The following is a 57,671-nucleotide window of genomic DNA, read 5'->3' as shown; positions in this document are numbered from 1 at the left end:
CCGGTCAACCAGTGCAACATGGCCCGGTTCGTGTTTCTGGATCCGGCCGCCGACGACGTGTTCGCCGATCGGGAGGACATCGCCAGGAACACGTGCGCGTACCTGCGGCTCACCAGCCGGACCCGGTCCAACGACACCCGGCTGGCCCGGCTCATCGGTGAGCTGTCGATCAAGAGCGCGGAGTTCAGCAGGCTGTGGTCCGAGCCCTCGATCGCCCACCGGACGCACGGCGTCAAGCGACTGCGCCACCCGCTGGTCGGGGCGCTCGCACTGGACTACGAGACCTTCCGCCAGCCCGACGAGTCGGGCTCGCTACTCGTGGTCTTCACCGCCGAACCGGAGTCGGAAGCCGACGTGGCGCTGCGGCTGCTCGCCGGCTGGGGCCGGGACGAGGCGTGATGAACGGCAAAGGGGGGAGCGGTTCACGGCGCCGTTCCCCCCTTTGCCGTTGCCGTCAGCGGCTCGCGAGCGCGGTGTCGACCTGGACCGCGAGGCCGGGCCCCCGGGTGCCGTTCAGGTAGTCCACCAGGACGCCGCCGTCGCCGGGGGACACCATGCACGCGATGTGCCCGTCCGGACGCACGGCGACGACCGAGGGCGCTGCACCCAGCAGCGTGCGCAGGGCGTGCCGGGGCCTGCCGAACACCGGGGCCAGGTCGTGCACCGCGTAGTCATCGGGCAGGACCTCCCGGACCGGGGCCGTCATCGCGGGCCACCGCGCCGCCGCGACGTCCCCGGGCCACAGAAGCACGGTGAAGTCGTGCGAGGACAAGCTCGGCAGGCCGGGGAACACCGACGGCGGGGCGAACACCGGCAGTCGGTCACCCACCCGCGCGGGCACCCGGACCCCGTGGAACAACGGCCGCCCGGCCTCGTCGCCGTAGGTGAAGTCGGTCTGGGCGAGCAGCGGGGCGAACCGCTTCTGCAGCACACCGAAGCGGTATGCGGCGGCGAACGCGGTGTCCCGCTGCCACGCCTTCCACCGGGTCGGGGCGGCGCCGAAGCGGATCTGGGCAGCCGAGGTGTCGGCCACCCGCCGCGCCGCCGCCCGGCGTTCCGGCTCGTAGCCGTCCAGGATCGACTCGGCGAACCGGCCGGTGACCACGCCGCCGAGCTTCCAGCCCAGCTCCACCGCGTCCTGCAGGCCGATGTTCATGCCCTGCCCGCCCGCCGGGCTGACCACGTGCGCGGCGTCGCCCGCCAGGAAGCAGCGGCCCCTGCGGTACTGCTCCACCACGCCGCACCTCGGCCGGAACGAGTTCGTCCACAGTGGAGTGCCGAGCCGCACCGGCAAGCCGGTGCGCTTGCCGATCATCGTCTGGAACAGCTCGGCGGGCGGGCGCTGCTCGCCGTCGGCGCGGTGCGGGATGTTGCCCGCGATGCGGTAGTGGCCGTCCTTCAACGGCACGATGACGCCGATGCCGTTGGGGGAGTAGTAGTACTGCACGGAGTTCGGGACCGTGCCCTCGATCGGGAAGTCGCCGATGCCGTAGGTGATGTCGATGGGGTCGGCCGCGAAGGTGATGCCCAGCAGGCCGCGCGTCGTGCTGCCCGCGCCGTCCGCGCCCACCAGCCAGCCGGGCCGGGTGGTCTCGGTGGTCCCGTCCGCGTGGCGCAGCACGACCGACAGCGCGCCGTCCGGTTCCTGGATGTCGGTCAGCTCGACGTCGTGCTCGACCGCGCCGCCCAGCTCGCGCAGCCGATCGAGCAGGATGGTCTCGGTGTCGTTCTGCGCCAGTGTCAGGACGAACGGGTAGGCGCAGTCGGACAACCGGTCGATGTGGACGGTGCCGCGCAGCCGCCCGGCGGAGAAGTAGTCGACGCCGGGCAGCAGGTGGCCCTGACCCACCATGCGGTCGCTGACCCCGATGCGGCGCAGTTGCTCCAGGATCCTGGGCCACACCAGGATCGCCCGCGATTGGGTTCCCCCGACCGCCGCGGGGCGCGGGCGGCGGTCGACGACGCGCACCGCGACACCCTGCTGGAGCAGCTCACAGGCCAGCACGAGGCCGACCGGCCCGGCCCCGGCGATCAGCACGTCAGTTCGCTCGGTCATGGCCGGACGCTAACAGCGCCGCGGACACCCCTGCCTGCCGTCGTTTGTACGGGTACTCGCGACACCAGGGAGTGTCCTGGTACTGGCAGACCCAGGAACGCCGGTACGGGGAAAAGTCGGGCGTGGCTGGTTCAGCCGGCGCTGATTAGCGTCGTCGGCGAAACCCGTGACGAGAGGAAATCACCATGTGCCACAGCACCGAGAGCAGGCCGCCCGCCTCGCCCGTCGAAGGCACCGTCGCCGAGTCGTCCCTGCTGGAGCTGACCGCGTCCGACGGCACGGTGTTCACCGCGTACGAGGCGGTCCCGGAGACGCCGAACGGCATGAACGTGGTCATCCTGCCCGACGTGCGCGGGGTGCACCCGTACTACCAGTCGCTGTCCGAGCGGTTCGCCGAGGCGGGCTTCCACGCCATCAACATCGACTACTACGGCCGCAACGCGGGCACCGGCGTGCGCGGGGACGATTTCGACTGGCAGAAGTACCTGCCGGAGGTCACCCCGGACGACATCCGCCTCGACGTCGCCGCGGCCGTCGAGCGGGTGCTCGAGCGCAACCCGGGCCCGGTGTTCACCGTCGGCTTCTGCTACGGCGGCAGCGAGTCCTGGCGGCTCTCGGCGGGCGACCTCGACCTGGCCGGGGTCATCGGGTTCTACGGCCAGCCCAAGAACGTGCGGGACCAGCTGCCCGACTTCGCCATCCCCGCGCTGCTGCTGATCGCGGGCGCGGACGTGGCCACCAGCCAGGAGGACTTCGCCGCGTTCTCCAGCGAGCTGTCCGAAGCGGGCAAGGTCCACGAGATGCACGTCTACGACGGCGCGCCGCACTCGTTCTTCGACCGCGCCTACGGGGAGTGGGCCGACGCCTGCGACGACGCCTGGACGCGGATCCTGGACTTCACCCAGTTGCACGGCAAGGCTGTCGCGAACGCATGAACGAGCGCTTCGACCGGGGAGTCGCCGCGATCGACGCGCTGGGCGGCGGCTATGAGGCGATCTTCGCGCCGATGGCGGACATCGCCCCGGACCTGAGCCGGTTCGTGGCCGAGTTCGCCTTCGGCGACGTCTACAGCAGGCCTGGCTTGGCGCCGAAGGACCGGCAGCTCCTCACCATCGCGGCACTGATCGCGCTGGGCGGCGTCGAATCGCAGCTGAAGTTCCACATCGGCGCGGCGCTGAACATCGGGGTCGAGCCGAAGTCGGTGGTGGAGACCATCCTCCACTGCCTGCCGTACGTGGGCTTCCCCAGGACGGTGAACGCCATGCGGCTCGCCAAGGAGGTCATGGCCGATCGGGGCCTGCTCCCGATCGAACCGGGATGAGCAGCCTGTGGGGTGCTTGAGACCACGTCTCACGTGGCCAGTTCGGCGAGTCGTTCGAAGCAGGTCAGCGCTGCGGCGAGGGTGAGGAGGCCGCAGTAGTCGTCGACGTGGCGTTCGTAGCGGATGGTCAGGCGGCGGTAGCCGGTCAGCCACGAGATGGTGCGTTCGACGACCCAGCGGTGGCGGCCGAGCCGCTCGGAGGAGTCGATGCCCTTGCGTGCGATGCGCGGGGTGATGCCGCGGCGGCGTAACCATCGGCGGAGGTCGTCGATGTCGTAGGCCTTGTCGGCGTGCAGCTTCGCGGGCCGTAATCGGCGCGGCCCGCGGCGTGACCGGACGCCGCGGGGGATGGCCATCAGCATGGGCTTGAGCGCCTGGCTGTCGTGCGGGTTCGCCGCCGAGGCTCCAGCGGCCAACGGCAGGCCGGTGCGGTCGGACACGACGTGGATCTTCGAGCCCGGCTTCGGCCGGGCTCCAAGCACCACGTCCCGACCGAGGGCGGCGGCATCCCTCTCGCGGTGCTGCTGACCGGCGGCAACCGCAACGACGTCATCGGCCTGGAGCCGCTGCTGGACGCGGTGCCGAACGTGCGCGGTCGGCGGGGTCGACCCCGCCGACGATCGAAGACCGTCTACGCCGACCGCGGCTACGACCACGACAAGTACCGCCACGGATCGAGTCCTACCGGAGCATCGTCGACACCTACCTCGGGCCGCTGGCCGACGGGATGAGCACCGACTGGATCGAAACTGCGCGGGAGGCCATCCGCCGCGACGCCATCGACGCCGTGGCAGCCCTGGCCCACGCCCTGGTCGAGCACGACCCGCAGCGGACGCTGGACCTGCTGGAGATCGCGCGGACCTTCGACCCGCACAACGAGTTGATCTACCGCGACATCATGCGGCTGCAGGAACGCCTCGGACAGCTCGACGCAATCCCGCGCACGCTCACCCTGCTGACCACCAGGCTGGCCGAAGTCGACGACCGGCCCACCCCGCAGGCGATCAGCCTGGCCGACCGGCTGCGCCACCGCCACGACACCACCGCCGATGTCCCTCACCTGTCAGCGACCGACCGACGCGGGCACAACAGGGCAGGTTGACGAATCCGACGAAGTGCTGCACCGACCGTTGGAGACGGCTGCTCATGCCACGGCGATGCCGCGGGCTTTGAGGGTGTCCTGGGCGCCGGGGGCGGCCATCATGGCCTCGTCGCCGCCGTGGATCACGCGGAGGTTGGGCAGCAGGGCGAGGTCGTCCAGTGAGGTGACGTCGAAGAGGTCGTCCTCCCCGTCCCAGAACGGCGAGCACTGGTGGTAGATCTCCAGGCCGCCGTCAGTGGTCAGTTCCTCCACGACGGCCAATTGGTTGGGGGAGATCTCCAAGTCGGTGAAGTACTGACGGGCTTCCTCAAGGACGGTGTACAGCAGGTCCTGTTGGTACAGGTACTTCCACAGGTCACCGGTGGCGCCCTTGGCGTGGAGGACGTCGGCGATGCGGAAACGGGGCTGGATCACCTTGTCCTGGTACATGAGCTTGTCGATGACCAGCAGCTTGAAGTTGAAGTCGCGGAACATGCCCCACTGCCTACCAGACAGCCCCGACAACCCGGGCAGTCAACACCGCCTTCCGATCGGCGATTCGTGCACATTGACGTCCACCCCGGCGGACAAGTCGAGCTGACCTGCTCACGGCATGCTCAAGTACAGCCGGAGGTGTTCAAGTGCGAGTGGAAGCCACAACAGCTGTAGGTTCCGCGCGAGCAATCTTGGCCGCGCGACGTGGTGTTTCCACGCGACGTGACCGCCCGGTAAGTGGCCGGTGTGCGCAGTAGTCGATCACGCGTCGCAAGCGGTGCAGCCGCTCGGCGGCAGAGGAGGATGCGGCTCCGGTATGGGTCAGGTCCTGGTCCACAGGTTGATGTCGCTGCTGGTCGCCACCACCAGCGTCGCCCCGGATGGGGAGAACCCGGCCGCACGCAGTTCGGAGTGGCGCGAATGGAAGATGTGCCACCAGGTCTCGCCGTGCGCTCCACCGGTGTACGGACTCCCGGTGGACAACAGCACCCGCTCATGCGGCCAGTCCGGGCTGGCGATGTCCACCGACCAACCCGTGGCGCCGGTGTGCAGACCGCCGCCGGCCAGCCCCGCCATCGGCACGCGACGCTGCGCGATCGGCCCGATCCCCTGGCACGTCAAGTCGTTGTCGTCCGGCCAGCCCGAATCAGGCTCGCGGTCGCGGGCCAGGCGCTCACCGGTGACGGTGTCGAACAGCCCGAGCCCGCTTGTGGACGCCACCAGCAGCAGGTCGCGGCCGCTGGCGGGATCGGTGGCAAATCCAACACCGAGCAGCCCACCGACAGCGACCACGTGGCAGTCAGCCGGACGCCACGGTGGGGGTGTCGGCACCGTCGCCGCGGCTAGGAACTTCGCCCTCAGGTCCCGTTGGTAGTCGGTGAGCGAGAGATCCTCCGGCATTCCGCGAGTAAACAGGAACCGAATACACCGAACGTCACCAACGTTCGCTCATGAGAGCGCGTTTCGGTGAGAGAACTGTTCGCGGCAAATGGTCAGGTAGTCATTCAGTGGTCATCTGCGGAAGCTGCGGCAGATGTACGATCCGCCCGAAGGCGAGCATCATCCTAGCTCGACCTGCCTGTTCCGTGCTACTTGGTCAATCGATTTGCCGAGTTTCGGCGCTACCTGGGCGTCGGCCGGGTGAACACGTCCGCGGCGCTTCATTCGGTGAACCGGCGTTGCGCGGTGGGAGCGCTGATTCCGAAGCCGCAACGACTCCAGGCACCGCTGAGCTAAGTGCTGACGGGCTCACGTCGAAGTGCCGCCGTGGCGCACACGGTGGCCATCAGCCAGATAGCCGGTCCCGACGTTCCGCCGATGAGGTCAACGTGGCCGGGAACCACGAGAAAGGCGAGGAACGCTACGTCGACCACACCGAGCACGGCGACGTTGAGCCAGTACCCGATGCGGCTGTTGACACGGTTCATGGCCAGCGCGACGAAAATGGCCTGCGCTCCCAACACCGTCGCGCAGATGAAGAACATGAGGCTCTCGGCTGCCAGTTCGGTATCGGGCGCACCGTCTGCGAGGTCACCGATCACCATCGAGACACCGAGACCCATGTGCAGCAGGCCCCACAACACGTAGAACGCGGCAGCACCCGCTGCCCACCGACGAGCACCCGTCATCTCGACCCCCATGTCCTACAAACGAACTTGCCGGACCGCCGTGGTCACAGAGCACGAGGAATCTACGGTCCTCTCGAACCACGCCACATCAGGGTGATCACCGATGTCAACCCGGAACCCGTCCCACCTGGCCGCCGGGAGACGCGCCCCTCCGTATGAGAATGCGTGTCGGTTGGTGTGGGCACACCGTGCTCCAGCAGCGGGTGGCGCCAGCCCTCATGTCCGGCAGCGCGGAACGTACAACAGCGGTGGGAGCCGCTGGGCGGGTCGCTCCGGCGTCGTCGGGGTCGAGATGACCGAGCAGGGCGTTGGGTGTGGCTGCGTCGCCACGGTTTCACCTCGCAACGCCCGGCCCGTCGCGCCTATGAACAGCAGCCCACTGCAGTGCGGCCTGGTTGGACGAGGACTATCCGGTGATCGAGGCACGCGCGAAGGCCGAACGGGCGGCGGTCGCGTGGGTTGATCAGTGCGGGCTGCGCTCCGACGCTGCGCCGCCCGGCCGGTCCTGGGCGCCGAACGGCAGGACGCCGGTGGTGCGGGTAACCGGGAAACGCCTGCGGGTCAACGTCATGTCCGCAGTTGCCTCCCGCGCCGAGCTGTGGTCCACCGTTTCACCGAGCGGTTCACCGCGACCGTGTTCGCCGCGTTTCTGGACCGCGTGGCACGCCAGGCGGGCCGGAAGGTCCACGTCGTCGCCGACCGGCACCCGGTCCATCGCAGCAAGGCCGTCCGGGTGTGGCTCGAGGTCAACGCCGACCGGGTCGAGCTTCACTTGATGCCCGGCTACAGCCCCGAGCTCAACCCGGACGAGTTGCTCGACGCCGGCCTCAACGCAACGTCAACGCCTCCCGCGCCCACAACGTCGACCGCCTCGCCCACGAGACCCGACGCTTCCTGCACCGCCGCCAACGCCGACCGCACATCGTCCGCGGCTACTTCCAGGCTCCGCGCGTCCGCTACGCCATCGTGCAGGCAGCTCAATACTTTCTGCTCAAAAATTAGCCTCAATAATTAGCACCGGTCGCAACGGCCGGCCGCTTTCCAACTTGTGAGGGCTCCGTTACAGTCTGTGCCTGGGAACGCTCCCAGCTCCTAAGGGGTCACCGTGCCAAGGTTGTCGCGCGTGTTCGCCGCCAACGTCGCCGTCACCGACAACTGGGCGCCGGTCACCACTTGGACCTGCACCGGCAGCCGGCAGATCACGTCCGACTGGAACCACGATCGCGTACCGACCGATGCCCTGCTCCGCGGGCACGAGCCGGTAGACGAGTCCGTAGTGGACCTCTCCATTCGGCGGCCCCGGCGGTAGTGACGATGGGTCCGATGATCGGTGTATCCCCGTAGACGCGACACCCGCGAAAGGGGTTTCTTGATGCGTCAGAACAGTCCTCGCACGCTATTCCAGCGCTTCGCCCGCGCAGCGCTGGCCGGCGCCACACTCCTCGCGGCCATCGGCACGGTACAACCCGCCGCCGCAGGACAGCCGGCCGCCGCGACACAGCCGGCCGTCACGGCCGCAGCTGCCGCGGCCGCAGCTGCCGCGGCCGCAGCCGCCGGCGCCGCCGCGATCGCCTCGGTCGACCTGGCCGGGACGTGGAGCTTCACCCCGGCGGGCCGAGGGGCGACCTCGATCACCGTGCCCGGAGGCGGCTGGTACAAGCAGGGCTTCACCGACGTGAACGAGGCGGTGTACTCGCGCAGCATCACCGTGCCCGACTCGGGTCAGCCGCAGTCGACGTGGATCGAGTTCGGGGCGGTCAACCACCAGGCGACGCTGTCGGTCGACGGCCGGGTGGTGGCGACGCAGACCACGGCGTTCACGCCGTCGAATTTCGACATCACCGCCTACGCGGCCCCTGGTAGCACCCACACGATCAGCGTCGCCGTGAAGGGCCGCGGCGCGTTGAAGGCATCCAACGGCCGGTACCTGGTGCCCGACGCCGCCACGTGGTCCGAGGCGATCCCGCAGGGGATCTTCGGGTCCGCGTTCCTGCAGGTGTACCCGGCGGTGTACGTCAGCGACACATTCGTGCGTACGTCGGTGGCGAACAAGACGTTGAGCTACGACGTGTCGGTGCGCAACACGTCGGGCAGTTCCCGGTCGGTGACGTTGACCGGGTCGCTGTCGTCCATCAACGGAACGGCTTTCAGCTACCCGGAACTGCCCAGCCGTACGGTCACCGTGGCGGCCAACTCGACCGTGACCGTGACCGTCGGGCCGGTCGCGTGGAACCTCGACAGCACCTCGTACTGGTGGCCCAACGTGCCGTACCGGCCGGGGTACCGGGCGCAGCTGCACGGGCTGACGGTGCACGCCGCCACCGATGACGGGCGCACCAGCGACGCCACGTACCGGTTCGGGTTCCGGGAGGCCACCCAGAACGGTGACTACTACTACCTCAACGGCGTGCGCGTGAACTTCCGCGGCGACAACCTCCAGGGAGCCGACTACGACCGGGTCAACAACGGCGGCAAGGGCGACGCGTACCACACCCTGCCCGGCTTCCTGCCCCCGTCGCCCGGCAACGGCGGCTGGCCCCAGGCGGTGGACAACTACCAGCGGCTGAACTTCAACGTGGTGCGCATCCACCAGGAGCCCGCGAGCCCGTACATGTTGGATGTCGCCGACGAGATGGGCCTGATGATCATCGGCGAGGTCGCGATTCGCGGCTCCCAATCCTCGCAGGAGTGGAGGGAGACCGTCGGGCGCAACAACATGATCAACCACGCCCGTGCGCTGGTCCTGCGCGACCGCAACCACCCCGCGATCATCCGCTGGAGTCAGAACAACGAGCCGAACCAGAGCGGCCAGGATTCCGAACAGTTCGAGAAGGACTTGTACGCGGCGATGAACGGCGCCGACGGAACCCGGCCGATCATTGTCGAGGTGGGCGTCGGCAACAATGTCAGCCTGTATCCCGGGATGACGTACGCCAACTTCGCGGTGATCCCGCACTACGTCGACGGCTTCGGCAAGTACGGGGAGGGCCTGATCACCGTGAATGGGCGGCCCGACGGCGAGGGCGAGTACATCTGGCCGGCATGCAACACCAAGCAGGGCTTCGAGTGGTTCGCCACGGCAACCCTGGCCAAGCGCGGCAAGGGCGCCACCGACCTGCGTCCGTACACGCTGCTGTCAGCTTGGGCCAGCGTCATCCCCGGCGTGCGCACCGGCGACTTCGTCCCGGAGGAGGGCGGTCGCCCTGTCTACGGCGCGGACAACCTCCCGGACCCCTGGAGCAACCCGCAGTTCCAGCGCGTGCAGGCGGCGTTCAACCCGGTGGCCGCGGTCGACCTCCCCTACTGGTCGGCCTCCGGCGTCTCGGACTCGAACGGCACCTTCCCCCTGCCGCAGGCCGTGCCCAACTACGCCCGGAACGCCACGGTCACCCGCAACATCACCGTCTTCAACGACGACTTCGCCGACACTTCGGTGGGCTTCACCTGGACGGCGCGGCTCGACGCGCCGGACGGGGCGGTCGTCGCGTCCGGAAGCACGACCCTGACCGTCCCGCTCGGCTCGCGGGTCACCCAGCCGGTGTCCTTCACCACCCCGGCCACCGGCAACCGCGTGTACCTGCAACTGTCGACCACGAAGTCCGGTAGGACCGTCTTCACCGACGCGGTGGAGTACTTCAACGTCGGCGGCGGAGACGGACCCGCACCGGGCAACTACCGCATCGTCAACCGCAACAGCGGCAAGCCGCTCGCCGTCGCGGGCAACTCCACCGCGGACGGTGCCAAGGTCGTCCAGCAGAGCGGCACCGGCACCTGGACCGTCGCCACGACCTCCAACGGCTCCTACACCCTCCGGTACGTCGCGAGTGGAAAGGCGCTCGACGTCAACGGCGGCAGCAGCACGGCCGGGCTGCAACTGCAGCAGTGGACGGCCAACGGCGGCACCAACCAGATGTGGTACCTGCGGTCCACCGGCAACGGCTACTACACCATCGTCAGCCAAGGGAGCGGACTGGTGGCGGACGTCTACGGTGCGTCGACGAGCGACGGGGCGCAGGTCGTGCAGTGGACCGCCAACGGCGGGGCCAACCAGCAGTGGCAACTGATCCGGGCCTGACCGGACGACCCGGTTCTCGCCTTCTGCTGCGGCGTTGACCGCTACCCCTGGCCGCTCGATCCTGCGGCCAGGGGTAGCGGCGACATGTCAACTCCGAACGTCGGCAAGCGACCACCACTGAGCACCTTGTCCCCGCTCCCATCGGTACGGGCCGGCAGACCGCCCGCAGTGAACGCTGTGCTCGCCGAAATGTCGTCCATGCAGGTCAGGCGGGGTGGTGGTACTCGTTGAGGATGCCGCCCAGCCGTTGCCGCCGGTGGATGTCGAGTCGTGTGACCGCTGCTTGATCGGTGGTCAGGCCCAGGGGTGGCCACCGTGGTGACGAGACCGGCCAGGACGGTACGTGCACGCATTTGTCGCTCCGCGGGAGACGCGGGGAGTCCGGGACGGCACGACTCCGCCTGCCCAGCGGATCGACCACACGGACGGGTTCGTTACGGCCGCATCGTTTTCCACGTGCACATCGGATGCAATGGTGCAAGCGGTGTGCGGTCAAGCCGCCGAATGGCACTTCGTGTGCCACTGACATCCACCAAGAAGTCAACCGCATGGACCTTGACCGTGCACACGCGGCCCAAAGCCGCACAATTCGGGCTCGGCGGGTGATATCGGCGGAGTTCGGAATGGCGCAACCCTAGATCACCTGGACGCGGCCGGACACTCCGCGCGGTCAATATTTTCACGGTCGGTCGCAGCACGAGATCGTTAACGACGGCAACACGGACTACGGCCAGCACCATCAACTCGTCTGCCTATGTCACCGTCCTGAGCCAGGAGGAGCCGGCATGGCGACCGGGAGTAGCCCTCTTCCGCAGCGGGGTTCGCCATTTCTCCCGTTTGCTCCTGTTTCGGTCGTTACGCTCGGGGCTTCGTGGTGGCGTGGGGGAGGGCATCGGGTGGGTGCGGGCGAATTCGGTGAACGGGTGCGTGCGCGCCGCCGCGAGCGGGGACTCACACAGGAGGACGTGGCGGCGGCGACCGGGTTGAGCGTGCGGACGCTGCGCGACGTGGAGGCCGGCCGGGTGCGCAGTCCCCGCGGGTCCTCGCTCGCGCGGTTGACGGCGGTGCTCGAACTGGACGGGACCGGCGTACCGGAGGCGGTCGACGTGGGGTGGCGGGTCGGTGTTCTCGGCGTGCTGACCGTCCACCGCGACGGTGTGGCGGTGGAGTTGCCGCAGCTCAAGTTGCGGCACCTCGTCGCTCGGCTCGCGTTGTCCTCCGGGCGGCCGGTGCCGGTTCAGGACATCGTCGAGGTGTTGTGGCCGGGCGGTGCGCCGTCCGACGCGACCGGTCTCGTGCAGACCTACGTCTCGCGCCTGCGTCGTGTGCTCGGCGGCACCACGAACCCGGTGGTGGCCGAGGGAGCCGGCTACCGCCTCGCGACCGGCGACATGGTCGACGCCGCCCGGTTCGTCGTGCTGGTGCGCTCGGCGGGGGAGCACGACGACCGGCTCACCGGCCTGCTCGTGGCGCTCGGGCTGTGGCGCGGCCCCGTGGTCGCCGACCTGCCTGGGCTGAGCGGTCATCCCGCTGCGGTGCACCTCTCCCACAGCAGGGTCGCGACTGCGATCGAGGCCGCGGGCCTGGCACGGGCGGCCGGCCGGGTCGGGGACATCGTGCCCGTGTTGACGGAGCTCGCGACGGGCGATCCCTTCGACGAGGCCGTCCACGCCGAGCTGTTGCTGGCCCTCGCCGCGGTCGGTCGCCGCGGCGAGGCGCTGCGCCTGTTCGTCGACGTCCGCAGGCGGCTCACCGATCAGCTCGGTGTGGCGCCGTCGGCGCGTTTGCGGGCCGCGCACATGACTGTTCTCGGTGACGGTGACGCCGCCGAAGGCGTGGCCACCCGTGACGTGGCGGCGCCCAGAGCCGTGACACCGGCGCAGTTGCCGCCCGACGTGGTCGGGTTCAGCGGCCGTGACGAGGTGCTGGCGGAACTCGACGTCCTGTTGGAGGACAACCAGGTCGGCCTGCTGAGCTCGTCGGCGGTGACCGGTGCGCCCGGTATCGGCAAGACGGCGGTGGCCGTCCGCTGGGCCCATCGCAACCGGCACCGGTTCCCGGACGGTCAGCTGCACGTGCGGCTGCGCGGGTTCGCGGCCCAGGAACCGCTGACGCCGCTGTCGGCGTTGACCCAGATGCTGCCGGCGCTCGGCGTCGAACCGGGCGCCGTGCCCGACCAGGAGGACGCGGCCGCCGCCCTGTACCGGAGTCTGCTGGCGGACCGGCGGATGCTCGTGGTGCTCGACGACGCCGCCGACGCCGACCAGGTCCGGCCCCTGTTACCCGCCGGTGCGCACTGCCGGGTTCTGATCACGAGCCGGGACCGGCTGTCCGACCTGGTGGCGCTCGATGGTGCGCGCAGGGTGGTGCTCGACGTGCTGACCGATGCCGAGGCCAGGGCATTGCTGGTCGCCGTCCTGGGGAAGCGGCGGGTGGCGGCGGAGGAGGCCGCGGCAGCGGAGCTGGCGCTGCTGTGCGGATACCTGCCCCTCGCGTTGCGCATCGCCGGTGCCAACCTGTTGGACACCGGTGGCGGGATCGCGGAACTCGTCGAGCGGCTCGCCGCCACCGGACGGGTCAGCGGGCTTCGGGTCGACGGTGGGAACGTGGGTGTCGACGCGACGTTCTCCCTGTCCTACAAGGCACTCGGCGCCACCGAACGACGGCTGTTCGCGCTGCTGGGCGTGGCGCCCGCCACCGACCTCAGCCTGCCCGCGCTCACCGCGTTGTCCGGTCTCACCCAGGACCGGGTCGCCGACGCGCTCGCGACCCTCCTGTCGGCCCACCTCGTCGACGAACGGGTGACCGGCCGGTTCGCCATGCACGACCTGCTGCGCGAGTACGCCGTCGGCAGAGCGGCCGAGGACCTCGGTGAGAACGAGGTCAGGCTCGCGCACCTGAGGCTGGCCCGTTGGTGCCTCGCCGCGACCCGTGCCGCCACCGACCTGACCTTTCCCCAGTTCGGCAAGCTGCCCCAGGACGACGACGTGCCGGAGGCCGTGGTGTTCGCCGACACCGCCGCGGCGTGGCGGTGGCTGGACGCGGAACACGCGACGGTGCTCGCGGTGCTGGACCATGCCGTGGCTGCGGGGATTCCCGCGTTCGCCTGGCTGCTGACCGACGCGCTGCACGGGTACCTCGGGCATCGGGTGCCGACGACCGCGTGGCGCACCGCGGTGACGGCGGCGTTGGCGGCGGCCGAGGCACACGGCGACGACGTCGCGCGGGCGGCGATGTGGCGCAACAACGGCAACCGGCACCTCACCCGGGGCGAGTACGACGAGGCCATCGACCAGTACCAGCGCGCGCTGGTCGTCTTCGAACGCCTCGGCAGGGCCGAGGACATGATGCCGATGCTGGCCAACATCGGCATGGTGCACGCCGAACACGGCCGCCTCGCCGACGCCGAGATCGCGATGAGGAAGGCGTTGGCGCTGACCGACCGGGCGGCCCCGACGGCGAGGCTGGGCGTGCTGCTGTCGAACCTCGCGATCCTGCTCGACGCCGACAACCTCGCGCGGCTGCCGGAGTCGGCGGCGCTCGCGGGCGAAGCGGTCGTGGTGTACCGGGACCTCGGCGAGCCCCGTGGTGAACTGCAGTCCGCGGCGGCCCTGCTGCTGGCCCGGAACGCCATGGGCCGCACCGGCGGCAACCGTGCGCTGCTGAAGCGGATGACCGAGCTGCTGGACGACATCGACGGGCACACCGACGACGACATCGTGCTCAACGCCCATGCCACGGCGTGCTTCGCGCTGGGGAGAACCTCCGACGCCGCCCGGTACGCCCGTGCGGCGCTCGACGCGGCCGAGCGGACGGGCTCGGACACCTCGGTCATCGTCGCGGGCAACACGCTGGGCCGTGTCCTGGCCTCGACCGGTGAGATCGCGGCCGCCGAGCGGTTGTTCACGACGCAGCTCGCGGCCGCGGAGCGGATGGACTTCCGCGGTGAGGCGATCGCGGCGCGGCTCGGTCTCGGTGAACTCGCGCTGGCCGCCGGGCAGCCGGCGCGAGCCCGCGAGCTGCTCGACCCGGTGCCCGGGCTGGCCGAGCGGGCCGAGATGCCGGCCAGGCACGCCTACGCCCGGCTCGCCCTCGCCCGCGCCTGCGGCGCCGGAACAAAGCAGGCCGCGGCACACGCGACGATCGCCGCGGCACTGTTTCGGAGATGTGGGATTCGCCTCGCCGCCGGCGACGTTGATTTCCTGCGTTCGGTCGCCCGGTAATTCGGATTCGGATCGGGTAGGAGAACCGTACCGGTCGGTGGTGACGCCACGCTGTATCCGCGCGTGTCCCGCCTCGCGGATCGCTGATCAGCGGAAACTCCTGCATGGCAGCGGGTGCAGGCGGTCGAACCGGCAGGTTCGGTCACCGGACCCGGCAGTTCGCCTTCCGGTCGGCGAGCTTCCGGCATGATTGGTGCCGAGTGGCGTCAATTCCTCCCTTGTGGTGGTCGGGGCGATTTCTCTACCGTTCATCCGGTCAGGGCGTAGGCGTCGGAAGAGTCACGCCGCGGAATCGGAAAAATCGAAACCGTGCGCTCTGCGATCCGTTTCTTTCGCTTGATCGGAAGGACTCCAGTGTTGTCAAGAACAACAGGCCGCGGCTCCGCTGCCGTCGTCGTCGGCGTGGTCGCCGCGTTAGCACTCGGAATGCCCGTGGCTGCTGCGGAGGACGCGCCGGCACCGGCCGGCGGCGTCGAGGACAGCTACATCGTGGTGCTCAACGAAGCCGACGGCGCCAAGGCGGCCGCGCTTGCGAGCAAGGCCGGCGCGCGGGTCACCCACACCTACTCCGCCGCGCTCGACGGGTTCGCCGCGACCATGAGCGCCGACAGCGCGCGGATGCTCGCCGCGGACCCCGCGGTCGACTACGTCGTGCCGGACACCGTCGTCGGGATCGACGCCGAACAGGTGAACCCGCCCTGGGGCCTGGACCGGGTGGACCAGCGCAGCCGCCCACTGGACGCGAGGTACCGCTACGACTCCTCCGGCGCGGGGGTGCACGCGTACGTCCTCGACACCGGGATCCGGGTCAGCCACCAGGACTTCGGTGGGCGTGCCACGTTCGACCACAACGCCGTCGGTGGCGTCAACACCGACTGCAACGGGCACGGCACGCACGTGGCGGGCACGGTCGGCGGCGCGCGGTACGGCGTGGCGAAGTCCGTGCGCCTGCACGCGGTGAAGGTCCTCGACTGCAACGGCAGCGGCACCACCGCCGGTGTGATCGCCGGCATCGACTGGGTCACCGCCAACCACGTCAAGCCCGCGGTGGCGAACATGAGCCTCGGCGGTGCGGTCAACACCGCGCTGGACGACGCCGTCCGCCGCTCCATCGCGCGGGGCGTGTCCTACGCGGTGGCGTCCGGCAACGACGGTGCCGGTACCGGATGCGAGAAGTCACCCGCCCGGGTCCGTGAGGCGCTCACCGTCAACGCCTCCGACAGCGCCGACCGGCGTGCCACCTTCTCCAACAACGGGCCGTGCACGGACCTGTTCGCCCCCGGCGTCGCCATCCTGTCCGCGGGCCACACCAGTGACACCGCGTCCGCGACGCTCAACGGCACCTCCATGGCCTCCCCGCACGTCGCGGGCGCGGTCGCGCTGTACCTGGAGACGGTGCCCTCCTCGACCCCGGCCCAAGTGCAGAACGCGATCCTCGCCGCGTCGACCCCGAACGTCATCACCGGTGGCCTCCCGGACCGACTGCTGTACACCAGAGGCGTCGTGCGGCCGCAGACACCGGACATCGTCGCGGTCGACAAGCTGGGCGCGTCGCAGACCACCGAGGTCGGTGCGATCAAGGGCACGACGACCTACCAGACGGTCACCACGCCGACGGCGAGCGCACTGCACGTCACCGGCGCGGACGGCAAGTGGGTGTACGACGTCGCCGACTACAACCGTGACGGCAAGCAGGACTTGTTCGCCTTCAACAAGTCCACCGGCTCCGGCCTGGCTGTGCACGTCTTGAACGGTGCGGACGGCTACCGGACGTTCCTGCTGCACAAGCTGACCGTGCAGCACGACATGGGTACGAACGACGCCTGGGCCGTCCGCGTCGCCGACCACGACCGGGACGGACTGCAGGACATCTACCTCATCAAGAAGCAGGGTGTGTCGAGCACCGAGGTGCACGTGCTCGACGGCGCGGACGGTTTCCAGACGTTCCTGGTCCACCGCGCCACCGCGCTGCACGTGACGGGTACCGACAACAGGTGGGTGTTCGACCTCGGCGACTACAACCGGGACGGCGTGCTCGACCTCTACGCGGTCAACAAGGGCGACGCCGCGGGCACGCTCGTGCACGTTCTCAACGGCGCCAACGGGTACCAGAGCTTCCTGCTGCACAAGGTGACCGCGCTGCACCCGACCGGTACCGGTCACGACTGGGTGCTGCGGGTCGGCGACTACGACGGCGACGCGGTCCTCGACCTGTACGCGATCCACCGCACGGCGAGCCCGTCCATGAACGTGCACGTCCTCGACGGCGCGAACTCCTTCGAGAGCTTCCTGCTGCACCGCGTCAGCGGCATGCCCACCACGGGCGGGCAGCACGACTGGGAGTTCGCCGTCGCCTGACCCGGCTCGCCGTACAACTCGCCTCACCGAACATGGGCCAGTCCTGCTACGGCTCGGTGGACATGATGTCGGTCGTCGTCTCCGCGCACGACGCCGCGGGCACCCGGCACGACGGTGTGGACATGGCTTACCGCGGCGGAATCATCTCATGAGCCGAGGGTGTGCCGCCGTGAGACCGCGGCGGTACACCCGCTCCGGTGCCGGCATGGACTGGTGGGCTCTGCGGGGTTGGGCCGGATCGCGGTCGGCGATCCGCCGCCCGGTCCGTGTCGGTGTGCGGCGCGGGCTGGACCGCGGGCGGCTGGACCGGTCGAGCAGGCCCGGCGGTCCCTGCTCGCGCCAACGGCCGGCCCACCGCCAAGCGTTGGTCAGCGAGACCTGGAAGCGCTGGGCGGCCCGCCCCAGCGGCTCAGGTAGTCGGCTCCTCCGGGATTTCGCTCGTGCCACCTCGGCTGGAAGGCGGTGGCCGGAACGCGCGGATGCGATCGGCGAGGTTGCGTGCCCCGTGGTGGGATTGCCGGCGCTGTGCCTCGTTGCGCAACGGTCGCAGCCGCTCGACGGTGCGGTGGGACGCCAGCTGTTCGCACACGTCGACAGCGTGCGACCCGATCTCCACTCCGGCGTCGACCCGGTCTTCGAGCAGGTGGCAGGCGGCCAGTGAGATGAGGCTGAACGCCCGGCTGCGGGCCATGTCGGTTCCGTGGCCGTTCAGGGCCGCGGTCAGCAGCAGGACGGCCAGACGTGCGTACCGCGGGTCGGCCACCTGCGCCAACTCGGTGTAGACGATGCCGGTCAGCGACGACAGGTCGTTGGAGGCGGGCCGCCCTGGTGCCGGATCGCCGGACGGGTGGACCAGTGCCTCGTCGAGGTCGGCGAGCAGCGCCAGGGCACTGTGCTCCTGCCCCAGCCGTGCCCGCGCCCACGCGGTGTTGGCCCTGATCAGTGCCACCGTCTGCGGGGATCCGCTGGTGCGGGCTGCCAGGCCGCCGAGCCGGAACTCCTCCAGCGCTCGCGTGGGGTCGTTGTGGTGCAACGACATTCGCCCCATCCGGCAGTAGACGTCGGCGGTCACCGATGTGTCGCCGATCGACGAGGCGATTCGCAACGCGGTGCCGAAGTACTCCGTGGCCGCCTCGGACACCCCCGTGTCGAACGACGCCCACCCGGCCACGCTGTGCAGGTCGGCCACCGCCGTGTACAGCCGGGTCTTCGCGGGGCCGGGGGCGGAGGTGTCCAGCAGTCCCACGGCCGCGGGCAGGCGGTCCACCGCCGCCGCACGAGCGGAAGCACCGCCGTACCGGTCGTCCAGGGCCCGCATCCGACTGGTGAACGCCTCCAGGTCCGCAACCTCCGACAGGACCGCGGAGGAGCGGGTCATCCGTGCCCCAGCGCGCTTCGGGCAGCGTCGACGGACTCGTACGCGGGTTCGAGCACCTTGACCTCCGGACGCCGAGGGAACCGGTCCGCCGGGGTCTGGGGCAAACGCGGGACGACCCTCCCACACACCTCCCGTCGACGGGTCGTCAATCACACGAAGGTGTATCGGCCCGGATCCACGACCGGGCGTTGCCCTCACGGCCCGTCGAGGTGTCGGCTTCGAACCTGACACGGCTGTGGGACGTGACGCACCCCCGGCAGGGGACTTAGGTCCCGGTCGGGCAGAGACGGGAGGCACTGCCCGGCGACAGTGGTGTGCCGGAGGGTGATGGGCACACGGTCGTCCGATGGGCGGTCGGACCGACGAGGAGTTCCCGTGACGCTGACCGAACCGGCTCCCACCCGCACCCGGTCGGACCTGGAGTTGATCGACGCGTACTGGCGGGCGGCGAACTACCTGTCGGTCGGGCAGATCTACCTGCTGGACAACCCGCTGCTCCGTGAACCGCTGTCGCCCGAGCAGGTCAAGCCGCGGTTGCTCGGGCACTGGGGGACCACGCCGGGGCTGAACCTGCTGTACGCGCACCTGAACAGGGTGATCAACCAGCGCGATGTGAACGCGTTGTTCGTGACCGGTCCCGGTCACGGCGGTCCCGGCCTGGTGGCGAACGCGTACCTGGAGGGGACCTACAGCGAGGTCTACTCGTCGATCACCGAGGACGTCGAGGGGATGCGGCGGTTGTTCCGGCAGTTCTCCTTCCCCGGCGGCATCCCCAGCCACGTCGCGCCCGAGACGCCCGGTTCGATCCACGAAGGCGGTGAGTTGGGCTACGCGCTGGTGCACGCGTTCGGTGCGGCGTTCGACAACCCCGACCTCACCGTGCTGTGCGTGATCGGCGACGGTGAGGCGGAGACCGGTCCGCTGGCGGCGAGCTGGCACTCGAACAAGTTCCTGAACCCGGTGACCGACGGCGCGGTGCTGCCGGTGCTGCACCTCAACGGCTACAAGATCGCCAACCCGTCGGTGCTGGCCCGGATCCCCGACGACGAACTGGCCGCGTTGATGCGCGGCTACGGCTACACCCCGCACTTCGTCGCGGGCGACGATCCCATGGCGGTGCACGAACTGCTCGCGGACACCATGGACACCGTGTTCGACGACATCAAGGCCATCCAGCGCAACGCCCGTGACACTCCGGGACGGCACGACCGCCCGCGGTGGCCGATGATCGTGCTGCGCACCCCGAAGGGCTGGACGGGGCCGAAGGAGGTCGACGGGCTGCCGGTCGAGGGCACGTTCCGCGCCCACCAGGTCCCGCTCACCGCCACGCGCACCAACGCCGAGCACCGCGGTCAGCTGGAGGCGTGGATGCGCGGCTACCGGCCGGAGGAGCTGTTCGACGTCGACGGTCGGCTGATCCCCGAGCTGCGGGCGCTCGCGCCGCGCGGGTCGCGGCGGATGAGCGCCAACCCGCACGCGAACGGTGGCCTGCTGCTGCGCGACCTGACCATGCCCGACTTCCGCGACCACGCCGTGCCGGTGGACCGCCCGGCCGTCGAGTCCAGCGAGGCGACGAGGGTGCTGGGCGGGTTCCTGCGCGACATCGTCGTCCGCAACCCCGACCGGTTCCGGATCATGGGCCCGGACGAGACCGCGTCCAACCGGCTCTCGGCGGTGTTCGAGGCGACCGATCGCACCTGGAACGCCACCACCCTGCCCGGTGACGACCACCTCGCGCCCGACGGGCGGGTGATGGAGGTCCTGTCGGAGCACCTGTGCCAGGGGTGGCTGGAGGGCTACCTGCTCACCGGCAGGCACGGCCTGTTCAACTGCTACGAGGCGTTCATCCACATCGTCGACTCGATGCTCAACCAGCACGCCAAGTGGCTCAAGACCAGCCGCGCCATCCCGTGGCGCGCCCCGACCCCAACGGCGTGGCCGGTCTGGTCGGCGCGAGTGGCGTGGCCGGTGACAACAACGGCGGCGTCTGCACCTGCTGATCGGTAGCGACAGCCCCGTCACGAAGGGCCGGTGTGCCTGGTGATCGCCAGGCACACCGGCCCGACGTCGTGTCGGCGCTGACCGCCACCGTGCCGACGCGTCGCACCGGGATCGGGCACGGCAGGCTCACCATCGCGTCCCACCGCGATCCCGCCCGTCGGAAGTCCTGACCTCGAACCGACTACGGACGAAGGCCGATACGCGGGTCGACCCGGCACCCTTTCGGGCCGGGTCGTCGTCCGCCGTGGTCGGCGTGGTCGTCCGGGCAGTGCCGGGGTGCTACGACTCGCAGCTGTTGCGCAGGTCCGCCGGCACCCCGACGGGGCCGCACGAGTCGGTGTTGCCGCCGCCGTTGAGGGTGTCCTGGGCGAGGTCGGTGCCGGGGCCCCTGATCGTGTCGTTCCCGCCGGATCCGAGCACCGTGGTGTCGTTCTGCGTCACGCCGGGGCCGATGACACACGGGACCGCTGCCGAGGCGACACCCGCGCCCATGAAACCGCCCATGACCAGAACGCCTGCGGCCAGCACCGGGTACAGCTGTCGAGTTCGCACTTCGTCCTCCGTGTCGTTTCCGAGAATTCGGATGACCGCAGCGTGTTCCCCTAGGCGTTACCGACGCGTGACGCCCCGGGAACGACTGCGGCAGCGTCGGGTTTCGACGTTGGTCGGAAGAGTCGAGCACGTGCGGCCATTCGGGCAACGTCGGTGCCGATCAATCGGTCGAGGATATAGGTTGAGTTTGTTACCCCGGACCTCGGTGACGCGATACCTCCGTGTAGGTCACGAAGGTGGATCGCACCGGGGTTTTTTACCGGAATTAATGGCGACAATCCGCTCGAATCGCGCAGGCTCCTGCCCACGCCTTTCGCATCTTTGGCACTGGCGCGTCGCGCAGGTCGCCCGATCCTGTTTCAGGGAATGTATTCCTCATGCGGCAAGTTCATCGGCTCGCGGCCGCGCCTCTTCTCGTCGGCCGGGGGAGTGCTGATGCCCGACGGCAAGCCCCGGCCGGCCGGCCCGCGCCCGATGCTGATCACGACCGATCCGCCGCGGCACAACGCGTTGCGCAACCTGATCTCGAAGGGCTCGGTTCCGCGCCTGGTCCGACGCCTCCGTCGGCTCTGCCGACCCCGGCATCACGCTGACCTCGCAGGAGGCGTTCGGAGCGCTGACCACGTACTTCCGCCGGCTGATCGAACTGCGGAGCAGCGCCGCGCCGACGACCTCATCTCGATTCTCATGGACGCCGAGGTCGGCGGCGAGAGCCTGTCCCACGACGAGCTCATGTCGTTCCTGCACCTGCTGCTCGTCGCCGGCAACGAGACCACCCGCAACCTGATCGCGCAGGGCACCATCGCGCTGATCAATCACCCCGAGCAGCTGAGTGGTACTGTCCTCAGGGATTTGCCCCTCGGTTACGGCTTGCCCTCGTCTTCGGGTTTAAACTGCTTATCCCTGTCATCGGGTTTCATGTACTACATTCCGAGATCTTGAACCGGACTGGTTGATCGGACGTTTCTCCTGGCCTTCTGGAGTGAAGGGAACCGGTTCAGGAGAGTGCATCAATCAGTGCCAGGTCCGGTGGCACCAATGTCGTCGAAAGAACGAGTTCCCGCATGAGGTTGTCGTTCAACGCGTTGCCGACGGGCTCGCCGATTTCGTCGCGAACAAGCCCCGCCACGCCCTCTCGTGACAACCGCGCGCGGACGGCCGCAACGACGTGCTCAACCTTCTTGTGGCTCCACGCCTCGTCCCGCCGCAGTTCGGCCATCACCTCGGCGACGTGCTGGCGTGCCAACGGCTGAGGATTCGCCTCATGCATCAGGTACCGCTGTCCGAGCACGACGAGCACCAGCCGTTCGTCGTCGGTGAGCCGCCATCGCCGCGGAGGCTCAGTCACGGCACCGTGCGGCACCACGGGCTGATCGCCGTCCGGACCGGCCACGTACAGCTCCAGCAGGTGCTCGCGGTCGCGGGTGCCGCGAATGAACAACGGCGTGTAGCCATCTGATAGAGGCACCGGGTCTTCCTCGGGAAAGAGCCATCGCGACTTCGGCAACCGGATCGGCAGCCGACCGAGGTTGCTCACCCACCACACGCCCTCGCGGCAGGTCAGCGCGCCGTGCCGGCGTGACACCCGCAGGTCGCCCTCACCGACGCAGATGTCGACCTCGGGGCGGTTGCGGCCGAACACCACGGTGTGGCCGTCGACCCGAGCGCTGTTCACGCGGCCCGTGACCGCCAGCGCGACGATTCCGCCGGGAACAGTCTCCGGCACCTGACGCGCCAAGCTCTCGTACACGAAGGCTCCCCGAGTCCTGTTAGGCTGGAATATTTCGTCCGAACAAGTCTTCGCAGTGTGCACCCCGGAGACGGGGACCTGTCCCTAAGATCCAGGTTCGTGGTTGGACGCATTATCGCGGACCGGTACCGGCTCGAAGAGTATCTCGGCGCAGGCGGCATGGGGGAGGTCTGGCGGGCGACGGACCTGCGGCTGCACGAAACGTTCGCGCTCAAGCGTCCAGGCGCGGGCGGCGCGCGGCACGAGGCGCGCATCGGCGCCGGGCTCAGCCACCCCAACGTGATCACGGTGCACGGCACGGTGAGCGACGGCACCGAGCAGTGGCTGGTGATGGAGTACCTGCCGTCGCGTTCGCTGGCGGAGATCATCGAGATGGACGGCCCGATCAGCCCCCAGCGGGCGGCGAAGATTGGCGCGCAGGTCGCGGACGCACTGGCCGCCATGCACGCGAAGGGCATGGTCCACCGCGACGTCAAGCCCGGCAACATTCTGGTCACCGACAACGACGTGGCCAAGCTCAGCGACTTCGGCATCTCGCGCTGGGCCGAGGCGACCCGCGCGGGCGGCGGTGACGTGGCCGGAACCGCCGCCTATCTGGCACCGGAGGTCGCGGACGGGCACGAGGCACGGCCCGCGTCGGACGTCTTCGCGTTGGGTGCCACGTTGTTCGCGGCCGTCGAGGGCACCTCGCCGTGGGGATCCCCGGACGCAGGATCCTCCGAACAGCTCCGCCGCGCCAAGGCTTACGACATCACGCCCGCGGGGCACGAAGGACCGTTCAGTGACCTGCTGACCCGGCTGATGCGGCGCGACCCGCGCGATCGCCCGGCCACCGAGAACGTCCGGCCGCTCCTGGAGGGCCTCAAGCTGCCGAACCCGCGGCGCCGCAAGGCGATCGTCATCGGTGCCGCGGCGCTGGTCGTCCTGGTCGTGGCGGGCGCGGTGATCTACTCGCGGATGCCGTCGCCAGGCACCGTCGGTGATCCCAGGACGATGGACGTCTGTGGTCTCGCGGCCACCCAGGAGGACTACCAGCGCGTCGATCCGCACCACGTCGAGACCAGCGACGTGCGCTCCTACTGGTTCAACGGGTGCACCAGCTGGGTCGCCTTCGACGAGAAGGGCGACGAGGGCGTGGTGGTCGACTACTTCGTCAAGCAGTACGTCCAGTACGGCGTCGCCAAGCCGAAGCAGGAGCTCGGTCCGATCACCCAGATCGGGTCCACTGACAAGGTCTGCTCGAAGTCCATCGTGCTGGCCGACGGCAACACCCTGCAGATCGACGCCAAGGCGGGCAGCGGACCCGGCAGGGCGCTGTGTGAGATCGCCCAGGAGGCGGGCGAGCGCGCGCACGCCGTGCTCTCGGACAACCCGATCCCGCGCCGCACGCGGCCCTGGCCGGAGGGCTCGCTCGCCAACGCCGACGCGTGCGGCCTGCTGAAGCCGGAGAACCTGATGCCGCAGCTGAAGTCGGAGGCGACCCCGTACCCGTGGAACGAACTCGGTTTCTGGGGCTGTGGCTGGGACTACGGCCTGCGGCACGTCGAGATCGAGTTCAGCCGCCAGCAGCCGTTCGACTCCGGGGACGGCACCGTCGTGGACGTCGGCGGAGGACGCCTCGCCTACCTGGACCCTGAACCGGACAAGGGCGAGTGCCAGGTGAAGGTCCGGCAGCGCGTCGCCAGGGAAGGCGAGAACGAGCGGATCGAGGTCGTCCGCGTGATCCTCAGCGAGGAGAATCTCGCCGAGGGGACGACGCTGTGCCCCGGCGCGACGGAGCTGGCGAAAGCAGTGGTGGCCAACCTTCCGCGGACCGGGTGAGCTCCGGTCTGGATCGCCGTGCGTCGCGGCGACCGTGCTCCGTTGAAGTTGAACAGCGTGGTCCGGAGGAGTGCGTCATCCGGACCACGCCTTGAGCTGTGTGCCGTTAGTGGTGCTGCTCGGCAGTGAGCCTCTCAGGACGGATAGTTGGTAGGCTCGGGCCGTCCTTTACGACAGTCCCGTGAAGCCGAGCGGATCATATCGACTCAACGCCGCACGGGTGCCAGTTGACGATATCGACCCAGAAGTTATCGCCTTCATGAATGCGATTCGCTGTGTAGAACACCCCGAGTGCGGATCCGCCGGCGGAGTTCTGGTTGGCATTGATCATGCACGAGCTGTAGCCGGGGCCTGTGAGGTTTGCCGGAAGTGGAACATCGCACCCTGCGAAGGTGCGCCCGCCTTCCTGGTTTCCGGCACCCTCGTTGCTTGACGCAAATGGGTATTCATCGCAGCTTCTGAGCTTGTCTTTTAAGGTCCCGGTCGGTGGCGTGCCCCCGGTTGATCATGGAAGCAGCCCTTGGTTGATCATCACTCTTGCGACAGAAGGATGATCGACCAAAGGGCTGCGTGATCAGTGTGCACCATCTCGACTCCGGGCTTTGAGAATATTTTGTGCGAGTTCGGAGTATGGTCCACTGAGTGAGCCTTTCCGCGTAACCCGGGGTGACGTTGGGTAGTGGCGGTTCGGCACCTGGTGATGTGGTTCAAGGATCGCGACGACTGGCATTCCGCGCTGCAGGAGTACGTCGGGTTCCCCGAGACGATCCGCAGCTACGAGCTGACCTGACACGTGGCTCGTCACGCCGCCGAGCCCCGTCGGTGTTGTCCGACCGGTTCCGACTTCTATGAGGACGTGCCGACCGATCCTCCGGCCGATGCCACGGGCACGACCACCGTCGCGGGGACCCGGGACGGTACTTCAACCAGGCCCAGGGCAGTGTCCAGTGTCGACAGCCGGACCGCCGACCGGAAGGCCAAGGTCGCCGAGCGACTCGCGCACCGCGGGTGCAACATCCGCAAGGGGGCGGTCAAGGTGGTCATCGCCTGGCCGGACCGCCTGCACGTGGTCGAACCCGCGCCGCTGATCACCGTCGCCGGGAGGTTGGAACGCAAGGGGGCCGCGAGATGGTGGCCCGTTGTCCGACCGAGCAGGACGCCCAGGAGGCGACGGATTGGCTGGTCGAGCGACTCTCCCGGCTGGCACCAAGGCTGCCGGTGATCGCCGACATCGAGCCTGGCGGCGGCCAGTTCCTCGCCGTCCTGGCCACCGGCCGCCGCTGACCGGGATCACCAAGCGCACACTCGCATCGGGCTGCACTATCGGCTCACGTCGATCTCACCGCACCGCTCGCTGCTGTTGGCCCTCGCCGACCCGAACCACTGCCGGGCTCTGATGTCCGGTCCACAGGAGGAACCTCACCTCGACCGCTCAGGTGCCGGTCGCGGCCGTGACTACGGTCAGGCTCGGCGCGGGCTGGTTGTCGTGCAGGCTGATCACGAAAAGCCGGTTCTGGTTGGCTGACCACGCCAGGCCCCGGGGCGCGACGACGTCACCCGTGCCGAGGGTGATGGTCTTGGCGGGCACGCTGGCACCGAGTTTGTAGACCAGGACGTCGTTGTTGTCGCCGGTGATGGCCCCGGTCGCGAGGTAGGTGTTGTCGGCGTTGAGCGAGACGGCATCGGGCCGGGGGCGGACGCTGTAGGCACCGCGCCGGGAGAGGTCTGTCGGGGACAGCGCGTCCACGCGGTCACGGGAACCCGCGGCGCTGAAGAGGGTGGTTCCGTCCGGGGTGATGTCGAGGTCGGTGAGGCTCGCGCCCACGACGTCCCCGTTCGCGACCGGGGTCAGGACTCCGGCCTGCACGGTATAGGTCTGCACCATGGACGAGCTCAGCGCGAGCTGGCCCGCGACCAGCGGCCCGGTGTCGGTACCGGTCGCCGCGAGCAACGGCGCCCGCTGGAACCGTGAGTTGCCCTGCAAGTTACCCACCGGAACCGGGGTGGCCGCGGCGGTGTCGAGCTTGCCGATCTTGCCGGTGAAGGTGCCTTCGCAGCCGTAGCCGTACCAGATCAGCGTCCCGGTGCGGGCGAGGTGCGTGGGGCAGGTCTGCGCGCCGGTGGCGTAGCGGGCGGTCTCGGTCAGGGTCGCCGTGTCGATCACCGACACCCCGTCTCCTGCCGAGAGGGCGGTGTAGAGCTTCGTGCCGTCGGCCGACAGCTCCAGGCCAGCCGCGCCGGGCTCGTTGTCGATAGTTTTGGTGACCTGGCCGGAGAAATTGGTGACCAGAACGGTGTTGGCGGTGGGGCCGCCGCTGATGAACACCTGTTGGTGGACCTCGTCCACGGCGATGTCCCCATAGCCGGGCAATGACAACGCTGCCCCCGTTGCCGCAGAAGCCGGAACTGCGACGCCTATGGCCACAGCAAGGCTCGCTACTGGCACAAGGACCGCTTGTAGCTTGTACGAAATATCTCGTCTTTTCATTGTCCAGCTTCCTCGAACATCGGTTTCTTTCATGGAAGGATGCGATAGTCATCGCAAAAGACGATAGCGATCTACCCTGGCCATGGCTCAAGTCCCGGGTCGGCATGTAGACACCTCAAGGGACGATCTGCGCAAACCGCCAAGGTTAGAGCTTCTTCAAAAGTGGACCCCATTTCCCAAATCCATCCGAGCCCTGCAGAAACCGCTCTACCTTCAGCCTCAATGAATACGCTCGAATAGCTAAGCCATTCGCCAATCGGGAAGTAGCTGCCACCCAGATATTTCTCAACCTCCAGGGCCAGTTCTCGCTGCCCGGATCCAGCTTTGATCGGATCGAAATTAAACGGTTCTTGGTTCCTGAAGTTCGAACCGAACGAGTTGATTGGATAAACTTCCAGCCCCCCCAATGTACCAAGAATCTCTTGCGCAAGTGGACTGGGAAGGTACCCTTCTCGCTGTAGCGAGTTGAGCCACGGACTCACGTCCATGCTCCGTTGGGAGTGCCAGCCGGCATCGCCGAGCGCGCGCAGAACATCAGGAGACAGTGAATCAAATCTGATCATTTTAGTCCGATATTTAGATCGTCTAGCAGATCTCTGCAGGGGCCACAAGGATAGGCAGGCGTGCCATGGTCTGCCGTATTCGAATTTGACATGGTGTTGTTTCTGGTGCGAACTGTTCCCATTGTGCCTCCGGTGATGGCTGAGGGGCCTTCTGCTGCCTGAGCCTGAATGAGGCAATGTACCTCGGCGCAACCTCCGTGGTGACCCACCCCTTGCAGGGCGTCCGCTAAAGGTCCTTCTGGCTGCTCACCGTGCCTGTTGTAGCCGCGGTATGTCTCACCTGACGGTGATGTGTATTCAGACGCGAATTTCCCGCCCGGCCGGTTGCGATGCAGGTCCGCGAACTCCTGTAGTGTGCCGCAGTTGTGAACGAGTACCGCAGTCGTTCCCGCGAGCACATAGTACGTGTGGACACCCGCGATGGTCAGGTTGTGGACTCGTTGGTGCTGCTGGGTCCATCCACGGATGGAGACCACCAGGAGCCGCTGCCCGACCTCGTCGCGCAGCCAGTCACCGGGAGCCAGCTCATCCGCCCGGAGCCACCGACCTCGGTCCGCGGACCAGAACAGGTGATGGTCGGTGACCATCAACTTGCCTGTGGCAGCTCCCGCGCTGCCGTCAGCATCGACGGTGATCTCGACAAGCTGTTTCTCGCCCTGATCGGTGATCAACGCGGTGACCGGTTGCGCTTCCAGGTCACCCAGTCGCGGGTTGGTCGCCGCGACCAGGTCGCCGACCCGCACCTCTTCGATGGGTACGGCAGTACCGTCGGCCATCGCCACCAGCGTGCCGGGAACGAAGCTGTGAAGTTGACAGGACGCCGCATTGCTGGTCGCACTGGTTCCGCCGCCATTTGCCGCTGGGCCGCCGCCCTGGCCGGCTCCCGAAGCCGCCTTCCCCTCGGCGGCGCCCGCAACCCCCGCTGCCTTCGGCGCGGGAGGGGCCGTGGGCGTCGTCTTGGCGCCGTTCAACCCGATCGCGTCAGCCTTGCTCGCGATCTTCTCCTCGCGGATGCCCGCGCTGACCGCCTTCGAGGCGCCGTTGATGGTCTGGACGGCCTCGGCGCCCTTGACCGCGGCCTTGCCCAGCTTCACCGCCCCGGCCACCACCGCCGCGCCGGGCACGGCGGAGGCGAACGACATCACGGCCTCGGCCGTCTTGCCTTCTGCGGCGTACCAGGCGCCGTTGACCACCGCGGCTGCTGAGCCGACGACCGGGACCATGCTGGCCACGTCGAGGATGGTGTGGCCGATGTCGGCGTGGGCTTCGATGAAGCCCACCGCGTCGTCGAACCAGCCGTGGCCGTCGAGTTCCACTTGGGACAGTGGGTTGCCGGCGCCGAAGGTGTACCGGTTGTTCGTCCACGGGTCGGCGCTCATGCCCAGGTCGGACAACGCGCCGTTGTACAGGTCCAGCGTCAGGAAACGGTTGGTGCCTGGCGAGTAGTCCCGGAAACCCATGTCGTAGGAGTCCGAGGACTTGTCGTGCCGCGCGGTGTTGAAGCGGTAGGAGTTCTTCTCCGGCTTGTCCGGCGTCGCCGGGTCTGTCTTGTCGTCGCCGGTGGACTGCTTGAGGTCTTCCTCGCCGTAGGCCGTGTAGCCGTAGGTCGCTTTGGTGTTGCCGTTGTTGTCCGTGACCTGTTCTACGTCCGAGTGGGTGTTGAAGCCCATGTAGACGTTCTCGGCCGAGCCGTTGCCGTCGTCGCCGAAGCGGATCTGGCCGAGCATCTCGCCGTCGGGGGAGTACTGGTAGATCTTGGTCAGCTTGTTGTTGACGTCCTCGGTGAGCACCTGCTGGGTCAGGCCCAGGTAGTGCATTCCGGTGACACGTTTGTCGCCGGTCGCGTCCTCTGTCTTGGTGGTCTGCCGGTCGAGCGGGTCGTAGGTGTACAGCGTGGTCTTGGCCGGGTTGCCGTCGTCGTTGACGTCCTTGACCAGCTTGATCTTCCGGTCGAAACCGTCGTAGGTGTACTTCTCGGTCTCGTCGCCGTTCTGGCTGACCCGCTCCAGCCGCCCGTAGGCGTCGTAGTCGTAGTCCGACTCGGTGCCCTTGCTCTTGCTGATCTGCAGGCGGTTGCGGTCGTAGGTGAAGGTGGTCTGGACGCCGTCGACGGTCTTGTCGTAGACGTTGCCGTTGTCGTCGTTGCGGTACTGCTCGGTCCCGCTGCTGGAACCGCTCTTGGTGACCTTGCGGATCCGGTCGCGCGGGTCGTAGGTGTAGGTCTTGGTGAACGACATCGAACCGCCGCTGTCGGCGTTCTGCATGCTGCCGCTGTCGCGGGTCTTGTTCGAGTCCGAGTCGTAGGTGAGCTGGTGGTCGGCGACGATCGTGGAGGAGTTCTTCTTCTTTTCGGTCTGCCGCTTGAGCAGGCCGTCGAGGTAGTAGGTGGCGTCGAGGGTGTTGCCGTTGCCCTTGACCTGCCGGATGACGTGCGCCTGCTTGTCGTAACCGAACGTTGTGGTCTTGCCGGAGTCGCCGTCGTTGCGCTTGTTGAGGATCGAGGCGACCAGGTCACGGCTGTCATAGGTGTAGACGGCGGACTTGTCGTCCATCCGGGCGTTGACGATGTTGTCGTTCTCGTCGTAGCCGTAGGTGGTGGTGTGCAGGACCTTCCCGGACTTCGACTCCTTGACCTGGTCGGCCAGGTCGACCTCGTCGTAGCGGATGTCCCAGGTGTCGGCCGTGGTACCGGGGGACGTGTCGACCATTCTGGTCATGTTGTCGTCTGCGTCGTAGGACATCGAGAACGTCTTGCTCTCGGTGTCGGTCTCGCCGGTGGTGTCGCGCACCAGCTTCACCGCGTCCGCGGTGACGGTCCCGTTGCTCTCCCCGGCGAGCGCGATCTCCCTGGTGTCTCCCTCGGTGAAGGCGAATGTGCCCAGGCTGACCCAGCGGCCCTGGTTCTTGCTCTGGTCGATGACGGCGGTGCCGGTGCCGGAGTTGTTGGAGATGAAGTACGTCGCGTTGGTCGCGGTGCCCTCGGGGTACCAGACCTGCACGTCGTAGCGCCCGGATCGCGGGATCGTGGCTTTCCAGATGAAGTAGTCGTCGTCACCGCGGGTGGTGATCGTGGAGTACGCGGGCCCTTGGTAGCCCTTCGGGGACTGGGCGGTGCTCCAGCCGTCGTCGGCCCAGGTGCGCCGCGTGTCCGCGTTGTCCACCAGCACCGCCGCGGCCCCGACCGGGACACCGCTGTCGGAGCGGCTGCGCTCTTTGCCACTGGGGTAGTAGGTCCACGACTGCGTCCGGGCCGACGAGCCGCCGGAACCGCTGACGCTGCGAAGGGTCTGTTGTCCGGTGTCGTTGTAGTCGTAGCTGGTCTGGATGTCGTAGGCGTCGGTCGAGGTACGGACCCAGCCGTTGTCGTAGTAGGTCTGCCGGGTGACGGTGCGGGTGTCCGAGCCGTGCGACGGTGGTGCGCTGATCTCCACGACGCGACCGAGTTCGTCGTAGGTGTAGAGCGTGCTGACCGCGGTTTTCGCGTCGGCGTCGGCCGGGTCGTAGGGCAGGATCTCTTCGCGTTTGCGGTTGAGCTCGTCGTAGGTGGTCTCGGCGACGAAGTCGTTCGCGACGTTCGGCGTGTCCACCCCGCGTGGGTTGATCGTCTTTGTCTTGTTCCCGACCGCGTCGTACTCGTAGCGGGTGGTGAAGTACTGGATCGTGCCGCCGGGGTTGTCGTGCGGCGAGCGCACCTCGGTCTGCTTGGCCCGTTCGTCCAACGTGATGAGGGTTTCGACACCGTTCTCGTCGGTGTTGCCCACGACGTTGCCGTCGTGGTCGTACCGGGTCCGCGTCGAGTTGCCCAACGGGTCGATGGTGGAGACGACCTGGTGGTTGAGGTCGAACACCCATTTGGTGCTGTAGTCGTTCGGGTCCGGGGTCCGGTTGGCGCGCGGGTCGTACTTGGTGACCATGTTGCCGACGTCGTCGAAGGCCGCGGTGATCCGGTCACCGTTGACGTCGGTGGTCTCGACCCGTTGGTTGACCTCGTCGTAGCGCAGGGTCTCGGTGAAGTCCTTGGCATCCGCCGAGGTGAGGTTGCCCTTCGGCTTGGTCATCCCGACGACGTTGCCGACGGCGTCGTAGGACAGCGTGGTCAGCTTGTCCGGCCCGTCCGGGGTGTCTTTCGGGGCGTAGACCGCGACCGCGCGGTCCATCTCGTCGTAGACGGTGCGGGTGACCGAGCCACGCGCGTCGGTGGCCGTGACGACGTTGTCGTTGGCGTCGTAGCGCGCCCCCGGTGTGGTGACGAAGACACCGGCCGCCTCGTCCTTGGGCAGTTTGCTGTCCAAGGGGCGCTTGAAGATGTCGTAGGAGGTGGTGCCGGTCTTGCCCCGGGCATCCATAGTGGACACCGCGTTGCCCGCGGAGTCGTAGCGGTACCGGGTGGTGCAGCCCAGCGCGTCGGTGATCATGTTGGGGTAGCCGACCGCGTCGTAGTCCGCGTAGACCGTGGCGTGGTTGTTCGCGTCGACCTGCTCGGTCAGGTGGCCGGACTCGTCGTAGGAGTACCGCGAGGTGTAATCGTTCGGGTCCGCGGTGACGGTGCCCTTGGGGTCGGTGACCGCGACGAGGTTCCCGTGCTCGTCGTAGACGAAGTTCCAGTGCCTGCCCTCGGGCGTGGTCTTGTCGGTCAGGTCCGCGATGTGGCCGCCGAGTTCGTATCGGTAGCCCAGCACGGTCGCCGGGGTGTTCTGCCGGACGGCCTCGGCGTCGCGGATCTGCAGTGGGAAGCCGGTGTTCTGGTCGTACACCCAGGTCTTGGCCGCGCCGTTGTTCTCGGTCAGCCGGACGACGTTGTTGTCCGCGTCCCACACCAGTTTCGTGGAGCGGCCCAGCGCGTCGGTCTTCTCCGTCAACCGCCCGTAGCCGTCGATCCGGTTGCGAGTGGCGTGCCCGTTGCCGTCGGTCACCACGGAACTGATGTCCGGCCCGGTGGTGCCGTCGGGATCGCTGTAGTCGAAACCGGTCGCCGCGGCCCGGCGGTCGGTGATCGCCCGCACGTCACCGAATCGCACGGCGTCGGCCTGGTCGGTGAAGTAGTCGATCCCGGTGGTACGGCCGAGCGGGTCGACCGTGCTGATCAGCTTGTTCAACGTCGGGCCACTGCTGCCGTAGAAGAACTGGAAGGTCTTCTGGGCCGGGTCACCGGCCGCGTCGTAGATCTCCCGCAACGCGCCGTTCTCGCCGTAGACGAGGTTGACGACCCGGCCGGAGACGTCCGTGACGGACTTGAGCTGGTTGACGATCGCCGCGGTGCCCAGGTTCTCCACCGCGCGCTTGGCGTGGTCGACCACGACCGTGGCGGCCTGGCCGGACTGGTAGTAGTCGAAGGTCAGCGTGCGGCGGCTCGCCGAGTCGGTGACGGTACGCAGCACGCCGGAGTTGCGGTTGCCGATGACCACCCGGTCATAGGCGAACGACATCGTGTTGCCGTTCTTGTCGACCGTGGCGCTCTGGTAACCGTCGGAGTCGAAGAAGAACTGGGTACGCTCCGGCGCGGTGAACACCCACCGGCGGTCTTCCGGGTTGCCAGGCAGGTACTGCAGGTACAAGTGCACCCCGGCCGGCGAGGCGTAGGTCCAATCCTTGGCGTCGGAACTGCCGTGCTTGTTCAGTTGCCATCGGTGACTGGTGCCGTCACCATCGGTCAGCACCACGTTCTGCGGCTGCTGGAGGATCGGCCCGTCGAAGGAGAGCGGCGTGCCCAGCCGGTTCAGTGTGGAAGCCGCGATCGACCAGCCGGGACCGCCGTAGGCGTTGGAGGTGTCCTTGCTGTTGTAGTTCAGCCGAAGGAAACTCGACGGCCCGAAGCTCGGGTTGGAGAACACGTCGTAGCCCCACACGGCGTTGCCGGAGAACTGGTTCACCGAAGCGGTGCCGCCCGCTCCGGTCTTCACCGAGGTATAGGTGTAGAAGCTCTCCAGGCCCAGCTGGTCGGAGGTTGGCTTCTCCACCCGCACGTCCTGGTCCAGGGTCGGCACCTGGGCGGTGTCGGACAGCCAGGTCTTGGCGGCGGTGTCGTAGACGTCCCAGCGCAGCAGGAACTGTTCGCGCTCGTTGCCGGCGTCGGCCAGTGCCGGAGCCTGGATCAGCCCGTCGAGGACCACTGAGGAGCCCGGTGCGAGATCGGCCGGGAGCCTGGTCTCCTTACGGTTGCCCGCGGTCGTGGCGTCCTGGCCGCCCGGGCGGGTCCAGTGGTAGGAAAGGACTTTGGTCGCGGCGGACAGTGCCGCCGCGGTGGTGTTCGTCAGAGTGACCGGCGAGTGGTACTGGTTGTCCGGGACCATCCGGCGCGCGGTCTGCAACGCGGAGTAGGCAGGCGACTCCACCGCCCGCGCCGAGGCCGCCGCCGTGGCCTGCGGGAGAGGCGCCTGTGTCTGCTTGGCCGCCGCGAGCGGCTGGGTTGTCGTGCAGCGGGGTGAGGGCGGAGCCGCTGCCCTCGGCTGGTCGGCCGCTGACGCGGGTGCCGAAGTGATCGCAGGCAGTCCGCCGGTCGTGACCGCCAACAGCGAGATGAACGCGACAGCCCGCACCCACCGACGACGAACTTCGAACATGATGCCCGCCTTCTCAGTGGAACCAGTTGATGACGAGAAAAAAGCGCGTTCCGATCTCCCCAGTTCGGCGTTCAGTAGACCAGGGCGAAAGGCAGCCTCCACAGCGCCGATCGGGTGATATAGGGGCGCGCCAAATCTGAAGGTGCTGACAATTGTTTGGAGAGTAACCCGATATTCTACGACGCCGGACCCGGGACCCGTCCCGAGATTGTTGGAGCATGGTGGCTGTACCCGCTGCCAGGCTCCGTTAGGTCCAAGAATTCAGGTGCGTCAATTCCATAGCGTCCTCCACTCCCCGACCCTCGGCCGAGGTCGACTGCTCGTAGGCGCCGATGTCGAAGCCGGCGCCGGTTGGACGCGCCATGCCGGCCAGGTCGAAGGCGGAGCAGCGACACCGGACCCCACGTCGACGACCTTCGTCGAGCCCGGCCGCAGCCGGAAGTCACCAGCCGAAGGGTTGACGAAGCCGGGGTCCCCACTCACGTTGTGATCCTTCGTGAAATGGGTGTCCGACACGACACCCTCGGCAAAGATGTTGTTCCGCAAGAGGTTCCGGCCGCTGAACTTGCCGGCGTCGACAGTGAGCTATTCCGAGTAACGGGTTGTGGCGCTGTGTGATCGTCACGGGTTCGGCGGAGTCGCTCTCGCGCGGCGGAGACGAAAGACGCGGAACTCCGCCATGAAGGTGGTCCTACCAAAGATCATCTTCACGAGGAGTTCCGCGCGTCGTGAGTGTTGCATACGAGGCTGTCCTGTACGACCTTCCGAGATTGAGTGGAAGCGGGTCACCTCGTCGGCGATAGTGGCTGATCAGGGCTCTGCTCAGATGGACCTGACGCCAGAGGGCGCGGGCGATCGCAGCTACCGTGTCGGCGACGCGGACCAGTACGGTCGCGGCGAGCAGCCCTCGGATCGCCGCGGTCGACAAAGGCAGGAGGATCAGCCTCAGCGGGCCGCCTCGCTCTCGCGGAGCGTCGCTTCTTTTCCCTGGCCCCGCATACGTGACCGTCAGGAAAGCCTGTGCCAGCATGCACATCGTCACGTGCCGATACCACGGAGTCCACTTGCGAACCTGGTAGGCATCCATCCCGAGCTGGTCCTTGCCGATCTTGTTGTCCTCTTCGATCTTCCACCGCAACCCGGCCGCCCGGACCATCGCCGCCAGCGTCGTGGCCACTGGCGCATGCACCAGGAAGAACTCGATGTCGTAGGACGACGGCCGATCCTTGTGTTTCCTCATCTCCTTGGACCGTCGGATCAGCAGGGTGTGGCCGAACCCCTCGGTCGGGGGCTGTTCCTTCACCGTCACCGCGTGCATCGACCAGTCATACAACCGAGCGCCCTTGCCGCCCTCACCCGCCGTGCGGCGCTCCCACCGGTGGACCCCCGACCGCAGAACATCCTTGCAGGACAACGCTTCCCACCGTGCGCCGACCAACGGCAGGTCCACCGGGACCGCCATCGCATACGCGATGCCGCCGTCATGGCAGAACAACCGCAACCCGGGGTCACGGCCGTAGCCGGAGTCCGCGGCGAACCACCCGAACGGCACCCCCGCAGCCACCAGGCGCGCGAGCATCTTCCCCACCAGTCGGGGTTTCGTCTCGAACCCCCGATCCACGGGCACCCCCGCGGCCCGGCACCGCGCCGGATCGGAGGTCCACGACCTCGGTAAGTACAACTCCCGGTCCACGAACGCGTGTCCCGCCTCGGTCGCATACGTCAGCATCGGCATGACCTGGCAATTCTCCGTCTGGTTGGTCAACCCGCAGTGCCGCGGGGCGACACCGACGCTCCTGTCGCCCTTCTTGATCGTCTGGGTGTCGTCGGCGATCACCACCGCGTCCACCGACCCCAGACCCGCCACCACATACTCGCGCACCCGGTCCCGCAGCACGTCGACATCCCACACCGCACCGTCGAGCAGGTGCTCGAACGGACGCGGCGTGGCCAACCCGGCATGCTCGGCCAGACCCCACGAGTTCTTCTTCGGCACATCGGCCAGCAACGCCCGCACCATCAACCCGAACGTCACCTTCGGCTCCGGACGGTTGAACATCGAACCCAGACCATCGGTCAGGGCCCGCAGATCGGCATCCCAGCCGGCGATGTCCTGAGCGGTCACGAGTGTCACCATGCCAGGAGAAACGGCCGATCAACCAGCCCGGTTCAAGATCTCGGAATGTAGTACATGGGCGCATCGGATTTGCGAACCACGGGTTTATCCACCGCGCCGTTGGAGGTATCGGAAATTTGCAGAGAGGCTAGTTTGGCCAGCTGCCATTCGTAGCTTTCCGAATCGCTTCCGATGTTGATTCCCAGGTCCTGTTTGGCGGCTTCGTAGAACTGTCTTCTGGCGGCGCTCACCGCTTGAATCGCCTCTGAACAGGTCATTTCGATGGGAAGGCCTGAGGCGGCCCGCCGCAGACGGAATACGCTATGGTGCCACGCTCGGGCGGCCGTGATGACCCGCTCGTCTCCCAGTAGGAGGACTGCCTCCCATTTTACGGTTCGCTCGTCCTCGGCTGCTGCCAGTGCAGGAATGCCCTCGGCTGGGTCGATCGTGTCGTTGTCGAGGTGGATGCCCTTGGCGGCGGCAAGTTTGAGGGAAACGGAGATCAACCTTTTAACGGTGTGTGCATATTCGCTTGGGTTCGTCGCCATCGGGCTCGTTCTGCTGCGGATGTTGCGGTGTAGGTGGCCAAAGCGCCGATCAGTACACCGATCAGTGCGGGCAGTTGTTGTATGAAGGATTGCAATCGAGTTCTCCTTGGTCTTGAGGTCGTGGTCAGGCGTCCTGAGATGCTCGTCTGAGCACGTGTCCGGGCGACTGCGGTTCGAGCTGTGTCACCCGGTTGGACGGTGCGCGCTGACCGCCCGGTCGGAACGAACAACCGGACATCGCCGAGGGCACCTGCTTCCCCGTCCTGGTGCCGGACGTTCGACCAGCCGTAAGGAGCAGGCGGCACGATCACGAGCACCTCAGGGTTTCCGTGTCCGGGCGGCGGCTTCGGAGCACATCAGGAAGCTCACGGTGCGCACCGCGTCGTCGACCAGGTTCGGGTGGGCGTGGCGGACTGCGTGGTCGACCTTCTGCTCCATCAGGTGCCACTCACCGTTGTTCTTCAGGCCTCGCCGATCGGGGGAGATCCGCATCCCGGCGCACGCCTGCTCCGCGGTGGCGATCACCCGCATGACCTCGGGCAGCAGGTCGGGATCGACGGCGTCGGGCTCCCGGGTCGGGATCCTCCCGCCGTGCAGGTAGCGGCCCGTGTACTTGAGGAGCGCCGCGTCGAGCGGGGCGAGTCGGACGCCGCGGCGGGCGCGGTCGCGGTCTGCGTCGTAGGTCTGGACGCGGCGCCAGTCGGACCGCGCGGTCGTGGATCGCAGCGCGGCGAACATCCGGCCGCGTTCGAGCAGTTCGATGTCCGCGCCCTGGGCGATGAGCCGGCGCTTGTCCCAGGGGATGTCCCGGAACAACGACTCGACGTCATCAGGCGTGCCGAAGAGGATCGGGTCCAACAGCGCAACGGCCGCGTGTTCGTCAAGGGGCCCTCGGATGCCGGCGGCCGTGCACAGGGGCAGGATCGCGCTCCACAGCAGCAGGTGCCGGGTCAGGTCGTCCCTGATCACCTCCAGGTGGGCGTCGGAGATCGGGACGTGGAACGTGCGGGGATCGCGGTTGGCGTCGGCTCCGGCGCCGAGCTGGAGCTTGAGTTCGCCGTCCGTGCGGATCACGCGCGGGATCCAGCCGTTCTGCCGGGTGAAGAGGACTTCGCTCCTTCCCCCGTCCTCCCGGCCGGTCATGACCAGTGCCCGAGTTCGGCGTCGATGCGGGGGTCCGTGAGGACCCACACCTCGCCGGTGGCGGCTCCCGGTGGGGCGTCGACGCGCTGGAGACCAAGCGTTCGGATCAACGCCAGGAGTTCGTCCCGAGCTTCGCCCGCGTCCTCGACGGTGTCGCCGTCGAAGAAGACGTAGTGCACGTCCCAGCGGTCGTTGTACCCGGAATCGGCCCAGAGCCGGCAGAAGCGGTCCGCTGCCTTCCGGTCGAGTGGCGCGGCCGTGGGGTCCTGGAACGCGTCGAGGGCGGATTGAGGACTGTCCGGGAGCCACTGCTGCTCATTGCCCTGGTCGTCGCTGAAGGCCGGTGGTCTCATCGTCGTACTCGGTCTCGGGCCCACCTGTCGGGAGTCCGCGATTGTGCCTTGCGTGGCGGGCACGTACGGATGTGGTGGGTGGATCGGCTCCCGGAGGGCTCGCTCCCGGTTCCGACGGGCGGGGACGTCGTGCTGAGCGGTCTCCCGGTGGCGAGGCCGGTGCCGGGCGTCGCGTGCACCGGCGCGTGTGGTGCGAACGACCGATGCGGCTCCGTTCATCACTCGAATAGCCTATTGGGCGCGAGACCGAGGGCGACTGGCTGCTCCCGAAGGTGTTCGGTGCCGTCTTCACGCCGTGCGGGGTCGCGTCGGGGCGGCCGGGACGGCCAGTCGCAGCCCAACAGACGAGAGAGAACCGAATGACCAGGGACAACAGCCCCGAGACGGTCGCCGAGTTGGACCGCCTCGACGAGGCCGTCAAAGCAGCGCCCGCAGGGGACACGACGGCGCAGATCGCGCTGTGGCGGCAGGCGGCCGCGCTGGAGCACTGGTTCTTCATCGCGCGGGGCTCGGCGGACCGACCCCGTCCCTTTGCCGTGGCCGCCGAGCAGGGGTCGATGATCTGCCTCTACAGCAGCGCCGCACGGGCGAACGAAGCCGCCCGCGCCCTCGGCCTGCTCGACGCGGAGGGCGGCGCGGCGTCGTTGCTCGGCGTGCCGATGCCGGCCGCGATCGACTACGTCGCCTCGTTCGGTCAGTCCGGCGTCTTCGGTGTGACGCTGGACCACCCGCGGCTCGGTCACTTCATCCCGCTGGCGAACCTGGGCCTGCTCAAGGGCTGGACCGAAGGGGCCGGGCGGTGAACGACGTCAGCCCTCCGGCCGACAGCTTCGTCGAGGTGATCGCGCGCGAGGTGGAGGCCGATCCCGGCAACCTGGCGTTGCGCGAGGACTTCGTCACGCTGCTGCTGGAACACGACCCGAGTCGCGCCGCCACCGAGCTGAAGGCGTTCGAGGCCCTCGGCGGTGATCCGGCACGGGCCCGCCTGCTGCGCGCCCGGCTGATGGCGGCGCGGATGCGGGCCTCGAACCCGCCGCCACCCGCCGAGACCGCGTCGTCCGCGTCGACGGTGAAGTCCGGGAAGCGCGAGCTGACACCGGTTCCGACCCCGGCCGACGAGGACCGGCAGGCCAGGAGCGCGGCCGGGTCGGCGTCGCTGTGGGACGCCGAACGCCCGGCGGTGACGCTGGCCGACGTCGCCGGTCTCGCCGAGGTCAAGCGGCACCTGGACACCGCGTTCCTGGCGCCGCTGCGCAATCCCGAGCTGGCGGCGGCGTTCGGGCAGAAGCCGGGCGGGTCGCTGCTGATGTACGGCCCACCCGGTTGCGGCAAGACGTTCATCGCCAGGGCGATCGCAGGCGATCTCGGGGCGTCCTTCATCCACGTGACCCTCGCGGACCTGCTCAGCAAGTTGCTCGGGGAGAGCGAGAAGGCGATCCAGAGCGTGTTCCGCAACGCACGGGCGGCGGCGCCGTGCGTGATCTTCTTCGACGAGTTCGACGCGCTCGGCGGACGGCGTACCTCCGGTGGCGGCGGGTCGCAGACCATGCGGATGCTCGTCACCCAGCTGCTGGAGGAGCTCGACGGCGTGGCCGGCGCGAACGAGGGGGTCTACTTCCTCGCCGCGACGAACCGACCGTGGGACATCGACTCCGCGCTGCGCCGACCGGGCCGGATCGACAAGACGGTGCTGGTGCTGCCACCGGACGCGGTTGCCAGGGCGGCGATCGTCCAGGGCATGCTGAAGGGCAAGCCCGCCGACGCGGTCGACGTCGTTGCCGTCGCGGCGGCGACCGAGGGGTTCTCCGGCGCCGACCTCAGCCACTTGACGACCACCGTCCTCCAGGAGGCGATGGTCGAGTCGATGGACAGGGGTGAGCTGGTGCCGGTCACGACCGACGCGATGCTGGCCGCGGTCGGCGGCGTCACCCCGTCCACGGCGTCCTGGTTCGACCAGGTGGCGCCGGTGCTGGAGTACGGCGTCGACGACGGCACCTTCGACCAACTCCGGGCGTACCGGGTCAGGCGGGGCATGCGATGAAGGACTTCGGCCGTACGGCGTCCGACGACGCCGTGGAGCGGAACCTGGACCTGGCCTGGGAGATCTTCGCCGCACAGCCGTCGCACCCCAAGGTCGCCGAGCTGGCGTTGCAGGTGCTGGCGGTCCAGCCGGAGCGGAGCAGCGTGTCGCTGTTGCTCGGCAACCACCGCGAGATCTGCGGCCAGGCCGACGAGGCGCGGCGCCTCTACCTCCGGGTGGTCGGTCGTCGTGACCGCCAGTTCGTCAACGCGGCTCGTGCCCTTCGACACCTGGCGTTGGCCGAGCACGATCACGCCGAGGCGCTGCGGTGGGCCCGCGCGGTGCTGGGCGAGGAGCACGAGGAGTGGCGCGACTGGATGGAGCTGGGCTTCGCCCAGGCGCTCTGCGGGGAGCACGAGGACGGGTGGCGCCGGCTGGACGAGGCGGTGGCGCTGTGCTCGCGGACGACGCCGGACGAACTGCCCACCGCGTTCGGGAAGCGCGCGGCGTGCCTGCTGGGGACCTTCGCACCACCCGACCGGTTCGTCCCTGCGGCCGAGGAGGCCGTCCGGGCCGATGCGGCGAACTCCTGGGTCGCCCTGATGCTCGGCTGGGCGTACCTGGTGCAGTACCGGTTCGCCGACGCCGAGCGACTCGGTCTGCGGCTGCTGCGCGAGAACCCGACCGAAGACCTGTTGCAGAACCTGGTGGGGACGGCTCGGACGATGCTGCGGATCGTCGAGAACGCCCACGGCCAGGACATCACGCTGGACGACATCCGCCGCACCGGCGTGATCGAGCTGGGGTGGCGACAACTTCGCGACCAGATGCTCGGCACCGACCTGGCTTCCGCGCTGGCGGCGTTGGACGACGTGATGCCCGCGGACCTGCGCGCCACCCTGCGGCCGGGAACCGCGATCGCCGATCACGCCGAGAGCGACAAGATCGGCTCCATGGTCGCGGAGGACCTGTTGGCCTGGCACGACGGTCAGCGGCCCGGCTCCGGGGCCGCCTGGGGGCGGGCCGAACCGTTCCGCCTGATGTCGGCAGCCGAGATCATCGCCATGTGCGCCGAGATCGAGGCCGACCCGGCCGCGCACCCGGACTGGCTCGAGAACGAGGTCTGGGAGCAGGTGATGACCGACGACGCCGGGGCGTACCTGGTCGCGGTCGCGTTCGGGGTGCTGGTCAAGCGTCGACCCGGACACCCCGACGAGCCCGTCGCCGCGTCGATGGCCGACTGGATCTGGGACCGGGTGGTCGGCTTCGGTGGTCCGGACCCGCGACCGGCACCCCGGAGGACCGAGGCTCTGCCGGACCTGCCTCCCGTCCCCGGGACGTCGCTGACCGGCGTCATCGCGACGATGTACGCGGCTCTGGGTGCGTCGGAGCGCTCTGCGCCGTACGCGGAACTGCGCAGGCTCTTCCCCGGCTCGACCGTCCGGCAGAGTGCGCTGGACCCGGTGGTCCCCGGTCCTGACGGCGTCGACATCGCGTTGCTCGACGGGTTGGTCAAGGAGGTCACCGTCGACGTCGCGCTCTGCCCGAGCGCCGACCGCGTGATCTCCGGGCTCGACCTCGACGGGCAACGCGGATCGGTTGACGCCTACGTGCTCGCGCACGGCGCCCTCGTGCACAACAGCTGGGAGAACCGCTCCACCGGCGCGGTCACCGTCAACTACGACCTCGCTGAACACCGACTCGGCTTGCAGTGGGAGACCGGGCGACTTGCCCGGATCTCCGTGTCCGCCACAGGTCGGCCGGAGGAGGGCTGAGCGGAGGCCTGAGACCCGGTGGAGGTGCGCGCGGCCATCCCCAGTCAGCTCAACGGATGGAGTTGTCGGCAGGCGCGACCTTGACGATGAGCGCTCCGGGGTCCACCTCGACGGTCAGTGACCTGGTCGTGCCGCAGACTTCTCCGTCCACCTCGAACGGTTTGGTGCGATTGCTGCGCAACTCCAGGCGTCGGAACCGGAACCGCTCCACCGCCGGCCCGTCCACCCGGCGGGAGCCGATCAGGCGTCCCGCCGTGACAAGCCAACCCCTGGTGTGCACGTCACGCAGCAGTGCCAGGTCCAGGAGCCCGTCGGCGGGATCCGCCTCCGGCAGGAGGGAGACCCCGCCCTGCAAGGCGCCTATGTTGCCGACGACCGCCCCCAGGACGCGGCGGGTCAGCCAGGGGCCGTCGTCCAACCGGATGGTCACCCTGCTGCCGCCCGATCTCAGGCCCTTGAGGACCGCCGGTACGTATGCGGGCCATCCCAGGAGGCGCTTCATCCTGGGCGAGGTGTCGCGGACCATCTCCGCGTCCAGGCCGATCCCGCCCATGCCGACGAAAGGGCGGCCGTCCAGCAGACCCATGTCGACGCGGCGGTCCGCCCCGTCGAACGCCGACGTGACGGCGTCCTCCACCGCAGTGCCGATCCCCAGGTTCCGGGCCACGAGGTTCCCCGTGCCGATCGGCACGATCCCCATCGCCACCCCGGTGTGCGCCAACCCGGCGGCCACCGCGTTCACCGTGCCGTCCCCACCACACGCCAGGACCAGTCGCGGGTGGTTGCGCAGGGCGAGTGCCGTCACCCCCGTCCCGGCATCGTCACGGGTGGTCTCGAACCACTGCGGCTCGCACCAGTCGCGGTCCCGGGCGGTACGGGACACGAGGTCCCGCAACCCGGAGTGATCCACCACGGTGCCCGGATGAACGACCACTGCCACACGAAGCCTGTCACGCCGAGGATCCACCCGAACCGCCTTCACGAGGTCGACACCGGACCGGATGCCCTGCGACGGGCGAACGTACACGTGGGAAGCGACACGCAAAGCGCCGCCGGCGTCCGCGTGCCAGGAAGCCGCCGACTCCAGGGGAGGCAACGGCTTCCTGACGGTCGCGGCGACCCACGCGGCACTGCTGCCGGCCCGCTGCGGCGGCTTCCCACGCGCCTCACGTCCCCCGCTCTGGACGACCTACGACCCCGAGGTGGTCAGGGCCGCGCTCAAGCGCCTGGACGCGGCTCGGACCCCTTGATCCGTTCGACGAGTTCGTCGCGGTACTCCCGCACCGCCTGGAACTCCGGTTCGTCGCCGGTCGCCCGCCTCAACGCGCCTTCCAGGATCTTCAGCCCCTGGCGTTCGTCGCCGTGCGCATCCGCCTGCCTCGCGGCGTTCTCCATGGCTTTGGCGAGCTTGGTCCGCGCCTCGGGTTCCTTGGCGGCCTTGTGGATCCGGATCCAGTTGCCGCCCGGGTCGACGACGGTGAACCCGGTGTACCGGTCGTTGCGCAGCCGCGGCCGGGTCATGCGCGGGATGCCGGAGATGAGCAGCTTCCCGTGCACGGACCGCATCCCCGCCGCGAAGGACTCGAACAGCTCGCTGGTGTCCGCCACGATGACCAGGCACGTGCTGTACGACTGCGCCGGGTCGTAGTCGTCCATCCCGAAGAAGTGCAGGTTGATGTCTTCCCGTCGTACCGCGACGTGCGGGTTCGGCCGCGTTTGCCGATAGGTGATCTCGAAGCCGAGCATCTCGTAGAACGACGCGATCTCGTCGATGGAGGGACAGGGCAGGAGCGGGATGGTCAGTTCGTTCGCCACCGCCCGAAGCTAGGCCCGGAACCGCCGAAACGACACGGATCTATTTGCTGATGCGAACAGCAGTGTGAACCCTGTGGGGTCCCGGAAGTCGGCCACACCACCTGACCTGCGCTCCAGGCTGCCATGGGGGCGTACTCGTCGATCAAGCCGCCGAGGGTCGGTCGACGGCGTACCGACGTCACCTCATACCAAAGTCGCATCACCGGTAGTCGAAGGAAGCGTGTTGTGCGCGGGCACGCCGACTACCGTTTGCCCGTCGCCGCGTAACGGTTCCAAGGGGTGGGTCTTGTCGGGCGCAACGCTTGCGGAGAAGTTGGTCGCGCGCCTGGGGTCTCGGCACCCGGTGGCCGCCGTCGCCGCGGTTTCGCCCGCCGGGACCTCGGTGGCGAGCGTGGGCGCGTCCGCCGACGCCGACTTCGAGATCGGCTCGATCTCCAAGGGGATCACCGGCCTGCTCTACGCCGACGCGCGGGAACGCGGCGAGGTCGGGCCGTCCACCACGCTGGGCGGCCTGTTGCCGCTGGACGGCACTCCGGTGGCGGGCGTGACGCTGTCGTCCATCACCACCCACCGCTCGGGCCTGCCGAGCCTGCCCGCCGCGGCCTCTCCGCTGCGCCGGTCGCTGGCGCTGTGGCTGCACGGAACGAACCCGTACGGCGAAACGCTCGACCAGCTGCTCACCCAGGCACGTGGCGTGCGCCCCGGCCCACCCCGGCCCCGCTACTCCAACCTCGGCTTCCAGCTCCTGGGGCACGCCCTGGCGAGCGCCGCCGGCACGACGTTCCAGGGCCTGCTCCAAAACCGGGTCGCCACCCCTCTCGGCCTGGACGTGTTCTACGCGCCCGCCACCCCGACCGACCTGCGACCTGTCGCACTCACCGGCACCACCAGGTGGGGGCGCAAGCGCCAGCCGTGGACGGGCGAAGCGCTGGGACCGGCCGGAGGCATCCGCGCGCGCATCGGCGACATGGCCCGCCTCGCCGCCGCGCTCCTCGACGACTTCACCCCCGGCATTGCCGCACTGGACCCCGTCGAGGACTTCACCGGTCGAGTGGTGCGCATCGGCGCGGCGTGGATCACGATCGAGCGCAACGGCCGTGCCATCACGTGGCACAACGGCGGCACCGGCGGCTTTCGCAGCTGGCTGGGTCTGGACCGCACGGCGGGCACCGCGGTGGTCCTCCTCTCCGCGACCGCGATCTCGGTGGACCAGCACGGTTTCGCCCTGCTCGAACAGCTGACCGAGGAAGAAGGGCGCTGACAGGGAAAGCCCGGTGGACGAAGGGCGCCGACGCGATCGCGCGATCAGTCGTGCGTCGTGGAGTGCAAGGGAAATGGCCGGTGTGAGCGTCCACACCGGAGTCCCGAACTTTCGGTGTTATGTCCGGTTCGTGGGAACGATTCACCGTTCGGGTGGTATATCGGTTACCCATGTCATTTGTCTCAATCGGTGCGCAGAACCCCGGCGGTCGCGGTGGAAACCGGTTGTGGATCTTGGTTGTGGCCCGGACGTCCGGGCATCGCGAGGACGGGGTCCGGCGGGTGCGGCACCTCGGAGTCCCGCACCCGCCGCAGGCGCGGCTACGGTTGCGACACGGATTCGATCGACACGGTGATGCCCTGCCCGACCCGTGCTATGGAACGTTCCCGTATCGCGTGCCCCGAGGTCCGGCTGTCCGCGATTCGGCCGTACCGGTTGGCCCGTTCGCCACGGTCGAGACGGGGATGATCAAATTTCGGACTGCGCGATTACGAAGGGTTCGAGGCGCGCTGGGAACCTGTTTCGCCGCCGTTCTCCGGACGTGGTGTGGAAGGCCCTGGACAAGTCGGGGAGCCGTGCTATAAAGCCTCCACGTGGGTGCGCTGTAGCGAAAAGACCATCGGTGGCTGCGCTGGAGGGAACTGGACGGTTGGTGCCGACGGACCATGGTGATGCGCTCGCCGAACTGGCCGGCCTGCTCGCCGAGTGCTCGGCAGGGACAGGCAGGCTCGCCCTGGTCAGCGGTGGTCTGGCCAGCGGGAAGACCGAATTGCTCCAGCGGTTCCAGCGGCACGCCGCCGCCTCCGGGGCACTGTTGCTGACCGCGACCGGCGCGCCGGCCGAGCGTCCCCTGCAGGCCGGGGTCATCGACCAGCTGTTCCACGGCGCCGGGCTGCCGCCGGAAATAGCGGACCGCGTTTCCCACCTCATCACACCGATCGCCGCGGCCGTGGACGACTCCGGCGCGGACGTGCGGGGCATCCACCATTCTTATGTGCGGCCCGTGCATGAATTGTGTCAAATTCTGCTCGAATTGTCGCGGGAACGCCCGGTCGTGCTGTGCGTGGACGACGTGCAATTCGCCGACAGCTCGTCATTGCAATTCATCCTGTACTTGCGGCGGCGGATCAGGACCAGCCGGGTGGTCGTCGTGCTCGCCGAGTGGCAGCAGCCGCAGCCGACGCTGCCGCTGTTCCACGCCGAGCTGACCCGCCGGCCGCACCACCGCATCCGGCTCGCACCGCTGTCGGCGGACGGGATCGCCGAACTGCTGCGCGACCGGGTGCTCGACCCCGACGTGCTCGCGCCGGCCTGGCACACCCTCAGCGGCGGCAACCCCATGCTGGTCCGCGCCCTGATCGAGGACCTGGAGGCCGGGCACGAGACCGGCCCCGACCGGGTCGGTCCCGCGTTCAAGCGCGCGGTGCTGGAGTGCCTGCACCGCTGGGGGGCCGGGCTCCTCGAAGTCGCGCGCGCCATCGCCGTGCTCGGCGAGGAGCGCACCCCGGTCCTGCTCGGCCGGCTGGCCGGCACCACGCCGGAAGCCGTCGAGCAGGCGGTCGACGTGCTCACCGCCGCCGGCCTGCTGCTCGACGGCCGCTTCCGCCACCCCGGCGCGGCGTCGACGGTCCTGGACAGCACACCGGGCGCCGAGCGGGTGCGGCTGCACGCCCGTGCCGCCGAACTGCTCTACCAGCGCGGCGCGGCGGCGGCCGTGGTGGCCGACCACCTCGTGGCCGCCGACCGGGTCGCACCGGGCTGGCCGGTCGCCGTGCTGCGCATCGCCGCCGAGCAGGCGCTCATGGGCGACGACGTGGCAGCGGCCGTGCGCTACCTGGAACCCGCGCTGCCCGTGGTCGAGCGGGACGAGCGGCTGGGCATCACCAGCGTCCTGGTCCGGGCGCTGTGGCGGGTCAACCCGGCCGCCGCCGTCGTGCACATGGAACCCCTGCACGAGGCGATGTGGGTGGGCGGGCTGCGCGGCCGGGACGCAACGACCGTCGTGCAGCACGCGCTGTGGATCGGGGACGAGGCCACGGCCGTGCGCGCGCTCGCCGTGCTGGAACAGCACCCCGGCATGCTGGACGCGCAGAGCGCGGCCGAGTTGCAGATCGTCTGCCAGTGGTTCCACGGCCTCGGTCCGGCGACCGCCGTGGCCACCGACGTGGTGGCCGACGCGGACCCGTGGGTGGCCGCGGCGCAGACCATCGGCACCTTCTGGACCGCCGAGTTCCACCCCGACGCCATCGCCAGCGCCGAGCACATCCTGCGGAGCTGCCGGCTCGGCGACATGTCGCTGGAGGTCGTGCTCACCGCCCTGCTGATCCTGCTGCACGGCGGCCACTCCGACCGGGCCGAGCGGTGGTGCGACCGGCTCGTCGCCGAGGCCACCCGCGGCGGCGCGGTGACCTGGCAGTCGATCCTGGAGGTCGTCCGAGCCGACATCGCCCTGCGGCGCGGCGAGGTGGTGGTGGCCGCCGCACGCGCCGAGACCGCACTCGCCCTGCTGCCGCACCAGGGCTGGGGCCTGTCCATCGGCTACCCGCTGGCCGTGCTGCTGGAGGCCAACACCGCGCTCGGTCGGCACCGCGTGGTCGCCGACGTGATGCGACTGCGCGTGCCCGACGCCATGTTCGCCACCGCCGCCGGCCTGCGCTACCTGCACGCCCGCGGCAACGGCAACCTCGCCGCCGGGCGGGTGCTAGCCGCCATCAGCGACTTCCAGAACTGCGGCACCCGGATGCGCGAGTGGGGCGTCGACCTGCCGGTGCTCGCGCCGTGGCGCTGCGGCCTCGCCCAGGCCAACCTCACCCTCGGTCGCCCGGAGGCGGCCCGCGAGCTGATCCGCGAGCAGATGCTGCTGCCGGCGGGCGACCGCCGCACCCGCGGCGCGGCGCTGCGGGTCCTCGCCGCGGCGAGCGAGCCCGCCGAGCGGCCCGGGCTGCTGCGCGAGGCCGTGCGGCACCTGCGGCGGGCGGGTGACCGGGTCGAGCTGGCCCGCGCCCTGTCCGACCTCAGCGAAGCGCTCGACACCTTGGGCGAGCACGGCGAGGCGCGCGAGCTGTCCCGGGTCGCGGCGGCCGAGACCAAGGCGTCCTACTCCGGCGCCCTGCCCATCCCGGTCGACTGGGAGGACGGTGGCGGCGACGGCGGCGACGGGCGACCGGTCCTGAGCGACTCCGAGCTGCGCGTGGCCGAACTCGCCGCGAAGGGCCACACGAACCGCGAGATCAGCGGCATCCTCTACATCACCGTCAGCACCGTCGAGCAGCACCTCACCAGGGTCTACCGCAAGCTGGGCATGCGCAGCCGGGCGGACCTGCCGCACCGCCTGTCCCAGCGGACGGGCGAAGGCCCGCGGGCCTTCGAAGCCCGAGGGTGACCCGCGTACCACCCCGAGCAGAAAGAGCCCGCCAATGCCCAACCAGTCCACCTGCCGCGTCTGCGCCGGGACGGTCACCGAGTTCGTCGACCTCGGTGCCCAGCCGCTGTCCGACGCGTTCCGGCTGCCCGAGGACACCTCCGTCGAGTTCACCTACCGCCTCGCCGTGGGCGCGTGCGCGGACTGCGCGATGGTGCAGCTGATGGAAGAGGTGCCCAGGGAGAAGATGTTCCACGAGGACTACCCGTACCTGTCCCAGGGGTCCGCGGTGATGCGCGAGCACTTCCGCGCCCTGGCCGAGCGGTTCCTGAGCACCGAGCTGGCGGGCGAGGACCCGCTCGTGGTCGAGCTGGGCTGCAACGACGGCACCATGTTGCGCACCGTCGCGGAGGCGGGCGTGCGGCACCTGGGCGTGGAGCCGTCCGGCGCGGTCGCCGACCTGGCCGCCGAGGCGGGCGTGCGGGTCCGCAAGGACTTCTTCGAGGAGTCCACCGCGCTGTCCATCCGCGAGCAGGACGGTCCGGCCGACCTCGTGTACGCCGCGAACACGTTCTGCCACATCCCCTACGTGGACTCGATCCTGCGCGGTGTCGTGGCGCTGCTCAAGCCCGGCGGGGCGTTCGTGTTCGAGGACCCCTACCTCGGTGACATCGTCGAGCAGACCTCGTTCGACCAGATCTACGACGAGCACTTCTTCCTGTTCAGCGCCACCTCCGTGGACGCCATGGCCCGCCGGCACGGCCTGGAGCTGGTCGACGTCGAACGCCTGCCGGTGCACGGCGGCGAGGTCCGCTACACCCTGGCCCTGCCCGGCGCGCGCACCCGCACCGCGGCCGTCGTCGCCCTGCTCGCCGAGGAGGAGGCGCGCGGCCTGCACGACCCCGCCGTCCTCGACGGGTTCGGCGACCGGATCCGCGCGATCCGCACCGACCTGCTGGCGCTGTTGGAGGACCTGAAGGCCAAGGGCGAGCGGGTCGTCGGCTACGGCGCGACCGCCAAGAGCGCCACCGTCACCAACCTCTGCGGCATCGGGCCGGACCTGGTCGAGTTCATCAGCGACACCACGCCCGCCAAGCAGCACAGGCTGGCGCCCGGCTCGGGCATCCCGGTGCGCCCGCCGGCCGCCTTCGCCGACCCCTACCCCGGCTACGCGCTGCTGTTCGCCTGGAACCACGCCGCGGAGATCATGGCCAAGGAGGAGGCGTTCCGCGAGGCGGGCGGCAAGTGGATCCTGTACGTGCCCGACGTCCACGTGGTGTGAGCGTGCCGGGGGATCTGGCCGGCACGCTCGTCGCGGTGCTCGGCGGCTCGGGGTTCGTGGGTTCCGCGGTGTCGGCACGGCTGGCGGCGCGGGGCGCGCGCGTGCGGGTGGTGGCACGCGACCCCGGCGTGCCGCCGTTCCCGGCCGAGGTCGTCGCGGCCGACCTCGCCGAGCCCGGCGCGGTGGCCGCCGCGGTCGCGGGCGCGGACGTGGTGCTGCCGCTGGTGCTGTTCACCGGCGGCGGCACCTGGCGGGTCGCCGACGGCGGCGCGGCCGAGGCCGCCCGGGTCAACGTCGGCATCGTCGCCGAGGCGGTGGCCGCGGCTCGGGGGACCGTCGTGTTCGCCGGCTCCACCTCGCAGGTGGGACCGGGTGCGCCGGAGCGGATCGACGGCACCGAGACCGACCACCCCGGGTCGGAGTACGACCGGCAGAAGTGCGCCGCCGAACGGCTCGTGCTCGACGCGGGCGGCTGCTCCTTGAGGCTGCCCACCGTGTTCGGCCCCTCCACCGGCTCCCCGGACCGGGGCGTGGTGACCGCGATGGCTCGGCGTGCGCTGGCCGGCGAGCCGCTGACCGTGTGGGGTGCCGGGGACATGGAACGTGACCTGGTGTTCGCCGAGGACGTCGCCGAGGCGTTCGCGGCGGCCGTGGTGCACGCCGACCAGCTGGCCGGGCGGGCGTGGCTCGTCGGTTCGGGCGCCGGGGTCGCGGTGCGCTCGTTGTTCGAGCTCGTCGCCGCCACCGTCGCGGACCACACCGGCCGCCCGGCCGTGCCGGTGCAATCGGTGCCGCCACCGCCGCACGCCACCGCGTCGGACTTCCGCAGCCTCGTCGCCGACCCGGCCGCCTTCACCCTGGCCACCGGTTGGCGGGCCCGGGTTCCGCTGGCCGAGGCGGTGTCGAGGACCGTCGCCCACCTCCTCCGGTCCTCAATGGACAGTCCTGGGCCGGGTACCCCTAACCCCGCGTAGGGGTTCCCCTAAGCTGGTTGACCGCGCGGTCCGGGGCGCTGCACGCTGATCACCGCCTTGGGACGGAGGTCGTCGATGAAAGCCCGCGCACTCTCTGTCGGTGGCGCCTGGGAGTTCGAGCCCGAGGTGTTCCCGGACGACCGCGGCCTGTTCGTCTCCCCGTTCCAGCACGAGGTGTTCGCCGAGGCGGTCGGTGTGCCGCTGTTCGCCGTGGCCCAGGCCAGTGCCAGCGTGTCCCGCCGCGGGGTTGCCCGCGGTGTGCACTACGCCCGCACGGCACCGGGTTGCGCGAAGTACGTGACCTGCTCGCGTGGACGTGTGCTGGACATCGTGGTGGACCTGCGGGTCGGCTCGCCGACGTTCGGCGCGTGGGACTCCGTCGAGCTGGTGGGCGACGACTTCCGCGCCGTCTACCTCCCGCCGGGACTCGGCCACGCGTTCATCGCCTTGGACGACCACTCCACTGTGCACTACCTGCTGTCCCGTGCCTACGAACCCGCCGACGAGCTGGCGGTGTCCCTCTTGGACCCGGACCTGGCGCTGCCCCTACCCGCCGACGTCGTGCTGTCCGAACGCGACCGCGCCGCGCCGGGCCTGGCCCTCGCGCGGGACACCGGACTGCTGCCGGCACACGCCGCCTGAGCCGAGGAGAGCACACCAGGTGACCGCGCCCACCCGCCGTCCCACCCAGGTGCGCCTGGCCGAGTCGATGCTCGCCGCCCGTGATCCCGGCGCCGTGCACGCCTGGCTCGCCCGCACCGCCGAGCGCAGCTGGATGCACGTCGAGCGCGTGCCGCTGGACGGCCTCGCGGGCTGGCTCACCGAACCGGGCACCGGCAACCTGCGCCACCACACCGGTCGGTTCTTCAGCGTCGAGGCGCTCGCCGTCGACCTGCCCGGCACGCCGGTGCCGCACTGGTCGCAGCCGATCATCAACCAGCCGGAGATCGGCATCCTCGGCATCCTGGTGCGCGAGGTCGACGGTGTGCTGCAGTGCCTGATGCAGGCCAAGCACGAACCGGGCAACCACAACGGCCTGCAGCTGTCGCCGACCGTGCAGGCCACCCGCAGCAACTACACCCGCGTGCACCAGGGCAAGCCCATCCCCTACCTGGAGCACTTCCGCGACACCTCCGGCCACCAGGTCCTGGTGGACATCCGGCAGTCCGAGCAGGGTGCCTGGTTCTACCGCAAGCGCAACCGCAACATGGTCGTCGAGGTCGACGGCGAGGTCGAGGTGCGCGAGGGGTTCCGCTGGTTCACCCTCGGTGAGATCGCCGACCTGATGACCATGCCGGACCTGGTGAACATGGACGCCCGCACGGTGCTGGCCTGCCTGCCCGGCGGTGGCGCGGCCCTGGCCCGCGCGGCGGCCGACCCGTTCAGCGAAGCCCTGGTCCGGTCCGTCGACCCGGGCACGCCCGGCGTGCACACCATCGGGGACGTGCTGAGCTGGATCACCGAGGTCCGCACGCGCACCGACCTGCGGGTCGCCCTCGGTCCGTTGGCCGGGCTGCCGGACTGGACCCGCGAGGACGGCGTCATCGCGCACCGCGGCGGCGGGTTCTTCAGCGTCGTGGGCGTGGACGTGCGGGCAGGTGGGCGTGAGGTCGGCGCCTGGTCCCAGCCGATGATCGAACCGGTCGGCACGGGGGTGATCGCGTTCCTGGTCAAGGAGATCGGCGGCGTGCTGCACGTGCTCACCCACGCGCGCACCGAGGCCGGCTACGCCGACGTGACCGAGCTGGCACCCACCGTGCAGTGCGTGCCCGAGGCGCACGACCACTTGCCGGTGCGGCCCCGGTTCCTCGACGAGGTGCTCGGCTCGACCACGATCCGCTTCGACGCCGTGCTGTCGGAGGAGGGCGGTCGGTTCCTCGGCGCCCGCAACCGGTACCTGGTCGTGGAGACCGACGCCGAAGTCGCACCGGACGACCCCGAGTACCGGTGGCTGACCCTGCACCAGTACGAAGAGCTGCTGAGGCACAGCTTCTACGTCAACATCCAGGCCCGCAGCCTGCTGCTGTGCCTGCGCAGCCTCGTCCCGCGCGGGTGAGGCCGGCCCGGGCGGGGACGGGTGCCGCCGCCCGGCCCCGGCCCGGTCAGAGCGTCGCCAGCACCTGCTTGAGCGACTCCACCACGTGCTCCTGCGTGTCCTGGGGCAGCGACGGGTACATCGGCAGCGAGAAGATCTCGTCGGCCACCCGCTCGGTCACCGGCAGGCTGCCCTCGGCGTAGCCCAGGTGCGCGAAACCGGTCATGGTGTGCACCGGCCACGGGTAGCTGATGTTCAAGTGGATGTCGTACGCCTTCAAGCGTTCCAGGATGTCGTCGCGCCGTGGGTGGCGCACCACGTGGACGTAGTGCACGTGCGTGTTGCCCGGCACGGTCGTGGGCAGCACCAGGTCGGTGTCCGCCAGCGCCTCCGCGTACCGCGCGGCCACCGCCTGCCTCGCCGCGACGTAGTCGTCCAGGCGGACGAGCTTGCGGCGCAGGATCTCCGCCTGCACCTCGTCGAGCCGGCAGTTGTGGCCGGGTGTCTCCACGACGTAGTAGGTCTTCTCCATGCCGTAGTAGCGGTGGCGGCGCAGGTTCGCGGCCACCGCGGGGTCGTTGGTGATCGTCGCGCCGCCGTCGCCGTAGGCGCCGAGCACCTTGGTGGGGTAGAAGGAGAACGCGGCGGCGTCGCCCATCGACCCGGCCACCCGGCCGTGGTGGCGCGCGCCGTGCGCCTGGGCGCAGTCCTCCAGCACCAGCAGGCCGTGCCGCCGTGCCAGCTCCCGCAACGGTTCCATGTCCACGCACTGGCCGTACAGGTGCACGGGCAGCAGGGCCTTGGTGCGTGGCGTGATCACGGAAGCCACCTGCGTGACGTCCATCAGGTAGCTGTCCGGGTCGATGTCGACGAACACCGGTGTGGCGCCGACGGCGTCGATCGCCAGCACGGTCGGCGCGGCGGTGTTGGACACCGTGACCACCTCGTCGCCGGGGCCGACGCCGAGCGCCTGGAGGGCCAGGCGGATCGCGTTCGTGCCGTTGTCCACGCCGACGCAGTGGGCGACGCCGTGGTAGGCGGCGAACTCCGCCTCGAAGGACGACACGCTCGGCCCGAGGACGAGCCTGCCGGAGGAGAACACGGTCTCGACCGCGTCGAGTATGTCCTTGCGCTCCGATTCGTATTCGCGCGAGTAGTCCCAGACGAGCGTGGCCATCGGCAGCCCTTTCGCGGTGGTCGGCTTCCCGACCAGCCTAGGTCTGGCCCCCGGCTAGGGGGTAACCCCTAACCTGCAGGTCAGGGTGGTCGGCGCGGTCCGCGGGGGTGAACGGCCACTGGTCCGTTCGCGCGAGCGTCGGACGGTGGGTGAATAGGGGGCTTAGGGGTGTCCAGGTCACTTCCGAGCGCTTTACGGTGGCCACGCTCCCGGCAGGGTCGCCGGATTCCAGCACACCAATCGGGCGAGGACGACGAATGTCGCGGCATTTCCTGTTCATGTGCCACCCGGACCACGGGCACGTCATCCCGAACCTCGCGGTGGTCACCGAACTGGCCGCGCGCGGGCACCGGGTCACCTACCTGACCGCGCCGAGCATGGCGGAGATCGTCGCCGAGGCCGGCGCCACCGTCGTGACCTACCCGTCGCGGTACCGCGACGCCGATTTCGCCCTCGTGGCGAACGATCCCGGCTACCTGATGGGCGTGCTGCTCGACGAGAGCGAGGCCATGCTCGCCACCGCGACGGCCGAACTCGACGGCGACCGACCGGACTGCCTGGTCTACGACACCTCGGTGCTCTACGCGGCCCGAGTGCTGGCCCGGCACTGGGACCTCCCCGCCACGCAGGTGATCCCGGTGTTCGCCTCCAACGAGCACTTCTCCTTCCTCAACGCCATGTACAACCCCGAGTCGGGCGCCGCCGAGCGGCCCGCGGCGGAGCGGCCGAGGGAGATGCCCGAGTGGGTCGGCGCCACGATGGGGCGCATCGGCGCGCTGTGCGCCCGTTACGGGGTGGTCGCCGCGCCGCACGAGGTGTGGTTCGAGGTGCCGCCGCTGAGCCTGGTCACCGTGCCGCGGGAGTTCCAGTACGCGGGCGAGACCTTCGACGAGCGGTTCGCGTTCGTCGGGCCGTGCGTCGGCGACCGCAGCTTCCTCGGGTCGTGGACGCCGCCCGCCGACGACCTGCCCGTGGTGCTGGTGTCGCTCGGCGCGGTGTTCAACGAGGACGAGGGCTTCTTCCGCACGTGCGTCGAGGCGTTCCGCGGTCGGCCGTGGCACGCGGTGATGACCACCGGCGGTGGGGTGGACCGCGCCTCGCTCGGCGACCTGCCGCCCAACGTCGAGGTGCACGACTTCGTGCCGCACGTGGCCGTGCTGGAGCACGCGGCCCTGTGCGTCACGCACGCCGGCATGGGCACCGTGATGGAGGCGCTGCGATCGGGCACGCCGATGGTGTGCGTGCCGGGTTCCGCGCTCGACCGGCCCACCGGGTGGCGGGTCCGGGAACTGGGCCTCGGCACCGTGCTCGACCCCGCCGACCTCACGCCCGCGACGCTGGTCGACGCGGTCACGTCCGTGCTCGGCGACCCGGAGACCGCGGCCCGGTCGGAGCTGATGCGCAAGGCCGTCGCCGAGGCGGGCGGCACGGCGCGCGCCGCCGACGAGGTCGAGAAGCACCTGGCGCGGTCGCGTTGACCCCCGTCCCGGCCGAATTCGGCGTGCTGGGCCCGATCCGGTTCCTGCGCGATGGCGTGGAGCAGCGGGTGGGCGGGCCACGTGAGCGCGCGGTGCTGGCACGGCTGGTGTTCGACACCAACCGCGTGGTCAGCGTGGACCGGCTCATCGAGGCGGTGTGGCACGGCGACCCGCCGGCCAGCGCGCGCGGGCAGGTCGCGATCTGCGTGTCCCGGCTGCGGCGAGCGCTCGGCGACGCGGGTCGCGCCATCGACACCGCGAGCCCCGGCTACGTGGCGCGGCTGGACGAGGACGCCGTGGACTGGTTGCGGTTCAACGGACTCGTCGGCCGGGCTCGGCAGCGCGCGGCGGGTGGTGACGCGGCGGGCGCCGCGGCGCTGTTCCGCGAGGCGCTGGGGTTGTGGCGCGGTGTGCCGTTCGAGGACCTGCCCGGTCTGCGCGCGGAAGCGGTGTCGCTGCAGTCCGCGCGGTTGGACGCGGTGGAGGCGTGCGCCGAGCTGGAGCTGCGGCTCGGGCTGCACCACCGGGTCGGCAAGGACCTGGCCGCCGTGGTGGCGGAGCACCCGCTGCGCGAGCGTGCCCGGGCACAGCTGATGCTGGCCCAGTACCGGTCGGGTCGGCGGGCGGACGCGCTGCGCACCTACCAGGACGCGCGGCGGGTGCTGGTCGAGCAGATCGGCTTGGAGCCCGGTCCGGAGCTGCGGGAGCTGCACGAGCAGGTCCTGCGCGACGCGCCGGCGCTGCTCGCGCCGGCCCGTGCCGAGGTGCCGGCGGTGGCACCGTCCCAGTTGCCGCGCCAAATCCTGCCGTTCGCCGGTCGGTCGGCCGAGCTGGCCGAGCTGGACGCCGCCCTCGCGGCCGGTCCGGACGTGCCCGGCGCGGTCGTGCTCTCGGGTCCTGGTGAGGTGGGCAAGACGGCGCTGGCGCTGCGCTGGGCGCACCACCGCCTGGACCGGTTCCCGGACGGGCAGCTGCACGCCGACCTGGTGGACGACTTCGACCGGCCGGTACCGCCGGCCGTGCTGCTGGACCGGTTCCTGCGGGCGCTCGGCGTCCCGGCGGCGTCCATCCCGGACGACCCGGGCGAGAAGGTCGCGCTGTACCGCAGCACCGTGTCGCACAAGCGCGTGCTGGTGGTGCTGGACGGTGCGGTGGACCACGCCCAGGTCCGGCCGCTGTTGCCCAGCGGCACGCACAACAGGGTCATCGTCACCAGCCGGCACCCGATGGATGAGCTGGTCGCCCGTCAGGGTGCGCACCGGGCGTTCCTGGAACCGCTGAGGCCGGAGGAGTCGTGGCAGCTGCTGACCATGCTGCTCGGGCACGACTGGGTGGCCGAGGAACGCGGTGAGGCGAGCAGGATCGTCGGCTCGGCGGACGGCTTCCCACTGCCGCTGCGCCGCGCGGCGGCGGGCGTCCGGACCGCACCGCACCGACTGGACCGTCGATGGCTGACCGGCGTGCCCGCTTGACCGGCGTGCCTGCCTGACCGGTGCCGCCCGCTCGACCGGCGTGCCCGCTTGACCGGTGCCGCCCGCTCGACCGGTGCGCACCCTAGCGGCTCCCGTGGTCGTGCTGCCTGCCCGCTCGCGTTCCGGTTCGACCGGTGCGCGCCGCGGCAGGCCGGTCAACCACGTGCGAGAACGGCGTCGACCGCCGCCGACAGCGCGTCCGTCGACGCGGCAGCCGTGCTGCGCCAGGCCACGTGACCGTCCGGCCGCACCAGCACCGCACCCATCGCACCCACGCCGTAGACCGAGGCCCACTCCGGTGACACCACCGCGGTCGAGCCGTCGGCCGACACCTCGACCGCGGTGATCGCCGCGCCGGTCCGGGAGCCGACCTCCTTCGCCGTCTGCGCCCAGCCGCTGCCCGCCGGGGTGAGCAGGACGAGCCCCGCACCGAACAGGTCCAAAGTGGACAATGTCTCCGCGCCCCGGGTCAGCGCCAGGTGCGGCGCGCGGTGGCCCGGTCGCGCGGTGG

The 57,671-nt window shown here is 69.4% G+C and carries 42 protein-coding genes and 7 pseudogenes (2 of these 49 only partly in view); 28 read left to right on the top strand and 21 right to left on the bottom strand.

Annotation, left to right across the window (positions count from 1 at the left end; translation table 11 throughout):
• A protein-coding gene (locus AB0K14_RS30455) for a helix-turn-helix transcriptional regulator (RefSeq protein ID WP_360456382.1) crosses the window boundary here: on the top strand, positions 1–399 show its end. 420 nt of this gene lie to the left of the window's left edge; only the last 399 of its 819 coding nucleotides appear in the window; its start codon lies off the left edge, out of view; the stop codon is at positions 397–399.
• Between the two features lie 55 nt (positions 400–454).
• Here the strand turns inward: AB0K14_RS30455 and AB0K14_RS30450 are convergent, their stop codons facing one another.
• On the bottom strand, positions 455–2,056 hold the full coding sequence (locus tag AB0K14_RS30450) for an FAD-dependent monooxygenase (protein ID WP_360456379.1): 1,602 nt from the start codon (positions 2,054–2,056) through the stop codon (positions 455–457).
• Positions 2,057–2,241: 185 nt separating this feature from the next.
• On the opposite strand from AB0K14_RS30450, the gene AB0K14_RS30445 reads away from it, so the two are divergent.
• Together AB0K14_RS30445 and AB0K14_RS30440 are read left to right on the top strand one after the other, a co-directional pair.
• Positions 2,242–2,991 (top strand): dienelactone hydrolase family protein, encoded by a 750-nt coding sequence (locus tag AB0K14_RS30445; RefSeq protein ID WP_360456376.1) that lies wholly within the window; start codon positions 2,242–2,244, stop codon positions 2,989–2,991.
• Positions 2,988–3,377, top strand: coding sequence for a carboxymuconolactone decarboxylase family protein (locus AB0K14_RS30440; RefSeq protein WP_360456373.1), 390 nt, complete (start codon positions 2,988–2,990; stop codon positions 3,375–3,377). The genes AB0K14_RS30445 and AB0K14_RS30440 overlap by 4 nt, the downstream gene beginning before the upstream one ends.
• Before the next feature lie 29 nt (positions 3,378–3,406).
• Here the strand turns inward: AB0K14_RS30440 and AB0K14_RS30435 are convergent.
• A pseudogene (locus AB0K14_RS30435) lies at positions 3,407–3,841 on the bottom strand (IS5 family transposase); the annotation flags it as partial.
• Between AB0K14_RS30435 and AB0K14_RS30430 the strand changes: the two are divergent.
• Both AB0K14_RS30430 and AB0K14_RS30425 read left to right on the top strand, forming a co-directional pair.
• Positions 3,836–4,045 (top strand): annotated as a pseudogene (locus tag AB0K14_RS30430) (transposase); the annotation flags it as partial. The pseudogenes AB0K14_RS30435 and AB0K14_RS30430 sit on opposite strands and share 6 nt — an antisense overlap.
• Positions 3,997–4,479 (top strand): BTAD domain-containing putative transcriptional regulator, encoded by a 483-nt coding sequence (locus tag AB0K14_RS30425; RefSeq protein WP_360456480.1) that lies wholly within the window; start codon positions 3,997–3,999, stop codon positions 4,477–4,479. The pseudogene AB0K14_RS30430 and the gene AB0K14_RS30425, both read left to right, overlap by 49 nt.
• 42 nt (positions 4,480–4,521) lie before the next feature.
• Here AB0K14_RS30425 and AB0K14_RS30420 read toward each other — a convergent pair whose 3' ends face one another.
• From AB0K14_RS30420 to AB0K14_RS30410, 3 genes are all read right to left on the bottom strand, one after another.
• The gene (locus tag AB0K14_RS30420) at positions 4,522–4,953 is read right to left on the bottom strand and encodes a hypothetical protein (RefSeq protein ID WP_360456370.1); all 432 of its coding nucleotides are present in this window, start codon (positions 4,951–4,953) and stop codon (positions 4,522–4,524) included.
• A 321-nt stretch (positions 4,954–5,274) separates the two neighbouring features.
• Positions 5,275–5,853, bottom strand: a complete 579-nt coding sequence (locus AB0K14_RS30415) for a hypothetical protein (RefSeq protein WP_360456367.1) — start codon at positions 5,851–5,853, stop codon at positions 5,275–5,277.
• Between the two features lie 332 nt (positions 5,854–6,185).
• Positions 6,186–6,593, bottom strand: a complete 408-nt coding sequence (locus tag AB0K14_RS30410) for a hypothetical protein (RefSeq protein ID WP_360456364.1) — start codon at positions 6,591–6,593, stop codon at positions 6,186–6,188.
• A gap of 153 nt (positions 6,594–6,746) precedes the next feature.
• Here AB0K14_RS30410 and AB0K14_RS30405 point away from each other — a divergent pair, with 153 nt between their 5' ends.
• The 6 genes from AB0K14_RS30405 (at position 6,747) to AB0K14_RS30380 (ending at position 17,237) form a co-directional block, all read left to right on the top strand.
• The gene (locus tag AB0K14_RS30405) at positions 6,747–6,998 is read left to right on the top strand and encodes a winged helix-turn-helix domain-containing protein (protein WP_360456361.1); all 252 of its coding nucleotides are present in this window, start codon (positions 6,747–6,749) and stop codon (positions 6,996–6,998) included.
• 49 nt (positions 6,999–7,047) lie between these two features.
• Complete coding sequence (locus AB0K14_RS30400; protein WP_360456358.1) at positions 7,048–7,596, top strand: transposase; 549 nt, start codon at positions 7,048–7,050, stop codon at positions 7,594–7,596.
• 90 nt (positions 7,597–7,686) lie between these two features.
• The gene (locus AB0K14_RS30395) at positions 7,687–7,890 is read left to right on the top strand and encodes a hypothetical protein (RefSeq protein ID WP_360456355.1); all 204 of its coding nucleotides are present in this window, start codon (positions 7,687–7,689) and stop codon (positions 7,888–7,890) included.
• Positions 7,891–7,953: 63 nt separating this feature from the next.
• Positions 7,954–10,656: an RICIN domain-containing protein gene (locus AB0K14_RS30390; RefSeq protein ID WP_360456352.1), complete on the top strand. Its 2,703-nt coding sequence runs from the start codon at positions 7,954–7,956 to the stop codon at positions 10,654–10,656.
• A gap of 896 nt (positions 10,657–11,552) precedes the next feature.
• Positions 11,553–14,879 (top strand): BTAD domain-containing putative transcriptional regulator, encoded by a 3,327-nt coding sequence (locus AB0K14_RS30385; protein ID WP_360456349.1) that lies wholly within the window; start codon positions 11,553–11,555, stop codon positions 14,877–14,879.
• Positions 14,880–15,311: 432 nt separating this feature from the next.
• The gene (locus AB0K14_RS30380; protein ID WP_360456346.1) at positions 15,312–17,237 is read left to right on the top strand and encodes a S8 family serine peptidase; all 1,926 of its coding nucleotides are present in this window, start codon (positions 15,312–15,314) and stop codon (positions 17,235–17,237) included.
• Between the two features lie 249 nt (positions 17,238–17,486).
• Here the strand turns inward: AB0K14_RS30380 and AB0K14_RS30375 are convergent.
• Together AB0K14_RS30375 and AB0K14_RS30370 are read right to left on the bottom strand one after the other, a co-directional pair.
• A pseudogene (locus AB0K14_RS30375) lies at positions 17,487–17,645 on the bottom strand (leucine zipper domain-containing protein); the annotation flags it as partial.
• 1 nt (position 17,646) lies between these two features.
• On the bottom strand, positions 17,647–18,615 hold the full coding sequence (locus AB0K14_RS30370) for a tetratricopeptide repeat protein (protein ID WP_360456344.1): 969 nt from the start codon (positions 18,613–18,615) through the stop codon (positions 17,647–17,649).
• Positions 18,616–18,942: 327 nt separating this feature from the next.
• Here AB0K14_RS30370 and AB0K14_RS30365 point away from each other — a divergent pair.
• Positions 18,943–20,535, top strand: a pseudogene (locus tag AB0K14_RS30365) (phosphoketolase family protein); the annotation flags it as partial.
• Between the two features lie 360 nt (positions 20,536–20,895).
• Here the strand turns inward: AB0K14_RS30365 and AB0K14_RS30360 are convergent.
• Entirely contained in the window at positions 20,896–21,168 is a 273-nt protein-coding gene (locus AB0K14_RS30360) for a hypothetical protein (RefSeq protein WP_360456341.1), read from the bottom strand.
• 435 nt (positions 21,169–21,603) lie between these two features.
• On the opposite strand from AB0K14_RS30360, the gene AB0K14_RS30355 reads away from it, so the two are divergent.
• A complete protein-coding gene (locus AB0K14_RS30355) occupies positions 21,604–22,110 on the top strand; it encodes a hypothetical protein (protein WP_360456338.1) in 507 nt (168 codons plus the stop codon).
• A gap of 55 nt (positions 22,111–22,165) precedes the next feature.
• On the opposite strand, the gene AB0K14_RS30350 is transcribed toward AB0K14_RS30355, so the two are convergent.
• The gene (locus AB0K14_RS30350) at positions 22,166–22,918 is read right to left on the bottom strand and encodes an FHA domain-containing protein (RefSeq protein WP_360456335.1); all 753 of its coding nucleotides are present in this window, start codon (positions 22,916–22,918) and stop codon (positions 22,166–22,168) included.
• 99 nt (positions 22,919–23,017) lie between these two features.
• On the opposite strand from AB0K14_RS30350, the gene AB0K14_RS30345 reads away from it, so the two are divergent.
• From AB0K14_RS30345 to AB0K14_RS30335, 3 genes and pseudogenes are all read left to right on the top strand, one after another.
• On the top strand, positions 23,018–24,739 hold the full coding sequence (locus AB0K14_RS30345) for a serine/threonine-protein kinase (protein ID WP_360456332.1): 1,722 nt from the start codon (positions 23,018–23,020) through the stop codon (positions 24,737–24,739).
• A 679-nt stretch (positions 24,740–25,418) separates the two neighbouring features.
• Positions 25,419–25,529 (top strand): hypothetical protein, encoded by a 111-nt coding sequence (locus AB0K14_RS30340; protein WP_360456330.1) that lies wholly within the window; start codon positions 25,419–25,421, stop codon positions 25,527–25,529.
• Positions 25,530–25,685: 156 nt separating this feature from the next.
• Positions 25,686–26,023: pseudogene (locus tag AB0K14_RS30335) on the top strand (hypothetical protein); the annotation flags it as partial.
• Between the two features lie 148 nt (positions 26,024–26,171).
• On the opposite strand, the gene AB0K14_RS30330 reads toward AB0K14_RS30335, so the two are convergent.
• The 8 genes and pseudogenes from AB0K14_RS30330 to AB0K14_RS30295 form a co-directional block, all read right to left on the bottom strand.
• Entirely contained in the window at positions 26,172–27,086 is a 915-nt protein-coding gene (locus tag AB0K14_RS30330; RefSeq protein ID WP_360456327.1) for a hypothetical protein, read from the bottom strand.
• A 212-nt stretch (positions 27,087–27,298) separates the two neighbouring features.
• Positions 27,299–27,790: an SUKH-3 domain-containing protein gene (locus AB0K14_RS30325; protein WP_360456324.1), complete on the bottom strand. Its 492-nt coding sequence runs from the start codon at positions 27,788–27,790 to the stop codon at positions 27,299–27,301.
• On the bottom strand, positions 27,787–34,122 hold the full coding sequence (locus AB0K14_RS30320) for a polymorphic toxin-type HINT domain-containing protein (RefSeq protein WP_360456321.1): 6,336 nt from the start codon (positions 34,120–34,122) through the stop codon (positions 27,787–27,789). The genes AB0K14_RS30325 and AB0K14_RS30320 overlap by 4 nt, the downstream gene beginning before the upstream one ends.
• Before the next feature lie 475 nt (positions 34,123–34,597).
• Positions 34,598–34,759: pseudogene (locus tag AB0K14_RS30315) on the bottom strand (choice-of-anchor Q domain-containing protein); the annotation flags it as partial.
• Positions 34,760–35,041: 282 nt separating this feature from the next.
• Positions 35,042–36,475 carry an IS701 family transposase gene (locus tag AB0K14_RS30310; protein ID WP_360456319.1) on the bottom strand — a complete coding sequence of 478 codons (1,434 nt, stop codon included), beginning with the start codon at positions 36,473–36,475 and terminating at the stop codon, positions 35,042–35,044.
• Positions 36,476–36,519: 44 nt separating this feature from the next.
• On the bottom strand, positions 36,520–36,972 hold the full coding sequence (locus tag AB0K14_RS30305; RefSeq protein WP_360456316.1) for a hypothetical protein: 453 nt from the start codon (positions 36,970–36,972) through the stop codon (positions 36,520–36,522).
• 360 nt (positions 36,973–37,332) lie between these two features.
• Positions 37,333–38,157 carry a DUF6357 family protein gene (locus AB0K14_RS30300; protein ID WP_360456313.1) on the bottom strand — a complete coding sequence of 275 codons (825 nt, stop codon included), beginning with the start codon at positions 38,155–38,157 and terminating at the stop codon, positions 37,333–37,335.
• Positions 38,154–38,510, bottom strand: a complete 357-nt coding sequence (locus tag AB0K14_RS30295; protein WP_360456311.1) for a hypothetical protein — start codon at positions 38,508–38,510, stop codon at positions 38,154–38,156. Before AB0K14_RS30295 ends, AB0K14_RS30300 begins: the two co-directional genes overlap by 4 nt.
• A gap of 359 nt (positions 38,511–38,869) precedes the next feature.
• Here AB0K14_RS30295 and AB0K14_RS30290 point away from each other — a divergent pair, with 359 nt between their 5' ends.
• From AB0K14_RS30290 to AB0K14_RS30280, 3 genes are read left to right on the top strand one after another with little or no spacing between them, the layout of a single operon-like run.
• A complete protein-coding gene (locus AB0K14_RS30290; RefSeq protein ID WP_360456308.1) occupies positions 38,870–39,313 on the top strand; it encodes a hypothetical protein in 444 nt (147 codons plus the stop codon).
• Positions 39,310–40,551 carry an ATP-binding protein gene (locus AB0K14_RS30285; protein WP_360456305.1) on the top strand — a complete coding sequence of 414 codons (1,242 nt, stop codon included), beginning with the start codon at positions 39,310–39,312 and terminating at the stop codon, positions 40,549–40,551. The genes AB0K14_RS30290 and AB0K14_RS30285 overlap by 4 nt, the downstream gene beginning before the upstream one ends.
• Positions 40,548–42,305 (top strand): tetratricopeptide repeat protein, encoded by a 1,758-nt coding sequence (locus tag AB0K14_RS30280; RefSeq protein WP_360456302.1) that lies wholly within the window; start codon positions 40,548–40,550, stop codon positions 42,303–42,305. The genes AB0K14_RS30285 and AB0K14_RS30280 overlap by 4 nt, the downstream gene beginning before the upstream one ends.
• A 49-nt stretch (positions 42,306–42,354) precedes the next feature.
• Here AB0K14_RS30280 and AB0K14_RS30275 read toward each other — a convergent pair whose 3' ends face one another.
• On the bottom strand, positions 42,355–43,218 hold the full coding sequence (locus tag AB0K14_RS30275) for a diacylglycerol kinase family protein (RefSeq protein WP_360456299.1): 864 nt from the start codon (positions 43,216–43,218) through the stop codon (positions 42,355–42,357).
• 136 nt (positions 43,219–43,354) lie between these two features.
• Here AB0K14_RS30275 and AB0K14_RS30270 point away from each other — a divergent pair.
• A pseudogene (locus tag AB0K14_RS30270) lies at positions 43,355–43,555 on the top strand (hypothetical protein); the annotation flags it as partial.
• Here AB0K14_RS30270 and AB0K14_RS30265 read toward each other — a convergent pair.
• The gene (locus tag AB0K14_RS30265; RefSeq protein ID WP_360456296.1) at positions 43,524–44,120 is read right to left on the bottom strand and encodes a hypothetical protein; all 597 of its coding nucleotides are present in this window, start codon (positions 44,118–44,120) and stop codon (positions 43,524–43,526) included. The pseudogene AB0K14_RS30270 and the gene AB0K14_RS30265 overlap by 32 nt on opposite strands.
• A gap of 343 nt (positions 44,121–44,463) precedes the next feature.
• On the opposite strand from AB0K14_RS30265, the gene AB0K14_RS30260 reads away from it, so the two are divergent.
• The 6 genes from AB0K14_RS30260 to AB0K14_RS30235 all read left to right on the top strand — a co-directional run bounded on the left by AB0K14_RS30260 (position 44,464) and on the right by AB0K14_RS30235 (position 53,054).
• Complete coding sequence (locus AB0K14_RS30260) at positions 44,464–45,381, top strand: serine hydrolase domain-containing protein (protein ID WP_360456293.1); 918 nt, start codon at positions 44,464–44,466, stop codon at positions 45,379–45,381.
• A 652-nt stretch (positions 45,382–46,033) separates the two neighbouring features.
• Positions 46,034–48,763 (top strand): AAA family ATPase, encoded by a 2,730-nt coding sequence (locus AB0K14_RS30255; RefSeq protein WP_360456290.1) that lies wholly within the window; start codon positions 46,034–46,036, stop codon positions 48,761–48,763.
• A 34-nt stretch (positions 48,764–48,797) separates the two neighbouring features.
• Positions 48,798–50,024, top strand: a complete 1,227-nt coding sequence (locus AB0K14_RS30250) for a class I SAM-dependent methyltransferase (protein WP_360456287.1) — start codon at positions 48,798–48,800, stop codon at positions 50,022–50,024.
• Between the two features lie 2 nt (positions 50,025–50,026).
• Complete coding sequence (locus tag AB0K14_RS30245; protein ID WP_360456284.1) at positions 50,027–50,998, top strand: NAD-dependent epimerase/dehydratase; 972 nt, start codon at positions 50,027–50,029, stop codon at positions 50,996–50,998.
• A gap of 75 nt (positions 50,999–51,073) precedes the next feature.
• The gene (rfbC, locus tag AB0K14_RS30240) at positions 51,074–51,640 is read left to right on the top strand and encodes a dTDP-4-dehydrorhamnose 3,5-epimerase (protein ID WP_360456281.1); all 567 of its coding nucleotides are present in this window, start codon (positions 51,074–51,076) and stop codon (positions 51,638–51,640) included.
• Between the two features lie 19 nt (positions 51,641–51,659).
• On the top strand, positions 51,660–53,054 hold the full coding sequence (locus tag AB0K14_RS30235; RefSeq protein WP_360456278.1) for an NDP-hexose 2,3-dehydratase family protein: 1,395 nt from the start codon (positions 51,660–51,662) through the stop codon (positions 53,052–53,054).
• A gap of 46 nt (positions 53,055–53,100) precedes the next feature.
• Here AB0K14_RS30235 and AB0K14_RS30230 read toward each other — a convergent pair whose 3' ends face one another.
• Positions 53,101–54,210, bottom strand: coding sequence for a DegT/DnrJ/EryC1/StrS family aminotransferase (locus tag AB0K14_RS30230; RefSeq protein WP_360456275.1), 1,110 nt, complete (start codon positions 54,208–54,210; stop codon positions 53,101–53,103).
• A 257-nt stretch (positions 54,211–54,467) separates the two neighbouring features.
• Here AB0K14_RS30230 and AB0K14_RS30225 point away from each other — a divergent pair, with 257 nt between their 5' ends.
• Together AB0K14_RS30225 and AB0K14_RS30220 are read left to right on the top strand one after the other, a co-directional pair.
• Positions 54,468–55,688, top strand: coding sequence for a macrolide family glycosyltransferase (locus AB0K14_RS30225; RefSeq protein ID WP_360456272.1), 1,221 nt, complete (start codon positions 54,468–54,470; stop codon positions 55,686–55,688).
• A complete protein-coding gene (locus AB0K14_RS30220) occupies positions 55,685–57,160 on the top strand; it encodes a BTAD domain-containing putative transcriptional regulator (RefSeq protein ID WP_360456269.1) in 1,476 nt (491 codons plus the stop codon). Before AB0K14_RS30225 ends, AB0K14_RS30220 begins: the two co-directional genes overlap by 4 nt.
• A 155-nt stretch (positions 57,161–57,315) precedes the next feature.
• On the opposite strand, the gene AB0K14_RS30215 is transcribed toward AB0K14_RS30220, so the two are convergent.
• Positions 57,316–57,671: the 3' portion of an FAD-dependent monooxygenase gene (locus tag AB0K14_RS30215; RefSeq protein WP_360456266.1), read on the bottom strand. 1,255 nt of this gene lie beyond the right edge of the window; the window shows 356 of its 1,611 coding nt (coding positions 1,256–1,611); its start codon lies off the right edge, out of view; the stop codon is at positions 57,316–57,318.

This window comes from Actinosynnema sp. NPDC050801, assembly GCF_040673975.1.
In the GTDB taxonomy this organism is placed as follows: Bacteria; Actinomycetota; Actinomycetes; order Mycobacteriales; family Pseudonocardiaceae; genus Actinosynnema.
This window is presented reverse-complemented; position numbering and strand designations above follow the sequence as displayed.

What these genes read in the sequence shown, in the direction of transcription:
- AB0K14_RS30390 (WP_360456352.1), top strand. Translation starts at nt 7,954, where the DNA reads ATGCGTCAGAACAGTCCTCGCACGCTATTCCAGCGCTTCGCCCGCGCA.
- rfbC (WP_360456281.1), top strand. Translation starts at nt 51,074, where the DNA reads ATGAAAGCCCGCGCACTCTCTGTCGGTGGCGCCTGGGAGTTCGAGCCC.
- AB0K14_RS30355 (WP_360456338.1), top strand. Translation starts at nt 21,604, where the DNA reads ATGCCCGACGGCAAGCCCCGGCCGGCCGGCCCGCGCCCGATGCTGATC.
- AB0K14_RS30420 (WP_360456370.1), bottom strand. Translation starts at nt 4,953, where the DNA reads ATGTTCCGCGACTTCAACTTCAAGCTGCTGGTCATCGACAAGCTCATG.
- AB0K14_RS30295 (WP_360456311.1), bottom strand. Translation starts at nt 38,510, where the DNA reads ATGAGACCACCGGCCTTCAGCGACGACCAGGGCAATGAGCAGCAGTGG.
- AB0K14_RS30290 (WP_360456308.1), top strand. Translation starts at nt 38,870, where the DNA reads ATGACCAGGGACAACAGCCCCGAGACGGTCGCCGAGTTGGACCGCCTC.
- AB0K14_RS30440 (WP_360456373.1), top strand. Translation starts at nt 2,988, where the DNA reads ATGAACGAGCGCTTCGACCGGGGAGTCGCCGCGATCGACGCGCTGGGC.
- AB0K14_RS30415 (WP_360456367.1), bottom strand. Translation starts at nt 5,853, where the DNA reads ATGCCGGAGGATCTCTCGCTCACCGACTACCAACGGGACCTGAGGGCG.
- AB0K14_RS30370 (WP_360456344.1), bottom strand. Translation starts at nt 18,615, where the DNA reads ATGACCCGCTCCTCCGCGGTCCTGTCGGAGGTTGCGGACCTGGAGGCG.
- AB0K14_RS30445 (WP_360456376.1), top strand. Translation starts at nt 2,242, where the DNA reads ATGTGCCACAGCACCGAGAGCAGGCCGCCCGCCTCGCCCGTCGAAGGC.
- AB0K14_RS30230 (WP_360456275.1), bottom strand. Translation starts at nt 54,210, where the DNA reads ATGGCCACGCTCGTCTGGGACTACTCGCGCGAATACGAATCGGAGCGC.
- AB0K14_RS30225 (WP_360456272.1), top strand. Translation starts at nt 54,468, where the DNA reads ATGTCGCGGCATTTCCTGTTCATGTGCCACCCGGACCACGGGCACGTC.
- AB0K14_RS30410 (WP_360456364.1), bottom strand. Translation starts at nt 6,593, where the DNA reads ATGGGGGTCGAGATGACGGGTGCTCGTCGGTGGGCAGCGGGTGCTGCC.
- AB0K14_RS30325 (WP_360456324.1), bottom strand. Translation starts at nt 27,790, where the DNA reads ATGATCAGATTTGATTCACTGTCTCCTGATGTTCTGCGCGCGCTCGGC.
- AB0K14_RS30280 (WP_360456302.1), top strand. Translation starts at nt 40,548, where the DNA reads ATGAAGGACTTCGGCCGTACGGCGTCCGACGACGCCGTGGAGCGGAAC.
- AB0K14_RS30300 (WP_360456313.1), bottom strand. Translation starts at nt 38,157, where the DNA reads ATGACCGGCCGGGAGGACGGGGGAAGGAGCGAAGTCCTCTTCACCCGG.
- AB0K14_RS30250 (WP_360456287.1), top strand. Translation starts at nt 48,798, where the DNA reads ATGCCCAACCAGTCCACCTGCCGCGTCTGCGCCGGGACGGTCACCGAG.
- AB0K14_RS30450 (WP_360456379.1), bottom strand. Translation starts at nt 2,056, where the DNA reads ATGACCGAGCGAACTGACGTGCTGATCGCCGGGGCCGGGCCGGTCGGC.